The organism is Acinetobacter sp. SwsAc4 (genome assembly GCF_013391535.1).
In the GTDB taxonomy this organism is placed as follows: domain Bacteria; phylum Pseudomonadota; class Gammaproteobacteria; order Pseudomonadales; family Moraxellaceae; genus Acinetobacter.
Genome location: NZ_JACAXC010000015.1, coordinates 1 through 57,671, shown reverse-complemented (window position 1 = coordinate 57,671; position 57,671 = coordinate 1). Strand labels below are relative to the sequence as shown.

48 protein-coding genes, 1 tRNA gene and 3 pseudogenes (1 of these 52 running past the window's edge) are annotated in these 57,671 nt (G+C 39.5%); 19 read left to right on the top strand and 33 right to left on the bottom strand.

From position 1 onward, the window contains the following. From HYG88_RS09005 to HYG88_RS08995, 3 genes are all read right to left on the bottom strand, one after another. On the bottom strand, window positions 1-361 hold the beginning of the coding sequence (locus HYG88_RS09005) for a phosphoethanolamine transferase (protein ID WP_034602740.1). The gene continues 1,277 nt to the left of window position 1, outside the view; 361 of the gene's 1,638 nt are visible here — the first part of the coding sequence; its start codon is at window positions 359-361; its stop codon lies off the left edge, out of view. A 270-nt stretch (window positions 362-631) separates the two neighbouring features. Further along, window positions 632-1,762 carry a porin gene (locus HYG88_RS09000; protein ID WP_178882959.1) on the bottom strand — a complete coding sequence of 377 codons (1,131 nt, stop codon included), beginning with the start codon at window positions 1,760-1,762 and terminating at the stop codon, window positions 632-634. A 313-nt stretch (window positions 1,763-2,075) separates the two neighbouring features. Continuing rightward, entirely contained in the window at window positions 2,076-3,335 is a 1,260-nt protein-coding gene (locus HYG88_RS08995; protein ID WP_178882958.1) for an MFS transporter, read from the bottom strand. A 144-nt stretch (window positions 3,336-3,479) separates the two neighbouring features. On the opposite strand from HYG88_RS08995, the gene HYG88_RS08990 reads away from it, so the two are divergent. The 4 genes from HYG88_RS08990 (at window position 3,480) to HYG88_RS08975 (ending at window position 6,571) form a co-directional block, all read left to right on the top strand. After that, the gene (locus HYG88_RS08990; protein ID WP_178882957.1) at window positions 3,480-4,106 is read left to right on the top strand and encodes a 1-acyl-sn-glycerol-3-phosphate acyltransferase; all 627 of its coding nucleotides are present in this window, start codon (window positions 3,480-3,482) and stop codon (window positions 4,104-4,106) included. Between the two features lie 62 nt (window positions 4,107-4,168). Then, the gene (locus HYG88_RS08985) at window positions 4,169-5,086 is read left to right on the top strand and encodes a patatin-like phospholipase family protein (protein ID WP_178882968.1); all 918 of its coding nucleotides are present in this window, start codon (window positions 4,169-4,171) and stop codon (window positions 5,084-5,086) included. A 153-nt stretch (window positions 5,087-5,239) separates the two neighbouring features. Continuing rightward, window positions 5,240-5,701 carry an NfeD family protein gene (locus HYG88_RS08980; protein ID WP_178882956.1) on the top strand — a complete coding sequence of 154 codons (462 nt, stop codon included), beginning with the start codon at window positions 5,240-5,242 and terminating at the stop codon, window positions 5,699-5,701. 18 nt (window positions 5,702-5,719) lie between these two features. After that, on the top strand, window positions 5,720-6,571 hold the full coding sequence (locus tag HYG88_RS08975) for an SPFH domain-containing protein (protein WP_087535758.1): 852 nt from the start codon (window positions 5,720-5,722) through the stop codon (window positions 6,569-6,571). Window positions 6,572-6,618: 47 nt separating this feature from the next. Here HYG88_RS08975 and HYG88_RS08970 read toward each other — a convergent pair whose 3' ends face one another. From HYG88_RS08970 to prpF, 3 genes are all read right to left on the bottom strand, one after another. After that, window positions 6,619-6,927, bottom strand: a complete 309-nt coding sequence (locus tag HYG88_RS08970; RefSeq protein WP_372616488.1) for an MmcQ/YjbR family DNA-binding protein — start codon at window positions 6,925-6,927, stop codon at window positions 6,619-6,621. A 108-nt stretch (window positions 6,928-7,035) separates the two neighbouring features. Then, complete coding sequence (locus HYG88_RS08965; protein WP_178882955.1) at window positions 7,036-7,947, bottom strand: polyprenyl synthetase family protein; 912 nt, start codon at window positions 7,945-7,947, stop codon at window positions 7,036-7,038. 163 nt (window positions 7,948-8,110) lie between these two features. Continuing rightward, on the bottom strand, window positions 8,111-9,298 hold the full coding sequence (gene prpF, locus HYG88_RS08960; protein WP_178882954.1) for a 2-methylaconitate cis-trans isomerase PrpF: 1,188 nt from the start codon (window positions 9,296-9,298) through the stop codon (window positions 8,111-8,113). 368 nt (window positions 9,299-9,666) lie between these two features. Between prpF and HYG88_RS08955 the strand changes: the two genes are divergently transcribed. Together HYG88_RS08955 and HYG88_RS08950 are read left to right on the top strand one after the other, a co-directional pair. Then, window positions 9,667-11,025 (top strand): amino acid permease, encoded by a 1,359-nt coding sequence (locus HYG88_RS08955; protein ID WP_178882953.1) that lies wholly within the window; start codon window positions 9,667-9,669, stop codon window positions 11,023-11,025. Window positions 11,026-11,095: 70 nt separating this feature from the next. Then, window positions 11,096-11,171 (top strand) — tRNA-Arg (locus HYG88_RS08950). 86 nt (window positions 11,172-11,257) lie between these two features. Here HYG88_RS08950 and HYG88_RS08945 read toward each other — a convergent pair. The 4 genes and pseudogenes from HYG88_RS08945 to HYG88_RS08930 form a co-directional block, all read right to left on the bottom strand. After that, window positions 11,258-11,500 (bottom strand): annotated as a pseudogene (locus HYG88_RS08945) (metal-dependent hydrolase); the annotation flags it as partial. A 407-nt stretch (window positions 11,501-11,907) separates the two neighbouring features. Further along, window positions 11,908-13,320 (bottom strand): annotated as a pseudogene (locus tag HYG88_RS08940) (glutamine synthetase family protein). A 132-nt stretch (window positions 13,321-13,452) separates the two neighbouring features. Then, window positions 13,453-14,016, bottom strand: a complete 564-nt coding sequence (locus tag HYG88_RS08935) for a phosphatase PAP2 family protein (protein WP_034602744.1) — start codon at window positions 14,014-14,016, stop codon at window positions 13,453-13,455. A gap of 111 nt (window positions 14,017-14,127) precedes the next feature. Beyond that, on the bottom strand, window positions 14,128-15,192 hold the full coding sequence (locus HYG88_RS08930) for an AraC family transcriptional regulator (protein ID WP_178882952.1): 1,065 nt from the start codon (window positions 15,190-15,192) through the stop codon (window positions 14,128-14,130). Between the two features lie 128 nt (window positions 15,193-15,320). On the opposite strand from HYG88_RS08930, the gene HYG88_RS08925 reads away from it, so the two are divergent. Beyond that, the gene (locus tag HYG88_RS08925; protein WP_178882951.1) at window positions 15,321-16,781 is read left to right on the top strand and encodes a coniferyl aldehyde dehydrogenase; all 1,461 of its coding nucleotides are present in this window, start codon (window positions 15,321-15,323) and stop codon (window positions 16,779-16,781) included. A gap of 53 nt (window positions 16,782-16,834) precedes the next feature. On the opposite strand, the gene HYG88_RS08920 is transcribed toward HYG88_RS08925, so the two are convergent. From HYG88_RS08920 to kdpA, 5 genes are read right to left on the bottom strand one after another with little or no spacing between them, the layout of a single operon-like run. Beyond that, window positions 16,835-17,539 carry a response regulator gene (locus tag HYG88_RS08920; protein ID WP_178882950.1) on the bottom strand — a complete coding sequence of 235 codons (705 nt, stop codon included), beginning with the start codon at window positions 17,537-17,539 and terminating at the stop codon, window positions 16,835-16,837. 11 nt (window positions 17,540-17,550) lie between these two features. Then, complete coding sequence (locus HYG88_RS08915) at window positions 17,551-20,199, bottom strand: sensor histidine kinase KdpD (RefSeq protein ID WP_178882949.1); 2,649 nt, start codon at window positions 20,197-20,199, stop codon at window positions 17,551-17,553. Between the two features lie 12 nt (window positions 20,200-20,211). Continuing rightward, window positions 20,212-20,847, bottom strand: a complete 636-nt coding sequence (kdpC, locus tag HYG88_RS08910; RefSeq protein WP_087543241.1) for a potassium-transporting ATPase subunit KdpC — start codon at window positions 20,845-20,847, stop codon at window positions 20,212-20,214. Between the two features lie 9 nt (window positions 20,848-20,856). Further along, window positions 20,857-22,869 (bottom strand): potassium-transporting ATPase subunit KdpB, encoded by a 2,013-nt coding sequence (gene kdpB / locus HYG88_RS08905; protein WP_178882948.1) that lies wholly within the window; start codon window positions 22,867-22,869, stop codon window positions 20,857-20,859. Window positions 22,870-22,885: 16 nt separating this feature from the next. Beyond that, window positions 22,886-24,583: a potassium-transporting ATPase subunit KdpA gene (gene kdpA / locus HYG88_RS08900; protein ID WP_218647862.1), complete on the bottom strand. Its 1,698-nt coding sequence runs from the start codon at window positions 24,581-24,583 to the stop codon at window positions 22,886-22,888. Between the two features lie 487 nt (window positions 24,584-25,070). Between kdpA and HYG88_RS08895 the strand changes: the two genes are divergently transcribed. Beyond that, on the top strand, window positions 25,071-26,369 hold the full coding sequence (locus tag HYG88_RS08895; protein WP_151738724.1) for an OmpP1/FadL family transporter: 1,299 nt from the start codon (window positions 25,071-25,073) through the stop codon (window positions 26,367-26,369). 90 nt (window positions 26,370-26,459) lie between these two features. Here HYG88_RS08895 and thrH read toward each other — a convergent pair whose 3' ends face one another. Beyond that, a complete protein-coding gene (gene thrH, locus HYG88_RS08890; protein WP_087539762.1) occupies window positions 26,460-27,077 on the bottom strand; it encodes a bifunctional phosphoserine phosphatase/homoserine phosphotransferase ThrH in 618 nt (205 codons plus the stop codon). 171 nt (window positions 27,078-27,248) lie between these two features. On the opposite strand from thrH, the gene HYG88_RS08885 reads away from it, so the two are divergent. Both HYG88_RS08885 and HYG88_RS08880 read left to right on the top strand, forming a co-directional pair. Beyond that, window positions 27,249-27,980, top strand: a complete 732-nt coding sequence (locus HYG88_RS08885; RefSeq protein ID WP_178882946.1) for a phosphoadenylyl-sulfate reductase — start codon at window positions 27,249-27,251, stop codon at window positions 27,978-27,980. A 182-nt stretch (window positions 27,981-28,162) separates the two neighbouring features. Continuing rightward, a complete protein-coding gene (locus tag HYG88_RS08880) occupies window positions 28,163-29,548 on the top strand; it encodes a wax ester/triacylglycerol synthase family O-acyltransferase (RefSeq protein WP_178882945.1) in 1,386 nt (461 codons plus the stop codon). Between the two features lie 40 nt (window positions 29,549-29,588). On the opposite strand, the gene HYG88_RS08875 is transcribed toward HYG88_RS08880, so the two are convergent. The 6 genes from HYG88_RS08875 to HYG88_RS08850 all read right to left on the bottom strand — a co-directional run bounded on the left by HYG88_RS08875 (window position 29,589) and on the right by HYG88_RS08850 (window position 34,341). After that, a complete protein-coding gene (locus HYG88_RS08875; protein WP_178882944.1) occupies window positions 29,589-29,762 on the bottom strand; it encodes a PA1571 family protein in 174 nt (57 codons plus the stop codon). 134 nt (window positions 29,763-29,896) lie between these two features. Next, window positions 29,897-31,351 carry a ribonuclease G gene (gene rng / locus HYG88_RS08870; protein ID WP_178882943.1) on the bottom strand — a complete coding sequence of 485 codons (1,455 nt, stop codon included), beginning with the start codon at window positions 31,349-31,351 and terminating at the stop codon, window positions 29,897-29,899. A gap of 48 nt (window positions 31,352-31,399) precedes the next feature. Then, on the bottom strand, window positions 31,400-31,960 hold the full coding sequence (locus tag HYG88_RS08865) for a Maf-like protein (protein ID WP_087535740.1): 561 nt from the start codon (window positions 31,958-31,960) through the stop codon (window positions 31,400-31,402). Next, entirely contained in the window at window positions 31,948-32,439 is a 492-nt protein-coding gene (gene mreD / locus HYG88_RS08860; protein ID WP_178882942.1) for a rod shape-determining protein MreD, read from the bottom strand. The genes HYG88_RS08865 and mreD overlap by 13 nt, the downstream gene beginning before the upstream one ends. Continuing rightward, window positions 32,426-33,283 (bottom strand): rod shape-determining protein MreC, encoded by an 858-nt coding sequence (gene mreC, locus HYG88_RS08855; RefSeq protein ID WP_178882941.1) that lies wholly within the window; start codon window positions 33,281-33,283, stop codon window positions 32,426-32,428. Before mreC ends, mreD begins: the two co-directional genes overlap by 14 nt. Before the next feature lie 17 nt (window positions 33,284-33,300). Next, complete coding sequence (locus tag HYG88_RS08850) at window positions 33,301-34,341, bottom strand: rod shape-determining protein (RefSeq protein ID WP_004664594.1); 1,041 nt, start codon at window positions 34,339-34,341, stop codon at window positions 33,301-33,303. A gap of 133 nt (window positions 34,342-34,474) precedes the next feature. Between HYG88_RS08850 and gatC the strand changes: the two genes are divergently transcribed. The 4 genes from gatC (at window position 34,475) to HYG88_RS08830 (ending at window position 38,817) form a co-directional block, all read left to right on the top strand. Continuing rightward, on the top strand, window positions 34,475-34,792 hold the full coding sequence (gene gatC, locus HYG88_RS08845; RefSeq protein ID WP_004664595.1) for an Asp-tRNA(Asn)/Glu-tRNA(Gln) amidotransferase subunit GatC: 318 nt from the start codon (window positions 34,475-34,477) through the stop codon (window positions 34,790-34,792). A 53-nt stretch (window positions 34,793-34,845) separates the two neighbouring features. After that, entirely contained in the window at window positions 34,846-36,324 is a 1,479-nt protein-coding gene (gene gatA / locus HYG88_RS08840) for an Asp-tRNA(Asn)/Glu-tRNA(Gln) amidotransferase subunit GatA (protein ID WP_178882940.1), read from the top strand. After that, window positions 36,324-37,793 carry an Asp-tRNA(Asn)/Glu-tRNA(Gln) amidotransferase subunit GatB gene (gene gatB / locus HYG88_RS08835; protein ID WP_178882939.1) on the top strand — a complete coding sequence of 490 codons (1,470 nt, stop codon included), beginning with the start codon at window positions 36,324-36,326 and terminating at the stop codon, window positions 37,791-37,793. The genes gatA and gatB overlap by 1 nt, the downstream gene beginning before the upstream one ends. Window positions 37,794-37,875: 82 nt before the next feature. Next, complete coding sequence (locus tag HYG88_RS08830) at window positions 37,876-38,817, top strand: DUF5655 domain-containing protein (RefSeq protein ID WP_004678218.1); 942 nt, start codon at window positions 37,876-37,878, stop codon at window positions 38,815-38,817. Between the two features lie 6 nt (window positions 38,818-38,823). On the opposite strand, the gene HYG88_RS08825 is transcribed toward HYG88_RS08830, so the two are convergent. From HYG88_RS08825 to HYG88_RS08805, 5 genes are all read right to left on the bottom strand, one after another. Next, window positions 38,824-39,231, bottom strand: a complete 408-nt coding sequence (locus HYG88_RS08825) for a PIN domain-containing protein (RefSeq protein WP_004908659.1) — start codon at window positions 39,229-39,231, stop codon at window positions 38,824-38,826. Then, window positions 39,228-39,479, bottom strand: coding sequence for a DUF6364 family protein (locus HYG88_RS08820; protein ID WP_178882938.1), 252 nt, complete (start codon window positions 39,477-39,479; stop codon window positions 39,228-39,230). The genes HYG88_RS08825 and HYG88_RS08820 overlap by 4 nt, the downstream gene beginning before the upstream one ends. An 89-nt stretch (window positions 39,480-39,568) precedes the next feature. Then, window positions 39,569-40,093, bottom strand: a complete 525-nt coding sequence (locus HYG88_RS08815; protein WP_178882937.1) for a hypothetical protein — start codon at window positions 40,091-40,093, stop codon at window positions 39,569-39,571. Window positions 40,094-40,215: 122 nt separating this feature from the next. Continuing rightward, window positions 40,216-40,986 (bottom strand): hypothetical protein, encoded by a 771-nt coding sequence (locus tag HYG88_RS08810; RefSeq protein WP_178882936.1) that lies wholly within the window; start codon window positions 40,984-40,986, stop codon window positions 40,216-40,218. 35 nt (window positions 40,987-41,021) lie between these two features. Beyond that, on the bottom strand, window positions 41,022-42,098 hold the full coding sequence (locus tag HYG88_RS08805; RefSeq protein ID WP_178882935.1) for a DUF1176 domain-containing protein: 1,077 nt from the start codon (window positions 42,096-42,098) through the stop codon (window positions 41,022-41,024). Between the two features lie 125 nt (window positions 42,099-42,223). On the opposite strand from HYG88_RS08805, the pseudogene HYG88_RS08800 reads away from it, so the two are divergent. After that, a pseudogene (locus HYG88_RS08800) lies at window positions 42,224-42,526 on the top strand (DUF4850 domain-containing protein); the annotation flags it as partial. 53 nt (window positions 42,527-42,579) lie between these two features. On the opposite strand, the gene sbmA reads toward HYG88_RS08800, so the two are convergent. From sbmA to HYG88_RS08775, 5 genes are all read right to left on the bottom strand, one after another. Beyond that, window positions 42,580-43,776 carry a peptide antibiotic transporter SbmA gene (sbmA, locus tag HYG88_RS08795; RefSeq protein ID WP_005161960.1) on the bottom strand — a complete coding sequence of 399 codons (1,197 nt, stop codon included), beginning with the start codon at window positions 43,774-43,776 and terminating at the stop codon, window positions 42,580-42,582. 229 nt (window positions 43,777-44,005) lie between these two features. Next, entirely contained in the window at window positions 44,006-44,983 is a 978-nt protein-coding gene (locus tag HYG88_RS08790; protein ID WP_034602859.1) for a patatin-like phospholipase family protein, read from the bottom strand. Between the two features lie 161 nt (window positions 44,984-45,144). After that, complete coding sequence (locus HYG88_RS08785) at window positions 45,145-46,620, bottom strand: sodium:alanine symporter family protein (RefSeq protein ID WP_178882934.1); 1,476 nt, start codon at window positions 46,618-46,620, stop codon at window positions 45,145-45,147. 94 nt (window positions 46,621-46,714) lie between these two features. Next, window positions 46,715-47,950 (bottom strand): sodium/glutamate symporter, encoded by a 1,236-nt coding sequence (gene gltS, locus HYG88_RS08780; protein WP_005161970.1) that lies wholly within the window; start codon window positions 47,948-47,950, stop codon window positions 46,715-46,717. A gap of 181 nt (window positions 47,951-48,131) precedes the next feature. Beyond that, on the bottom strand, window positions 48,132-49,478 hold the full coding sequence (locus HYG88_RS08775; RefSeq protein WP_005161973.1) for a DcaP family trimeric outer membrane transporter: 1,347 nt from the start codon (window positions 49,476-49,478) through the stop codon (window positions 48,132-48,134). A 422-nt stretch (window positions 49,479-49,900) separates the two neighbouring features. Between HYG88_RS08775 and HYG88_RS08770 the strand changes: the two genes are divergently transcribed. Beyond that, window positions 49,901-50,608 (top strand): nitroreductase, encoded by a 708-nt coding sequence (locus HYG88_RS08770; RefSeq protein WP_005161976.1) that lies wholly within the window; start codon window positions 49,901-49,903, stop codon window positions 50,606-50,608. A gap of 21 nt (window positions 50,609-50,629) precedes the next feature. Here the strand turns inward: HYG88_RS08770 and HYG88_RS08765 are convergent, their stop codons facing one another. After that, window positions 50,630-51,847, bottom strand: a complete 1,218-nt coding sequence (locus tag HYG88_RS08765; protein ID WP_178882933.1) for a multidrug effflux MFS transporter — start codon at window positions 51,845-51,847, stop codon at window positions 50,630-50,632. Between the two features lie 142 nt (window positions 51,848-51,989). On the opposite strand from HYG88_RS08765, the gene yccS reads away from it, so the two are divergent. The 3 genes from yccS to HYG88_RS08750 all read left to right on the top strand — a co-directional run bounded on the left by yccS (window position 51,990) and on the right by HYG88_RS08750 (window position 57,524). Further along, window positions 51,990-54,164, top strand: a complete 2,175-nt coding sequence (gene yccS / locus HYG88_RS08760; RefSeq protein WP_005161982.1) for a YccS family putative transporter — start codon at window positions 51,990-51,992, stop codon at window positions 54,162-54,164. A 79-nt stretch (window positions 54,165-54,243) separates the two neighbouring features. Further along, a complete protein-coding gene (locus HYG88_RS08755) occupies window positions 54,244-54,828 on the top strand; it encodes a YcxB family protein (RefSeq protein ID WP_005161985.1) in 585 nt (194 codons plus the stop codon). A 158-nt stretch (window positions 54,829-54,986) separates the two neighbouring features. Further along, window positions 54,987-57,524, top strand: coding sequence for a sulfite reductase flavoprotein subunit alpha (locus HYG88_RS08750; RefSeq protein ID WP_005161988.1), 2,538 nt, complete (start codon window positions 54,987-54,989; stop codon window positions 57,522-57,524). Window positions 57,525-57,671 lie beyond the last annotated feature (147 nt).

Sequence of the window (57,671 nt, the reverse complement as noted above, 5' to 3'; positions counted from 1 at the left end):
ACCACGTATCTCTTGCTTCAGCGATATCTGTTTGCATCAAATTCTGAATCTGATCTGAAGTGATTAACACCCCTAATGTGCTGACAGCATATGAAGCAAATCCACCAATAAATACCATGGCGATTGCAACAGGCTTCGCTGTCCATTTCCAGTTCAAAAATTGAAAAAGAAAGAAATATGCTGAGATAACGACTACAGCTGAAGCGGCTACGAATAACCCTGCTTTAATACCTGTATAAGGTGTAAGCGACTGAAGCTTTTCATAAAAGGCAAAATTTAAGAAAAGTCCTAACCAAATTGAAAGCAATAGGTTAAACGTGAGTAGCGAAATAGGCTTTGCCCTTAGTTTTTTCAGCAGCATAGTCATCGTCACAATAGATAGAAATGATAATTTTGGGTGACATTAAAATAGGAGCTGAAACTTAAAAATGACTTAAATGATTAATTTTTCAGCAACCAATTTTAATAAATTTTATCTATATTATTATTTTTTTCAAAAAATTTAAAACAATAATTGAGTTAACAATAATCATTTTCAATATTCATATATTATTTAAATCTTAATAATTCATTCAAATAATAAAAAAGCACTCAAAACAAATAACTTTTGAGTGCTTTGGGAAAGATAAGATTAGAATTTGAATTCTAATCCTAGGCCACCTACAGGTTGCTTGTCTTTTTTATCCGCTTGCTCAAGCGTTAAATAGCCAGCATAACCATAGGTTTTTACTTGCTTACTAAATGCATAATCCGCACCTGCGATGACTTGTTTAGCTTTGAAGTCTGCACTGTTGTCTTTGAAACTGGTATCGTTTTGGCTGTATTGAGCTTTCACTGTCCAGTTTTTAGACTGTGGAATGTTATATTCAGCACCAACTAACCAACCTTGTGCATCATCAATATTTTTAGCTTTTGCAGCCCATTTAGTAGCATCACCCGCATCAGCATAAGAAGTTTCTTCAACTTCTGAACTTTGATAAAGTGCTTTAAGCGCTAAACCTTCAATTGGATTTAATCGGCCAATCGCACGAACTGTATTTGCCGCAGCAAACACTGATCCGCCTGCAATTTCAGGATCAGATGCATTTAAAATACCTTTACCTAAGAACGTACTTGGGATCGCTTTGTCATAACCGAGACCCGCAACAAAAAGTGGGTTTTCATAAGTTACCGAAGCTGACCAAGCATCACCTAAGCCCTGACCTTCAACTTTGGCACCACCACTGCTTTGCTTAATTCCAGTCGCCTCACCTGTTGCCAGTAAAGCATTAAATTTAAATGCACCATCAAGAACTTTGACTGCAGGTGACTCATAGATCACTACATTATCAATACGGTTTTCGCCAGTAAAAATCCCTGTTACATCTGCTTTGTTAGCAACATAGTTGTTGAAGGTATCTACAACACTTGAGAGTTGCTTGACTGGTGTGTCATGTTTACCAATTTTAACTGTACCTAACTGAGCGTCTTTCAAACCAACAAAGCGGTTACGTTGGCTCCAATCAGTGGTATCGCCATCAGCACTTAAACCCCATTCTGCAGCATATACAGCGCTTAAACGATCAGTGAGTTTTTCATCGCCTTTAATCCCAATGAACGAAATATTTGAGCTAATTTCCCAAACATCCTTATTTCCAATCGTTGCATTTTTTTCTGGTAAATAATCAACACTCGCGTCGATTTCACCGTAGATTGTTGGTGCTGCAAAAGTAGAGGTTGCAAGTAAACCTAATACTGCTGCTGTTACAATTTTGATTTTCATTTTTGCCATCCTAGTTAAATTTGTAACAAATCCTACACATTAACTTTATATGACAAAACGATTAAAATCTTATTTATTTATTCCATTTTCGACTAAAGTTTAATTTCTAGCCGAGACTAACACCTTATCTTTTTTTATTATATCCACACCAAAAAATATTTATTAGTCAGTGATTTACAATATTACCAATCATATTTTAAACTCAAGAAATAGAGCTAAAAAACAATTGAATGCAGGAATACATTTATCGAAAAGCCTTAGATTGTCACCTTAAAATATTACAGTTTAATATCCAAGCTTTATAAATTTGTAATCAACCTTGATTAATATTTACATATTTATTCCAATTAAAAATTGGTAGCAAACAAATGAATGATATTAGAAAAATTACAGACAAATAATAGTAATATCCAAGCAAATCACCAAGTAATCCACTTAGTAAATATAATAAACCACTGACTGTCGCCATAATTGAAACCTGCAAAGTAAAGTCAGTTCCCGCAAAGTGTTTACGGCTGTAACTCATAATTAAGCTGAGCATCACTACCAACAACATCGCGGAACATGCGTCCTCAAAGGCATTGATTGCATATATTATAGAAGAATCAATTTTTTTATTATGTTCAAATACATAACCCAAATAAACATAGAAAAATAGACTTAGAATTTTTAACATAGAAAATATAATCAAGGCATATGCCTTAGACAGATATTTCAACAACACCCCTGCAATTGCTGCACTTAACAATGCAGCTACAGCACCTAAAATTGTAATATAAAGTCCAATTTGAGAAAAAGTTAAACCTAAATCAACAGCAAGTGGTTTTAATATAGGCCCTGTCAATCCATCAACAATCTTAAAAGTGATTAATACTAGCAACCATGCTTTTAACTGTGGAGACGAGCTAAAATAATGAAGATATTGTTTAATCGAATTAATTTTTGAATGATTTGAGCTGTTATTTGAATTTATCGATTTAATTCGTTCAGGTTCTTTATGAAATAAAATAGGAATGGTATTCAGGAATACTAAAACCGCCAACAATAAAAATGTTTTTTGCCAATATAACCAATCCAAGCACCAAAGTACGACACCTCCACCGACGATAAACCCTAACCGAGAACCAATCACTTGAAAGGTATTACCCCAGTGTAATTGATCATTTTTAAGTAAATTAACAGCTAAAGCATCCGTCGCAATATCTTGTGTCGCACCTGTAAGATTTATACATAACAGCAAAGTAAAGAAGATTAATAAATACAGAGGTTGATCAAGTGCATGAATTGGAAAAAAGGACAATATCACCAAAATAATGACACTAGCGAATTGAGTAGGAATAATCCAACTGCGATAGTGACCTAAACGAGAAAGCGCAAAACGGTCAACATACGTCGCCCAAAAGATTTTGATCGACCAAGGCAGCATCAGTAAACCAAAACCACCGATATGTGCTAAAGAGACACCTTGTGCCCTTAAAATTACGGGTAAGGCATGGGTCATGAAACCTACAGGTAATCCCTGTGCCCAATATAAAGAAAACAATAAAATGTAAATCTGTCGAAGATTAAGCATTTACAGTTTTCCAGAGTAACAAAAGAGAGAACTCAAGTATCCAATCCTTTCATTGATCTGGCAATAAAATCTTAGTTTTTGCCAATGCTAGACCATTCATGAGCGTTTAACATAAATTGTAGTTATCATCGTATTTACAGATTTATGCCACAATATTTTCCTGACTTACCTCCGTTAGTTCCGCAGCGTGGAACGGCTTTCAGTCGTACTTTGTGTAGAAAACTATTTTTAGGACAAGGTTGGACTGTGGTTGGAGAAATTCCAAACTTACCCAAAGCAGTTGCTATCATTTCTCCACACACTTCAAATATTGATGGTTGGTATGGTTTCTTGGCAATTGGTGGGCTCGGTTTAAAAATTACAGTTTTGGGAAAAGATACTTTATTTAAACCACCTTTTAAGTCAATTTTAGATTGGGCAGGACTCATTCCTGTTCACCGTGACAGCACCAATGGTCTCACTGAGCAAGTGGTTGCGACTATTCACAAATATGACAAAATTTGGGTTGGCATGGCGCCCGAGGGAACACGAAAAAAAGCTGAAAAAATAAAAAGTGGCTTTTATCATATAGCTCATGCAGCAGCAATACCCATAGTGATGTTTGCTTTCGACTACGATCGCAAAACCATTTACAGCTTAGGAGCATTTACACCAACAGGTCACTATCAAAATGACCTTGAACAGATTATGCAGCGTTATGTTGGTCATTTTTCTCCAAAGAATCCTGCTTGGCTGGCAGAACCATTACAAAAACTAGTGAAAAAGGACTAGAAAATTAGGGGTAAATCTGCTCTGATGTGCCCATCTTTTTGTCTATTTTATCTCCACTTCATATGAAAATTGCTCGACTGTCTTGCTTGGCTTTATTCAGCTTAGCTTTATTTGGTTGTGATCAAACTGTAAAAAATGCTCCCCCTACGACTTCGATTAAAGCTCGTGAACCTGTTATCGCTTTGGCTTTAGGTGGAGGTGGTGCAAAAGGCTTTGCGCATATTGGTGTCATTAAAGTTTTAGAATCTCATGGTATTAAAGCTAAGATTGTCACTGGAACAAGTGCGGGTAGCTTTGTTGGAAGTATTTATGCAAGTGGGCAAACCCCTTATCAAATGCAAAATCTGGCATTAAAACTCCAAGAATCTGATTTGCGTGATCTTACCATCAATAGCCAAGGCATTATCCTTGGGCAAAAACTGCAAAACTATGTCAATACTCAAGTTGGTAACAGACCAATTGAAAAATTTCCAATTCGCTTTGCGGCGGTTGCCACTCGTTTAGACAATGGTAAAAAAGCTGAGTTTATTAAAGGAAATGCAGGTCAAGCCGTACGGGCCTCTTGCAGTATTCCCAACGTCTTTGTTCCAGCTGTGATTGGTAATACCAAGTATGTAGATGGTGGTTTAGTCAGTCCTATTCCTGTGAAAACTGCGAAAGATATGGGTGCTGATATTGTGATTGCAGTCGATATATCTGCACGTCCAACAGGTGATAAACCATTAAGCATGTGGGGTTTATTGGATCAGACCATTAATATTATGGGGCAACAAAGTATTAATCAAGAATTGAGCCAAGCAAATGTTGTAATTCAACCGAAAGTCGGTCATTTGGGTGTACTTGATCTGAAATCGAGTAATCAAGCAATTTTAGAAGGCGAAAAATCGGCTCAAGCGAAAATTACATCAATCCAAAATGCAATTGCAACATTTAAGAAATCTCCTGCTGCATTTAAACCTGCAGCAAAAGCTAAATTCTAATCATTATCTTCAGGGGCTGCTGCTATTTTATAATAATCATCAGCCCCAATATCTAAAAAAACAATCTTTTTATATTCATAAACATAATGATCTGTTACAGTGCCAAAGTGAATGTTTTTTCACCTAACTCAGTTTAATGATGCGAGCAAATCTATGGAATTTGTAGTTGAACCTTGGCACTGGTTTGTATTAGGAATTTTGCTGATCCTTTCAGAGTTGATTTTGACCGCTTTTGCTGCGTTATGGTTTGGCGTAGCCGCAATGATGGTCTGCATTTTACTATGGCTTTTCCCAATGATGGGCTTTACCACCCAAGTGGTCACATGGGGAGTTTTATCCATTTTATGTACGATTCTTTGGTTCAAGTTTATCAAACCACTTTCAATTGATAAAACTAAAGCAGGTCTAGCGCGTGAATCAACAATAGGTCAAGTGGGTATGGTGATTAAAACTGGACTTGATCATGGACAAATCGTCGTACGCTTTCCCATGCCCCTTTTAGGTTCTGATGAATGGAATTGCCGTTCTACAGCTCCAGTACAAGTTGGTGATCGTGTCCGAGTAATTGATATTTTAGGTAATGATTTAGTCGTTCAACCACACAGCAACTCATAAACATAAAGAGGGTTTCCAATGTCTGTCGGTAATATTGTTGTCTTAGCACTTTTAGCTTTTATTGGCATAACTATTTTTAAAGGGGTGCGTATTGTTCCTCAAGGGTATAAATGGATTGTACAACGTCTAGGTAAATACCATACCACCCTAAACCCGGGTCTGAACTTTGTTATTCCCTATATCGATGAAGTGGCATATAAAATTACAACTAAAGATATTGTGTTAGATATTCCATCACAAGAAGTGATTACTCGAGACAATGCTGTTTTAGTGATGAATGCAGTCGCTTATATCAATCTAACAACTCCAGAAAAAGCCGTGTATGGAATTGAAAATTATACGTGGGCGATTCAAAACCTAGTGCAAACTTCATTACGTTCGATTGTCGGCGAAATGGATTTAGATGATGCTTTATCATCTCGTGACCACATTAAGGCGAAATTAAAAGCTGCCATTTCTGATGACATTTCAGATTGGGGCATTACCCTTAAAACAGTTGAAATTCAAGATATTCAACCATCTCACACCATGCAAGCTGCGATGGAAGCACAAGCAGCGGCTGAACGTCAACGTCGTGCAACGGTGACGAAAGCAGATGGTGAAAAACAAGCTGCGATTTTAGAGGCAGATGGTCGTTTAGAAGCTTCCCGTCGTGATGCAGAAGCTCAGGTAGTCCTTGCTGAATCTTCACAACGTGCGATTGAAATGATCACCACTGCTGTAGGTGATAAAGAAATTCCTGTTGCTTATTTATTGGGTGAGCAATATGTGAAAGCAATGCAGGATCTATCTAAATCAAGCAATGCAAAAACGGTGGTACTCCCATCGGATGTACTTAATGCTATCCGTGGAATTATGGGTAAACATTAAACTCACTTTCCAATCAAAATAAAGCAGCGTTATCGCTGCTTTATTTTTTATACATTCTGAATCAGTTTTCGTTCTTTAACTGGCAATTTTCCTGCCACCAAATCATAAGAATGTTTAATTAGGTCTTGCAGCAAATCTGCTGTAATTTCATCACCGCTAGCAATTGATATCCAATGTTTATTATTCAAATGGTAACCTGCCGAAATTAAAGGATATAGCTCTTGATATTCCAAGCTTTTCTCAGGCTTACATTTGATGGTTACAAGCAACTTTCCAGAATATGCACCAATCAACATAAACATTTTGTCAAAAATTTTAAACACCTCACAATCTGGTCCAAAGCGTTGGGACTGGATTCAAAAAGCAAGTTTTTGTCCATACTCGAGTGCAAGTTGTTTTAATTGATCATCCTTCATAAAACCGTATCCTATTTTATTTCTTATCGTTTATGGTCTTGGCTTAGATCAACTTTGGCGTGCTAACAAGAATTGAGAAATTTCAACAAGTTCTTTAGCAGCATCCCCGAAATATGCTAATGCTTCAAAAGCTTGATCATGTAAAGTTTGAGCATAAGCCTGAGCTTGAGCCAATCCCATCAATGCAGGATAAGTAGATTTTTGCACTTGCTCGTCTTTACCCGCAGTTTTACCTAAAATTTCAGTGCTTGCTGTAATATCTAAAATATCATCTTGAACCTGAAAAGCTAAACCAATGCTTTGCCCAAATTGACGCAATTTAGGAATTGCTTGATCTGTCCCAGTAAAGATCGTCACTGCACCCATCATGATCGCGGCTTGAATCAATGCACCCGTTTTATTACGGTGAATATTTTCTAATTCAGTTTGATCAACTTGTTTACCTTCAGCTTGTAAATCAAGCACCTGTCCGCAAACCATTTTGGAGCTTGCAGTCGCCAAAATCTGGATTTGCTTCAAGACAATAGCTGCATCTATACCTTGACCTTGTTCATCAAACAAACGGCTACCCAATATCTCAAATGCCATGGACTGTAAAATATCACCTGCCAATAGTGCAGTATCTTCGCCAAATGCCACATGACAAGTTGGTTGACCTCGACGTAACAAATCATTATCCATACACGGCAAATCATCATGTGCCAAGGAATAACAATGTATTAACTCAATCGCAACGGCAGCACGACGAACCGCTGCAAAATTATGATTTGGCAATAAAGCTGCTGTTGCATAACATAATGCAGGACGAACACGCTTGCCGCCCAACATTACTGCATGATGAACGGCTGACTTTAATGGTTCAGGAATAGAAAATGCAGCCAATGCTGTCAATAAATCTTGTTGAATACGTTGTTGAGATTGTTGTAGAACATCCGCATTAACTTGAGAAATAGATGACACGATTGCCTCGGGAAATTTTAATGAAAGGATCAACCGACAAAAACTTGCCAGAATGACAACATCATAACATTATTTATTCAGAGAAATTGTTTTTGTGTTTTTAATAACTTTAAAATAATAAAGCCTTCAAACGAAGGCTTTATTCATAAGATCAAATCAGTATTTAGAAAGTATCACCCGGCACACGTACCCAACCTTCCATCAATACACGTGCACTACGGCTCATAATCGCTTTTTTGACAGCCCACTTCCCATCAATTAACTCGGCTTGAGCACCGACACGTAAAGTGCCTGATGGATGACCAAAACGAACTGCTTCACGCTCGCCACCACCTGCTGCTAAATTCACTAAAGTACCCGGAATTGCGGCTGCCGTTCCAATCGCCACGGCTGCTGTCCCCATCATGGCATGATGTAGCTTACCCATAGACAATGCACGTACCAATAAATCAACATCTGTTACTTCAACAGTTTTGCCACTTGAAGAAGTATAGCTTTTAGGTTCTGAAACAAAAGCGATTTTAGGTGTATGCTGACGTGCTGCTGCTTCTGAAATATCTTTGATCAAGCCCATCTGAACTGCACCATATGCGCGAATTTTTTCAAAACGTGCTAAGGCTGCGGCATCCCCATTAATATGATCTTGTAATTCTGTTCCTTGATAGCCAATATCTTCAGCATTCAAGAAAATAGTTGGAATACCTGCGTTAATAAATGTCGCTTGGAATGTTCCAACATCAGGCACAACCAATTGATCAACAACATTTCCTGTAGGGAACATATCCCCACCCTCTTCACCATCATCAGCAGGGTCTAAAAATTCAATTTGAACCTCTGCTGCAGGGAAAGTCACTCCATCTAATTCAAAATCACCTGTTTCCTGAACCTGACCATTGGTTACTGGAACATGTGCAATAATGGTTTTTTGAATATTCTTTTGCCAAATGCGTACCGTACAAATCCCATTTTCAGGAATACGATCTGCATCGACCAAACCATTAGAAATCGCAAATGAACCGACTGCTGCTGTCAAGTTGCCACAGTTACCACTCCAATCTACAAAAGCTTGATCAATTGAAACTTGTCCAAATAAATAGTCGACATCGTGCTCTGGCTCGGCACTTTTTGCCAAGATCACAGTTTTACTGGTACTTGAAGTTGCACCGCCCATACCATCAATCTGTTTACCATAAGGATCTGGACTTCCTATAACTCGTAGCAAGAGCAAGTCACGTGCCTTTCCTGCAACTTGTGCGGCTTCAGGTAAATCATTGAGATTGAAAAAGACACCTTTACTCGTGCCACCACGCATGTAGGTTGCAGGGACTTTAATTTGTGGTACTGAACTCATGTCAATTTCATCCTTTTATCATGTTCTTGGTGCAAGTGAATGTGAGCTTAAATTATCGTAGAGTCATCTGAAATGCCATACGACTATACGATTAAAGCAAAACGGAATAGATAAAGCACATCGTATATATTGAGTAAAGTTGAATAACTCAACAATGGTACGAAAATAAACAACTGCTGCTTAAAAAACAAAATTTTGATTTAAATGTCTAAAATACCACCACAACTTAGTTTACCATTCGTTCAAATATATGATTTTAAATAACTTTTAAAAACTACTTTCCAGTCATAGCCAAACTGTACTTTTACTAGGCTAAAACTTTGCAATCTATTAGAATATTCCACTTATTCCTCGTCGAGCTCAGTCCTTTGAACAACGATTCTTCTCAACTTCAGCGTGGACTAAAAAACCGCCATATCCAGCTCATTGCTATGGGTGGAGCTATTGGTACGGGCTTATTTTTAGGTTCTGCGCAAGTCATCCAGTCTGCTGGACCATCAATTATTTTGGGTTACGCAATCGGTGGTTTGATTGCATTTCTCATTATGCGCCAATTAGGTGAAATGATTGTCGAAGAACCTGTCGCTGGTTCATTTAGTCATTTTGCTTATCAATATTGGGGGAAGTTTCCAGGATTCTTATCAGGTTGGAATTATTGGGTACTATATATCCTTGTTGCGATGAGTGAACTGACTGCGGTTGCAAAATACATTAACTACTGGTGGCCTCATATTGCGGCTTGGCAATCAGTGTTATTTTTCTTTGTCATTATTACGGCAATTAATTTAACTAACGTTAAATTATATGGTGAATCAGAGTTTTGGTTAGCTATCATTAAAGTCACAGCTGTTGTCGCTATGATTTTATTTGGTTTGTTTTTACTTTTCACAGCAGATGCGAATTCAACAGCCTCATTTAGTAACCTTTGGTCACATGGTGGATTCTTTCCAAATGGTTTTGATGGTTTGTTTTACATGCTTGCCTTTATTATGTTTGCTTTCGGTGGAATCGAACTGATTGGTATGGCTGCGGCAGAAGCGAATGATCCAAAGAAAACCATTCCAAAAGCAATTAATCAAGTTGTTGTGCGTATTTTGGTTTTCTATGTTGGCTCATTAGCGATTCTCCTTTCACTTGTGCCTTGGAACCAACTGGATTTAGGTGGTTTAGACAAAAGTCCATTTGTGATGATTTTTAGTCAAATGGGAATTGGTTGGGCGGCTCATTTACTTAACTTCATTATCTTAACAGCAGCTTTATCTGTATATAACAGCGGTATGTTTGCCAATAGCCGTATGCTTTTCGGTTTAGCACAACAAGGGAATGCGCCTAAAGTTTTCGCTAAAGTAAATAAACAAGGTGTACCGATTCCTGCTGTTTTATTATCTGCTTTATTGATTTTTGGTTGCGTACTGTTAAACTATTTTGTTCCAGAAGATGCCTTAGGTCATTTGATGTATGTGGTGGTTGGCGCTCTAGTGCTTAACTGGGCGATGATCAGCTTAACTCATTTAAAATTCAAAGCGATGGTCAAGGAAAAGAATTTAAAAACGAGTTTCCCTGCGTTATGGTCACCAATCAGTAACTACTTAGTCTTAGTTTTCATTGCAGTCGTACTGTACATCATGTGGCAACAAGGTTTCAAAGAATCTGTGCTGATGATCCCAATCTGGATTGTATTGATGTTTATGCTATATAAAGCTTTAAATCTTAAAGCGAAAGACTAAATATCTGATCAAATTCATCAAAAAGTGATTGCTTAGGCAATCACTTTTTTGTTTATAATCATAAAATTATGCGCTTATAGCTTAACTGGATAGAGCAGTTGCCTCCTAAGCGACCGACGTGGGTTCGAGTCCCGCTGAGCGCACCATTTAGATAATTGAGATATAAACACTCGCATCCTTGAATAAAGTAAAAATCGATAAATAATTAATTTTTAAAAATAAATTCAACTATTTAATTAGCTAATAATCCTTTCAATTCGGTGAGTAAATCTTGCTGGTCTATCTCAGACGGATGAAAACTAGCTTTATAGAATGCTAAATAATCAGGCAGTAAACGCCATGTCATTTGAGTCAGCTCTAAAAGCGTTTGAGCATTTTTTAAAAGTTGTGTTGGGGAGTACAAGGTATTTTTGCGGTCTTGCCAGGCAAGATGACTGGTCATCACAATCGTACTAGTTATAAATCCCACTGTGGAAAGCTTATCGATAGTGCTGTGAGAAAATGTGACATTAGCGTAGATTCAGTATAGTGCGCTTTAATTTTCTCAGGTTTAAACTGCGTTTGGCGCACCGTACTTGTATTATGTAACATTATGGCTTTCCTTCCCCTAAAACTAAAACGCAAACAGCTTGAACTACATTAACAAGACCACCAAGAAATCATATATTCAACAGCAAACCGACAAGAGCAACATCATCCCTTGAACAAGCTTAGATATAAATTCAATCATAGTTCCAAATTAGAACTATGATTGAATTATAGTCTACTATTCATGCTGTCAATTTGTTTTTCATGTATTTTCTCAATTTGTCCTATAAAGATATTTTGTGACCTTAAAGCAGTTATTTGCTAAATCAAGGCTAGATAAAACAATAGATGCGCCTAAATATCCCAAGACTTTTCAATTGATGTGATTTGACGATAAACGCTTTGATATTCTGCTTGTTTTACTGTGCACCATAATTCCATAAATTCTTTACCTAAATATTCTGTAAGTATCTTGTTATTTTTAAACAATTTTAAAGCTTCAATTTGCTCAATTGGCAATAAATAATGTTTAGATTTAAACGTAAGTTGATTGATTTGTTTCGGCACTTCTAACTGGTGTGTTAAACCATAAAGTGTGCCAATCAAAATCATGGCAATGCTAAGATAAGGATTACAATCTGCTCCTGCCACACGGTATTCCAATCTTTGATTTTCTTGATCAGAGCACGGTATTCGAATAGCGACATTACGGTTATTCAGCCCCCAACTCGCCTCTAAGGGAACATGATGACCTGTTTTAAAGCGTCTAAAAGAGTTTAAATTGGGTGCCAAAATTGCCATCGAACTTGGCATTAACCATAACAAACCACTGATGACTTTTAAGAGATCTTGAGATAACTCATCTTTCCGAGGACTAAAAATATTGTTTTGATCGTGATCACACAAACTCATATGAAAATGCATGCCACTGCCCGCTTTTAACAAATCTGGCTTTGCTAGAAAATTTGCACGAAATCCGTGTTTATGTGCAATTTGTTTAATGGTTCGTTTTAACAACATAATCTGATCACATAACTTTAAAAGATCACATGTGTGTTGCAGATTAAGCTCATATTGCCCCAAAGATGCTTCAGAAATAATTCCTGTAATTATAATATTCTGTAGTTTAGCGATAGCTTCAATCTCATCTAAAATTTGTTGATGTGTATCAGAGAGATGAATATCAAAACATTGAGTTATTAATTCTTGAACTTCCTGTTCCCCATTCAAGGGCTGCAAATAAAATTCTATTTCTGCAGCAATACAAGGGTGATAATTTTTTTCATGTAATTGTTGGAGTATTCTTTTTAAAATATTACGAGGTTCAATTAAACATTCTTGATGGCGATCATCTTTCATCGTCAATAACAATTGAGCATTAGTTTCAGGCTCAATGGCGCAAGGTTGCAATGAACCTAGGATAGGCTGACACAAATGATCTGGTTCACCAATAAATTTACCCAATCCTGTTTCTTCTATCACATTTCCATTTAGACTCATCGCATAAATAGAAATAGGTAAATAACATGCTTTCACCAATTGTGTTAAGCATTTGACATCAATTCTTTTACCTCGTAGATGTCCATTCAAATCATACAAATAAATATCAATATGTTGTGTATTCGGATACTTTTCTAAATAATGATCTACTTCCTGTAAAAATAATCCCTTATCGAGCAGAATACTTTCAGATTTTTGCTCATTTGATTAATTAATCACATTATTAGAATTTAATAGCTGATTCAATTCTACAAAGACAGCATTCATAAATTAAACCAAGTTCATATTGTTACGAATAGAATAATTTATGCTTATAAATATGTAACGTTAAGATAATATAAACTTATCTCAGCTCAGTATAAATTTATCGTAAAATTCAAATAACCATTTAGCATTTTGTTAGACATCATAAGCACTGACCGATGTAATTTTACGAATTCTAACAGTCAATTCCTTCACGATATAATTGACAGATACAACCAACATCAAACCAATCATAAAAGATCCAATGATATCAAATGGAAAATGAACCCCAACATAAATCCTTGATAAACCAACGACCATACCAGCAAAAATACCGAATATACCAATCTTCTTAAAGCCTGCTAACCAATATGAAAAAGCAATAATTGCAATGGTTAAGGTATGCTGACTGGGAAATGATGAACTTGGACCATGCCCAATAAGTTGATGACCTAGTCCTATTTCAAACGGACGTGGATGATGGTAGAAAACTTCAGCCAAATCACTCAGGATCAAAGAAAGCAATACAATTAAAAGTGTTTTAGCGAATAAATAGTTATAGATTTTCCATTTGTAAATCAATAAAAATAAGAGAAAACATATAAAAACTGTATTTAAATCATGTGCCGTGAATATGGCAATTCTATCTAAAACAGGACTTTGAGTTGCAATCGAGTTGATACAATCAAACAAATACATGTTTAAGCTTTCGAAGATCATTGCATCTTTATTAAATTAACTCGTCGCAATATATAAGCTGATCATGAAAGAATTATTAATGTAGTAGTCAAAATTCTTTTTTTGAAATCATATGCCGCACTTTACACCAAACTAAGCAAACTTTTTACGATATTGATTAGGCGAAATTCCTGTCCAATGGCGATAAGCTTTCCTAAAGTTTGAAGTATCTGAAAAACCAAGTCTTTCGGCAATTTCGTCCATACTCAGTGTTGTCGCGGCTAGATACTCATCGGCAAGACGTGTTCGCGTACTATCCAATATTTCCTGGTAACTCACGTTCAGATCGGCTAAACGGCGATATAAAGTTCTTTTAGATACATTTAATTGATCTGCCATCTGTTGAGCAGTTGGAAAATTCCCAACACTGTCCAAAAAAATAAGACGAATCGTTTTGATCAGTTCAGATTCCTCATCATTTTCATCTCCCAACATCCGTTCACAAAAAGATTGGCACATATCCGCAGTAATCGGGTTTGCATTTGGACAAGGCGCATCTAACCATGCTAAATCGAAATGCCATTGCATCACCTCTGCATCGAATTCCACAACACAACCAAACACCTTTTGGTATTCATATGCATATTCAGGGGCAGGATAAGGCAGCAATAACCTTTTAGCTTGAAATGGCACTTCGAGTACACACTGAATTAAGGTCTGCATTGAACTAAACCAAAACTCGCAAATTAATGGTAATAAATGTCCTAAAGCAATAATTTCTTTAGCTTCAAAAATTGCAGTATCATTTTGTATATAAAATGATTTTTGCAGTACAGGACTGGCTAGTTTGATATGTCGAATACCAAGTTCGACGGCTTGTTGAAAGTTACGAGAGGAGTACAGTGCATAACCGTACACCCCAAAATCTGATTTTTTTTGTTTTTGCCCTGCCCTAAGCCCGATCAATGGATCTTTAGACAAAGATTGGATATTTTGAAATAGCTTCAACTTTTGATATTGAGATATTGTTGTGGTCGCACTTGTCAGCGCATCATGCGCAATACCCGTACCGTCCAACATCTGAGCGATGGAATATCCTTGTTTTTGCATTTCATCAAACAAACTGCTTAAACCAAGTATAGGCGTGCCTTGACCGAATAGCGTATGATCATAACCAGCTTCAATATAAATATTTTGCTCAATATTCTGTTTAGGCATTTTTACTTTATCCATTCGATCAGTAGATAATGGCACTAAATTACTTTTTGTTGTCTCAATTTAACATCGACTAAAAATTCAATCAATCATAAAGTCTATTTCTACCAATAAGCATGGAAGGAGCAACAATGACACTTTCTCATTCGCAGGAATTTAGCGACTCGGCAACTAAACATATGCGCTTGGTATTCGCCCAACAACGTGCTGCTTTTGATGCGCATCCATATCCTGATCTCGATGCTCGACGTACAAAATTATTCAAACTTAAAAAACAAATTATTCGTTACCAAGATGTTATCGCTGCTGCCATCAATAGCGACTTTAGTTCTCGATCGGTAGATGAATCAAAATTATTGGATTTATTAGGCTCAGTTTTGGAAGCAGAACATGCCATTCGACATTTACGTAAATGGATGCGTCCAAGTAAACGCCGTACTGAATTACTGTTTTTATCAAACCGTCTGGCTGTCCAATATCAACCGAAAGGTGTGGTCGGCGTGATTGTGCCGTGGAACTTCCCTGTTTATTTAGCACTTGGCCCATTGGTTGCGGCAATCGCTGCGGGCAATCGAGTCATGATTAAACTGCCCGAGATTACGCCTGCAACCAATGCAGTACTGAGACGCATGCTGGCTGAAGTTTTTACTGAAGATGAAGTTTGTATTTTCGGTGAAGAAATTCTTGATCCTGCACAATTCACATCACTCCCTTTTAACCATATTGTGTTTACAGGTTCACCTGCAATTGGTCGAGTGGTAATGCGTGCAGCAGCAGAAAACCTAACGCCTGTCACATTAGAATTAGGCGGTAAATCCCCTGCGCTTGTCAGCCGTCATTATCCCTTAGCCGATGCAGCTAAACGCGTATTGCATGGTAAGGCAACCAACTGTGGGCAAATCTGTGTTGCACCTGACTATGCGCTTGTGCCGAAAGAACAAGTGAATCAGTTTGCAGAAGAATGTAAAAAGAATTTTACGGCAATGTATGGCAGTAACATCAGCAATAATTCTAACTACACCTCTATCGTCAATGATCGCCATTTCAAACGTTTATTAGAAATCCTAGACGATGCCAAAGCCAAAGGTGCTCAAATTATTGCCTGTGCCGAATATGATCGTGATAAAGATGCACGTCGTATGCCTGTACATATTGTGCTGAATTGCACACCCGACATGCGTATTCTCAAAGAAGAGCTGTTTGGCCCAGTATTGCCCGTAGTTGCTTACGATAAGGTTGATGACGCGATCGCCTATATCAAAGCAGGTGAACGACCTCTAGCACTCTATTGTTTCACACATGATTCAACTGAACGTGACCACATCTTAAAAAAAACTCATTCAGGTGGTGTCACAATGAATGATTGGGGTTGGCATGTGGTCAACCATGATGCACCATTTGGTGGTATTGGTAACTCTGGTATGGGGACTTATCACGGTGAAGAAGGCTTCCGTGAGCTATCACATGCGAAAACAGTTTTTGCTCGTCATCGCTTCTTCCCAACGCAATTATTCTATCCACCTTATGGCACTTGGGTGCAAAAACTTGCTTTGAGTTTCTTCTTGAAAAAAGGCGATCCAAACTTAAAATAAATCGTTTATTCGTCAAAAAGAGAGTTTTGCAAACTCTCTTTTTATTTTTCAATTTAGGATTGTCCTTGAAAACGCAATCCCACGCCTGCAATAGTAAAAATATATTTTGGAGTGACCGCAGAATCTCCAATTTTGCTGCGGAGTTTTTTCACCAAGATTCGAAGATAATGGGTATCTTCTTCATGGCTAATACCCCATAACTCGGTCATAATTTGCTTTTGCGTAACAATCTTCCCCTGATGGCGAATCAGTAGTGCTAACAGTTGAAATTCTTTTTTGGTAAGAACAATTTCTTCCTGAGCAAATGTCACCACATGTTCAGCCACATCCACAGATAATTGACCATCATCAAATACAATGTTCTGTTCAGACTGTTGTGGTTTGTTACGAAACATCACTCGAATACGGGCACACAATTCCTGAATGCTAAACGGTTTGGTCACATAATCATTCGCACCTGCATCGAGCAATTTAATTTTTTGATTTTCATCAGGACGGGCAGATAGCACAATCACAGGAATATCTGACCATTGCCTCATCTCAGTCAACACCTGCTGTCCTTCCATATCTGGCAAACCCAAATCTAAAATCAGTAAATCCGCACCACGGGTTGCCAAAATTTCTAAGCCTTGCATGCCATTTTCAGCAACATGCACCTGATAACCTTGTGCACGTAAAGCAATGTCTAAAAATTTTCGAATTTGAGGTTCATCATCAATAATCAGAATTGATGCATTTGGATGGGTTGTTTGCGGCATAAATAATAATTTTAATCCTGATGTAACGGTAATCGTATGCGAATTAAGGTGCCTTGACCATCTGTTCCAGCAAAAGCTTCAATACTACCCATATGAGCGCCAATAATGGCTTTGACAATCGCCAGTCCTAAACCTGTCCCCGTTTTTCCTCGATCACCGCGTTGCATGGTGTAGAACATATCAAAGATTTGCTGGCGTTCCTCTTCGGGAATGCCAATTCCTTGGTCGATAATGTCAATTTGCAGAAATTGTTGCTCTTGCTGAATCTTTATTTCAATCGGAACATTCTCTGGTGAGAACTTGGCTGCATTTTCCAAAACATTAAAAATGGCTTGTTCAATCAAAGCAGGATGCACATACAATTGCGGAAGTTCTTCGGCCAAAGCAACTTCGATTTTCACCTCAGGCTGATAACGTTTCAGTCGTTGCGTTGCCGAGCCAATCAGCTCATTTACACCAATGCAAGCACGACTTAAAGTCAAACCTTGATGACCTAATCGCGTCATATCCAACAGGTTTTGAATATAACGATCGAGTCGTTCCCCCTCAATGTGAATGGTATCTAATAATTCATGCCGATCTGTCTCAGGCATTTGCTCGCCATAATATTTAAGCGTGTCTGCTGAGCCAATCATTGCCGCCAACGGCGAACGTAAATCATGCGATACCGAAGAAAGCAAAGCTGAACGCAGCTTTTCCGTTTCAGCCACTACTCTAGAATTTTCTAACTGTAAAGAGAGCTGAACCCGGGCAACAGTTTGCGCAATATCTTCAATCATCAACTCAGTTAAACGTTGCAATTCAAAACTAATGCTTTGAGCGTTTAGATGAAACCGAATTGCAATCACGCCATATTCTTTAACTAAATTCAGCGGAATGAACCACCATTCAGAATTGGTCAGGGTATTGGTAAAACGTCCACAGGGTTTCGCATTCTTTTGCGTCCAATCTGCGGCAATTTGATCTTTTTCATTTAAGACGGATGGATCACCTAAGGACTGATTTTCAACTTTTAACCAGACCGTGGCATTTAATGAAGTTTCTAAATGTTGTTTGGCGACATTTAACACCTGTTCAATATCTACACAGGTCGATAGCTTGCGCTCTAATTCTTGTAATTGTAACGAGACTGAATTTGCTGCGCGTAAACTCAACACCTGAGCACGTAATTGGTTGGCTAAACGCCCGACCAGTAAGGCTGAAATAATGAACGTGATAATGGTAATCACGCCGCGTTCAGCACTGATCATAAAGGTAAAGCGAGGTTCGATAAAAAAGTAGTTGTAGAGTAGAAAACAAATGAATACGCTGATAATTGTAATCAACATGCGTGCGCGTATCGCAACCAGTAATACGGTCACAATAAAAATTAAGGCTAAATCATTATACCCAATAAAATGATCACTGATTGCAGCCACAATCAATCCTAGCAATACAATGATAATACTTTCAAAAACTTCACGTTGATTAAACGCCAAGCCTTGTTCCAGCCAAGATGAATGCGCCACATCTTTCTGCAAATGCTTTTCATTATTTTTGGCTTTTAAAGGCTGAACAAAGGTGATTTCAAAAGGATGCTGTTTCTCTAACAGTTGATCGGCAATATGATCTGAAAATAAGCGTTGCCATAGCGATTTTTGAGGACTTTTGCCAAGCAAAATATTAGATGCACCATAATCATAAGCAGCTTGTAAAATGGTCGATGCAATATGATTGCTATACAGCAAATAGGTATCTGCACCGAGCTTACGCGCTAGATTGAAAGCCTTCGTCACTGCAAAGGCTTGGGTCGTTTCAACCTTACTTTTTTGAATCGAAATGACACTCCACGTTGCATTGCGCCTTTCCGCAATCCGATGCGCACGGCGTACCAAATCTTCAGAGAATTCAGAACCATCTATCGCCAACATCACATGATTTTGAATCGGAATAATCTGCCCTTGCGCAACAAATTTTTCTCGATAATCAATATCGACCTGCCCTGCAACAGTTTGAATTGCCAGATCACGTAACGCCGTCAAATTCGCAGCTTTAAAAAAACCTTGTAATGCATGGGGTGCAACATCGGCGAAATAAATCTTGCCATGATTCATCCGTTCTAATAGTTCGGGAACAGGTAAATCAACCAGTCGAATATCTTTCAAACGTTTCAGTAATGCATCGGGGACAGTTTCAGTTACCCGAATCCCCGTAATTTGAAAAACTACATCATTCAGACTTTCCAAATGCTGAATATTTAAGGTGCTATAGACATCAATGCCTGCATCCAACAACTCATTGACATCTTGCCAACGATATTCATGCCGACTATTGGGTACATTACGATGGGCCAATTCATCAACAAGCACAATTTGAGGCTTTAATTTAAGAATTTGGTCGAGATCCATCTCTTCCAACATTCGCCCCTGATATTCCACAGACTTTCTTGGAATAACATTCAGCCCTTGAATCAAAGCTTCGGTGTCAGATCGACCGTGGGTTTCCACCACGCCAACCACCACATGCTGCCCTTGTTGCATCAATTCATGCGCTCGGGTCAGCATGGCATAGGTTTTCCCCACCCCAGGTGCTGCACCCAAGAAAATGGTCAAACGTCCAGATTGTTCACGTTGACTATGTGCCAACCATGCATCTGCTTTGTTATTACGGTCGATCTGCATAATTACGCTCTATCAACGTGTGGTCGATGACAATTGATCTAAGGCCAAATTTAGCTGTAACACATTCACTCGGGCTTGCCCATATATGCCGAATTGTGCAGGCTGAGTTTGTTGTTGTACCAAATCACGAACTTGCTGCTCAGGCAAATGACGTTGTTGCGCCACTCGCTTCACCTGTAACAATGCACTCTCAGGTGAAATATCAGGATCAATCCCACTACCTGATGCAGTTACCATCTCGTTCGGCACGTGTTGCTTAGTAATCTGATTATTTTGGGCAAATTGTACTGTTCGCTCTTTAATTTGTTTTTGCAAATCAGGATTAGAGATTGCCAAATTACTGCCTGCCATACCATCGACATTGTAACTTACCGCACTTGGTCGTCCATGGAAATATTGTTCACTAACAAAGTTTTGCCCTACCAAACTTGACCCCACTACTTTACCATTCAGTTCAATGACACTGCCATTGGCTTGTTTGGGAAAGATCAACTGCGCAATCGAGACACTTGCTGTAGCGTACAACATGCCTGCAATGAAAAAACCAACCACAATCAAACCGAGGCTTGGGCGTAAAACTGAATGGACAGGATTCGATAATTGGAGATTCTGTTGATTCAATTGTTCATGCTTCAATAAAGTATTCATTTCCAACTCCTAAATCCACAAGGACACAACAAGGTCAATCAGCTTGATCACAATAAACGGAAAGATCACACCACCTACACCGTAAATCAGCATATTACGGCGTAGCAATTGCAATGCACTGGCAGGTTTGAATTGAACACCTTTGAGTGCCAATGGAATCAGCATTGGAATAATCAAGGCATTAAAGATCAAAGCGGAAATCACCGCACTGCTTGGACTACTCAATTGCAAAATATTCAAAACACCAAGTTGTGGAATCGCTACCGCAAACAATGCAGGTAAAATGACAAAGTACTTAGATACATCATTTGCCAAAGAAAAAGTGGTTAATGCTCCACGAGTAATCAATTGCTGCTTACCAATTTCGACCACATCTAGCAATTTGGTCGGATCAGAATCTAAATCCACCATATTGCCCGCTTCTTTGGCTGCTTGAGTACCTGAGTTCATAGCTAAACCAATATCTGCCTGTGCCAAGGCTGGTGCATCATTGGTACCATCACCCACCATTGCGACTAATTTTCCTGCTGCTTGTTCGTTACGAATACAAGCCAATTTATCCTCAGGTCTCGCTTCTGCAATATAGTCATCCACCCCTGCTTCGGCAGCAATCGCAGCCGCAGTTAATGGATTATCTCCCGTGACCATAATGGTTTTGATGCCCATTTCACGTAACAGTGCAAAGCGTTCTTTAATGCCTTGTTTGATCACATCCGAAAGTTCAATCACACCTAAAATATTGTGATTCGAAGCCACTACCAATGGTGTCGCACCTTTAGAAGCGACTTGTTCCACACGGGTTTTAAGCTCAATGTTGTCTTTGATTTCTTGGTTGGTAAAGTTAAGAATAGCATCTACTGCACCTTTACGAATGGTTTGCCCAGTGGCGAGATTCACTCCAGAGAGACGTGTTGATGCACTAAATTGAATGAACTCAACATCTTTCGGCTCTTGGATACTTTCACCTAATTCTTTGCCAAGGCTGATGACCGACTTCCCTTCAGGCGTTGGGTCAGCAAAAGAGGTCAACATTGCTGCTTGACGTAATTCACTTGCACTTACGCCAGCCAATGGATAAAAAGCAGTGGCTTGACGGTCGCCATAGGTGATCGTGCCTGTTTTATCCAACAGCAACACATCAATATCACCTGCAACTTCAACCGCTTTCCCTGATTTTGCTAAGACATTGGCTTTTAAAGCACGATTCATTCCCGCAATCCCGATCGCAGGCAGTAAGCCGCCAATCGTAGTTGGAATCAAACAGACCAATAGTGCAATCAGTAAGACCATACTGATTTTGATTCCCACCATTGATCCCATAACAGGTAAAGTCAGCACCACCACAATAAAGGTGATGGTCATAATATTGAGTAAGATACTCAATGCGATCTCATTTGGTGTCTTTTGACGGTTGGCACCTTCCACCAAGGCAATCATACGGTCCAAGAAGCTATGCCCTGCTTCATTACTGACTCGAATAATAATTTCATCTGACAAAACCTTAGTGCCGCCAATCACACCTGAACGGTCAGTATTGGCTTCACGCAGTACGGGCGCAGATTCACCTGTAACCGCTGATTCATTGATCGTGGCAAAACCCTGAATAATTTCACCATCCGCAGGAACAATTTCACCTGCTTTGACAACGACAAGATCATCTTTTTTGAGTAGGTTTGCAGAAATCACTGTCGGTACGGCATTCAGGTCGGCAATTCGATTTGCGGTTAAGTTTTCACGTGCCTGACGTAAAGATGCAGCTTGTCCACGTCCCTTAGCTTCAGCAACCGCCTCGGCATAATTGGCAAATAAGACCGTGACCAATAAAATCAAACTGAGGGCTAAACCAAAACCCAAACTGGCATTTCCCATCAAAGTGGCAAGAAGGGTTAAAACCGTTCCCACCCACACACATGCCATCACTGGATTTTTAAACGCATGTTGAGGCAGCAATTTATGGAAAGTTTGCTGAATAATTTCTTTATTCAAAATATCCATCTGTTGTGTCGCAGTTGAATGTTTCATTGTGCTTGCTCCACGCTTAAACTTTTATCGACAAATAGTCAGCAATTGGCCCAATCACCAACACAGGCATAAATTGCAACAAGGTGAGGATCAGCACGATCCCGATTAAAGTCAGGGCAAAGGTTGGAGATTCGATCTGTAAAGAACCTTTGCTTTCGGCTGCTTGCGGTTTGGTTGCTAAACTGACTGCAATTAAAACTGGAATGATCAACACGCTATAACGCCCTGCCAATAAAGCAACACTGGCACTTAGGTTCCACCAAAGCGTGCTATCACCTAAACCTTCAAAACCCGAACCATTGTTGGCATAGGCGGAGACATACTCATAAAACACTTGGCTAATGCCGTGAAATGCGAGATTGGAATTCCCTGTCATGGATGGGAATGCAATAGCAATCGCAGTCAAACCAAGAATCACCACAGGTTGTAAAAGAATCACCAGTGCTAATAACTTAATTTCAGTGACTTCAATTTTTCGACCAAACAATTCAGGGGTACGCCCAGTCATCAAGCCTGCGATAAATACCGCTAAAAACAGATAAATGAAGAACTGTAATAGCCCACACCCTATGCCGCCCCAAATGGCATTGATCAACATATTGCACAGTTCAACCAATCCCGTGAGGGGTGAGGCAGAGTCATGCATCATATTGACTGAGCCGTTATTGACTTGTGTGGTCAAGCTTCCCCACAATGCCGATGCTTCAGCACCGAAACGCATTTCCTTCCCTTCCATCAAAGCAGTATTTGGAGTGAGCGAAGATTTTTCAGCCCACAGGGTCAATAGCGTTGAAGAAAGAGACATCAGCAACATGCTGCCAAAAATCATCCACATCAGTTTTTTACGTTGAATAAAACGTCCAACCATAAACACCGCAGAAAGTGGAATCAGTAAAATCGCAATCATCTCCAGCACATTCGATAATGGCGTTGGATTTTCTAAAGGCACACTACTGTTTGGACCATACCAACCACCACCATTACTGCCTAATTGCTTGATCGCCACCATCGGTGCAACAGGTCCAAGAGGAATATGCTGGGTCTGAACTTCAGTGCTTCGATCTAAAACTTGCGCAGTTGGACCAGCAGAAAGTGTAGATGGCACACCTTGAAAAGTGAGTAGTAAAGAAAAAATAAATCCCAAAGGAATGAAAAATCGAAATAGTGGTCGGATGATATCCATCCAGTAGTTACCCAAATTAATACGATTCCATTTGTTTTGATCTAGGTCTTGTTGTTGAGCTGATTGTAAAAATAATGCTCTTAACATTGCGACTAATAAGGCAAGTCCCATAAGTGGCGACAAATATTGCAATCCCACAATCACGGTCATTTGCGATAGATAAGAGAGTTGAGACTGCCCCGAGTAATGCTGCTGGTTGGTATTGGTCAGAAATGAAATGGTGGTATGTAAAGCCAAATCCCAATTCATATTCGGGATATGATCAGGATTCAATGGTAGCCATGTCTGTGTCATTAAAATAGTGACACTTGCAGTAAGCAGTAAAATATTACTGAGCACAAATGCGGTTAAATATTGCCGCCAGTTCATCCCACTGCGCTTGACGCCCAGTAGCGCATAAATCGGTTGCTCAATCCATTTAAAAAAATGGTCACTTTTCATTGGCTTGACTTGCATCACATCCGCAAGATAGTGTCCGAGCGGATAAGCCAGCAACAATGAAAAGACAAATACAGTAATAAATTCCCACATAGCAAATGCCATTTAAAATAGGTCAGCTTTAGTATGGAAATGAAGGGCGTAAATTCTCTATATTGAAAAAACCAGTAGACGTAAATTTTGCGTAAAATTATTCCTAAACTATTCTCTGTAATGCCAAAAAATGCTTTAAAAAAAATTATGGAGAAAAATTTCTTAATTTTTACAAAAAATCTTTGACCCTATAAAAATTTTTTTTTGAAAAAATGTAAAAAAATAATATGCTAGCTTTCAGTTAATAATCTATATTTTTCATTATATTACCAGTAAATATAGAAATATACACCAACATAAATAGCATTATTTTCATCCTACTTCATGGTATCAATCGTACTGAGTAGTTCATTTAGAACATTTACTCTTATTTTAATTATGGTATTTTTGTTACATGAAGTTATAGCCAATCAAATATGAATGACTTTTTGATGTCATTTCATAGCTTCTAAACTTAAGAATCTTGAAGTTCAAGGAAAGATTTAAAATGAAATTAAAATATCTTAGCACTGCCATGGTCTTAGCGACGCTACCTGCAACTGGAGTATTTGCAGCTGCATTAGATCGCTCAGGTCAATCAATCTCTGCATTCTTGCAACCTGGTAACTATTTTGAAGCAGGTATTTCTGTATTAGATCCAAACGTTTCTGGTAAGGTACGTAATGGGTATACTCCAAATGCTGCCCTTCCTGCTAGTTCAGCTGGATTACAAAATACTAGCGTAGGAGAAATGACAGGGGACTACTACTTCCCTAGCGCCGCACTAAAACTACAAGTTACAGATAACTTCTCTTTTGGTTTAATTTACGACCAACCATTTGGTGCCGAGGTTGAGTATAGTACTGGTACTCAAAAAACTACTGCCTTACCAGGCCCATTAGCTCCGTTAGGTAATCAAGGTGCTTTTCACAATGGCACAGAAGGTACTTCTGCAGAGGTTAAATCACAAAGTATTTCAATGCTTTTTGGCTACCAACCAACTGAAAATTTTAATTTTTATGCTGGCCCTGTCTATCAAACAGTTGAAGGTGATGTTCAACTTCGTGGTCTTGCATACGGTGGCAGTACAGCATTTGGTGGCTATAATGCCAGCATTAAAGAAACTGGTGATATTGGTTGGTTAGCTGGTGCAGCTTTTCAAATTCCTGATATTGCATTAAAAGCTTCTGTTACATATCGCTCTGAAATTAAACATAAAGTTAATATTGATGAGTCATCTGCTGGTGCTGGACCAATCGCAGCGATTTTAAATAATGCTACAGGTTCTACAGATATCACAACACCACAATCTGTAAATCTAGACCTTCAAACAGGTATTATGGCGAACACTGTTGCATTCGCAAATGTTCGTTGGGTAAATTGGAAAGATTTTGCAATCCGCCCTTATGCATTTGGTATCGCATCTAATATTGCGGGTGCTAGCCCTACCATTAATAAACCTAATGGTTTTGATTTAGTTGCCTATACTGATGATCAATGGTCTATAAATACAGGTATCGGCCGTAAACTAAATGATCAATGGGCGGGTAATGTCTCTGTAGGCTGGGACTCTGGTGCAGGTAATCCTGTGACCACATTTGGTCCAACGGAAGGTTACTGGAACCTTGGCCTGGGTGTTCAATACAGCCCTACCCCAGCAACGTTCATCGCGGGTGGAGTGAAATATTTCTGGTTAGGTGATGCAAAAGGCCAGTCAGGCTCTCAGTTCAACACACCAGGTTATGTGGCTGACTTTAAAAACAATGATGCAATCGCGTACGGCTTAAAAATGGGTTATAAATTCTAATTTTGACCGATCAAAACAAAGGGCACATCATGTGCCCTTTGTTTTATCCAGTTTTCTGTTATTACCGTTAAAAACAGAAAAATCTCAGCTTTATTCTGGAATATTACGCTGAGATACTGAACGAATCGCTTGTTTCAACGCTTCATAGCCATGTAACGGTGGAAACTGTGGAAATTCAGCAATAACATTTGCAGGCGCATCAAACAAGAAACCATGGTCGGCTTCACCAAGCATCGTAGTATCGTTATACGAATCCCCTGCGGCAATTACCCGAAAGTTTAAACCATGTAATGCTTTAACCGCTTGACGCTTTTGATCTGGTTGACGCAGTTTATAGGCAGTAATCATGCCATTTTCATCGGTCTCAAGTTTATGACAGAAAATTGTCGGCCAACCTAACTGCTTCATCAATGGATGGGCAAACTCATAGAATGTATCAGATAAAATAATCAGTTGAAAATGAGTACGCACCCATTCTACAAACTCTTTGGCACCTTCAAATGGCCCCATGTCGGCAATGACCGCTTGAATATCATTTAAACCCAAACCATGTTGTTTAAGGATGTTTAAACGCTGGGTCATTAATACATCATAATCTGGAATATCACGAGTTGTTGCCTCGAGTTCTTTAATGCCAGTTTTCTTTGCAAAATTAATCCAGATTTCTGGAACCAAAACCCCTTCAAGATCTAGGCAGACGATTTCCATGAATGCTTCCAATGTTGGTTAAAAATTGCTGTATCATACCATTAACATTTTCAATTTTGCGCTGTTGTTGAATAAAACGGTTTTATTCTGCAAGATTAAAACCACAAGCAGGCCAACCGCTTTGCTTAGAATCATTTACAATTGTGCCCAAGCCTATCGCCAGGAACATTCATGACTGTTATTCCTACTATTGACCTTGTAGATGCGCTCGCTGCTGAATACGCAGACAAATCGCCACGAGAAATTTTAGAACTCGCACTTAGCCAGCAAGGTGAGATTGCAATTTCATTTTCGGGTGCGGAAGATGTTGTGCTGATTGATATTGCCTCACGCCTTGGCAAACCCTTTCGTGTATTTAGTCTGGATACAGGTCGTTTGCATGCGGAAACCTATCAATTCATCGAAACAGTCCGTAAACACTATAATATCAATATTGAAATTTGTTTTCCCGAATCTGCTGCAGTGCAACAATTGGTCAATGAAAAAGGGCTATTTGGTTTTTTTGAAGATGGTCATCAAGAATGCTGCGGTGTACGCAAGGTACAACCTCTACGCAAAAAATTAGCGACTTTAGATGGTTGGATTACAGGGCAGCGTAAAGATCAAAGCCCTACACGTAGTGATGTACCTATAGTTCAAGTTGACGTTGGATTCTCAGGTGAAGGTAAACAACTTATTAAATATAACCCACTTGCAAACTGGTCAAGTGCCGATGTGTGGAGTTATATCCGCATGATGGAAATTCCATACAACCCACTACATGAACGTGGTTTTATTTCCATCGGTTGTGAGCCATGCACACGCGCAGTTCTCCCGAACCAACACGAACGTGAAGGTCGTTGGTGGTGGGAAGAAGCGACCCACAAAGAATGCGGGCTTCATGCGGGCAATCTCAAAAAATAAAAAATCACGAGATTAATAACTAAAACCACTGATTCATCAGTGGTTTTATTTTTATTGCCTACTGTGTACAAAGTCATATTTTAACCAGAACAAACCGTATATACTTAGTTTAACGGTTCAATAATTCTAATAAGAGCTCAAAGAGTATCTTATAAAAAATGCAATGAGAGGCTATATCTGCTATGCGCCCATTACACCCTATTGATTTTATTTTTCTTTCACTAGAGAAAAGACAGCAACCTATGCATGTAGGGGGATTATTTTTATTTGAAATCCCAGAAAATGCATCTCCGACATTCGTGCATGATCTTGTTCAAGATATCCGTCAATCGAAGAGTATTCCGGTTCCTCCATTTAACAATCAACTGACAGGATTATTCTGGGGTGAAGATCCTGAATTCGATATCGATCATCATTTCCGTCATATCGCGTTACCAAATCCAGGGCGTATTCGTGAACTATTGGTCTATATTTCACAGCAACACAGTTCCTTGATTGACCGTGCTAAACCACTATGGACATGCGACATTATTGAAGGCATTGAAGGCAATCGTTTTGCAATGTATTTCAAAATTCACCATGCGATGGTGGATGGTGTTGCAGGAATGCGATTGATCGAAAAATCACTCTCCAAAGACCCAAATGAAAAGCATGTCGTACCATTATGGTGTGTCGAAGGAAAGCGTACTAAACGCTTAAAGGCACCTAAAGCCCCTACTGCAAGTAAAATCAGAGGAGTTTTGGATACAATTAAATCACAGTGTGAAGTTGCACCTAAAGTGATGCAGGAACTTTCACAAACCTTATTTAAGGAAATCGGGAAAAACCCTGATTATGTCTCAACATTTCAAGCACCACCATCGATCTTAAACCAACGTGTGAGTTCTTCTCGCCGTTTTGCTGCACAATCTTTTGAGTTGGAACGTTTCCGCCTTATCGCTAAAACACTTGGTGTAACACTCAATGACGTAGTACTAGCAGTTTGCTCTGGTGCATTACGTGAATATCTTATCAATCAAAATAGTTTGCCAAAAAAACCTTTGATTGCGATGGTTCCTGCTTCATTGCGTACCGATGATTCTGATTTCAGCAATCGTATTACCATGATTTTGGCAAACCTAGCCACTCATATTGCAGACCCAATTGAACGTTTAGAAATTATTCGCCGTAGCGTACAGAATTCAAAGCAGCGTTTTAACCGCATGACTGCAAATGAAATCCTGAACTATAGTGCATTGGTATATGGACCAGCAGGTTTAAACATCGCTTCAGGAATGTTACCGAAACGTCAGGCATTTAATCTAGTGATTTCGAATGTACCAGGTCCACGTGAACCATTATATTGGAATGGCGCAAAATTGGATGCGCTCTACCCTGCTTCAATCGTCATGGATGGCCAAGCACTAAATATTACAATGACAAGTTATTTAGATAAGTTAGAAGTAGGTTTGATTGCATGTCGTAATACAGTGCCAAAAATGCAAACTCTTCTCGTTCATCTAGAAGATGAAATTCAACGCTTTGAGCAAGTGATTCAAGATCAGCCACAACAGAAAGTTACAAATTAAGCATCGTACTGAAAAGAATTAAGGGGCTTTAAATCGCCCCTTATTTTTTACTTGTACGACAACGCTGTAATAGTTGATGGCAGGCTAAACGGATCATTGCCGTAGTAATTTGGATCTCTTTACCTTGGCTATCAACCATATAACATATATTGACTGGATTACTGTCTAAAACATGCTTAAAACCATGATTCACTAATCTTTCGCTCACATTCATAATTATATACCTCATATTATTTGCTAAGGTACTCAAGATACCTATGGCTCATTCTATGGTTCTAGTATTTAAAATTCATGATAGAAAGTAAAATTTCAGTTGTAACAAGGATTAAGCGAAATTTTGTTACAACTTTAGCTCAGAATGATATCGTATTGCTCTTGCGTATATAAATTTTCAACTTGGAATTTAATCACTCTGCTAATGAAATGCTCTAAATCTGCAACTGCTGGGGCTTCTGCCGTTAATAAACGATCAATCACTGCTGGATGTGCAACGACAGTAAAGCCACTCTTGGAATCAAATGCACGGGCATAGCGCAAAATTTCTCGAAATATCTCGTAACATACTGTCTCTGCTGTCTTTACATATCCACGTCCCTGACAAGTTGGGCATGACTCACATAATAAATGTTCTAAAGACTCACGTGTACGTTTACGTGTCATTTCAACCAAGCCTAACTCTGAAACTTGGGTGATTTTTGTTTTGGCATGATCACGTTCAAGCATACGTTCAAACTGACGCATGACCTCTTGTCGATGCTCAAGCTCTTGCATGTCAATAAAATCAATAATGATAATGCCACCCAAATTACGTAGACGAAGTTGTCTCGCAATGACTTGCGTCGCTTCCATATTGGTTTTAAATACCGTGTCTTCTAAACTACGGCCACCCACATAAGAGCCTGTATTCACATCAATGGTGGTCATGGCTTCAGTCTGATCTATCATCAGATAGCCGCCTGACTTAAGTGCGACACGGGTCTGCAACGCTTTTTGAATATCTTCTTCGACATTATACAAATCGAAAAGTGGCTTTTCGCCGGGATAGTGAATCAGACGATTTTCAATCGTTGGCACAAACTCCTGCACAAACTCACTTAACTTGGCATGAATCTCACGAGAATCGACATAAATTTTTGCCGTTTCATCACTGGCTAAATCACGGACAATTCGTTGCGGTAAAGGTAATTCTTCAAAAATAAGTTCAGGTGTCGCAACTTCTTTTTGCTTACGTTGAATATATTCCCAAAGCTTACTCAAATAACACATATCTTGTGCAATCGCAGCTTCATCTACACCTTCCGCTGCGGTGCGAACGATCACACTACCCGGTAAGCTGTGTTCGGTCTGAATGCGTTCAATCATGCTACGAAGTCGATCACGCTCTTCTTCTGATTCAATGCGTTGTGATACACCGATATGATTACCATAAGGCATTAATACTAGATAACGCGATGGGATAGAAAGATCTGTGCTTAGACGTGCACCTTTAGTTCCCAACATGTCTTTCATCACTTGAACCGTCAACATCTGTCCCGGATGCAGAAGCTCAAAAACATTTGGGGTAGGTTGCGAACGTGACCAGACCATATCATTGATATGTAAAAAAGCAGTCCGAGACAATCCAATATCAACAAAAGCAGCTTGCATACCCGGCAGTACACGTACCACTTTACCTTTATAAATATTACCCACTAAACCACGTTTTACAGTACGCTCAACAAATAATTCATTGACCGTACCATTTTCAATTAAAGCCACACGACACTCCATCGGTGTGACGTTAATTAGCAATTCTTCTGCCATAATCCACTCAAAATTTTATAAAAATTCTTATATCCGAAAGTGTCTACTTTAAATTTTAACGCTTTCTAATAACAGTGCTGTTTCGTACAACGGTAAACCGACCACATTACTATAACTACCCCGAATTTGGGGAATATATTGAGCTGCGATCCCTTGGATTGCATACGCCCCTGCTTTTCCAACAGGTTCACCCGTTGCCCAATATTTTTCCATTTCGGTATGACTTAACTGTTGCAACTCGACTTGAGTTCTAACCACTTTACTTAAGCATTGGACAGAGCTTGCCACACAAATTCCAGAGTACACATCATGCCATTGCCCAGAAATTGTTGACCAGATTTCAAATGCGTGCTGCTTTGATTGTGGTTTTCCAATGATCTTACCTGCAAAACTTAAACTGGTATCCGCAGCAATCACAATTGCATCAGGAAATAAACCTAGAACAGCATGTGCCTTTGCTCTCGCCAATCGTTCAACATAGTGTTCAACAATTTCACTTTCTCGGACACTTTCATCGATATCTGGACTATATATTTCAAAGTCCAGACCTAACTGTTGTAGCAGTTCTTTACGACGAGGTGAACTCGAAGCTAAAATTATGCGCGCCATTTTTGTAAGCAGTAATAAACCATCGGCCATCCTATCACGCTACTAACAAGCGGTTGCCAATGTCGCGCTATTGAAAAATGTGTACTCGATATTGTTTGACTCATCCACAAAAAGGTTAAATGTGCAATAATTGCAAGTACAGCGATTACCCATGAGTTCGCGAAAGTTAAAATTCGGCGTTCACGAATAAAATAACGCGTACCAAACGTAATCAAAACAAAACTTAGTGCATTTAAACCCAAAGGCGCATCTAACAATAAATCAGTGAAAATCCCCACTCCAAAGGCGAACCAAACCCCGCACCAACTAGGTTGATAAAGAATCCAGAACAGCATGGTCATCAGCATAATGGATGGTCGCCATCCTGAAGCTTCATAAGCAATGGGATAAACTAAAAGAATAGACCCGATAATAATTGAGATGATAATCATCCAAAGTGGATCTTTGCGTTTTTCAAAACTCAATCTAGCGATCGGCATAAGGTTGCTCCTGCGCTAAAGATTCTGAAAATAACACCACCACATGATGACCACTGGCAAGCTGTGCCGCAGGAATAACATCAATTTCTGCAAACTCACCTGAAGTATGACGGCTAACCTTAGAAACAGTACCCACCAAATAGCCCGCAGGAAAATGTTCGCCCAAACCCGAACTAAATACTTTATCGCCCACTTGGATGTTGGCGCTCGTCGGAACATATTCCATTTTTAGGCGACCTAAATCACCTGTTCCAGATACAATCGCACGCATTCCTGTCCGTTCTAAACGCACAGACAGCGAATGTTCTTTATCTGATAACAACATGATACGAGAACTATGCGGGTACACATTAATCAGTTGTCCCATAATCCCTTTATCATCGAGAACAGTTTGTCCAACTTTTAAGTGATCCATAGAGCCACGGTTAATGATAATAATATGGCGTAATGGGTCGGCATCGGTTCCAATCACTTCTGCAATTTGCATACGACCATCAATAATCAATGGCGTATCCAAAAGCCCCCTTAAACGGTTATTTTCCGCGGAGAGTTCTGAAAGTTTTTGGAGTCGAACTTGAGCTTGAAGGAGTTCAGCCTGCATTGCGGTATTTTCACGGCGCAATTGAGTTTCAGATTTGGTTTGTTGGTTCAGCCATTCTCGCGACAATACAGGATAACTTGCCAGCGCATAAATTGGATTATACGCTGCATACAAGACATCTCTTGCAGGTTGAATCACATAAGGCATGCGCCAATCAAAGAAAAGCACCACCAAACATGAAATAACCGCAATAATAAATGAGCGAAAAGATGGCGGTTGTCTTGAAAAAAGATTCGGTTGCACCGCCTAGTCCTTATGATTTAGCCAACAAAAAGCATGTCATGGTTCGGATTATCAAAGAACTCTAAGACTTTACCGCCACCACGCGTGACGCAAGTTAAAGGGTCATCCGCAACAATCACAGGTAGACCTGTTTCTTGCGCCAGCAGTTTATCAAGGTTACGCAATAATGCGCCGCCACCAGTCAACACAATACCGCGCTCTGCAATATCCGAAGAAAGTTCAGGTGGAGTTTGTTCTAAAGCAGATTTTACTGCGCTCACGATGCTTTGTAATGGGTCAGCAATCGCTTGTGAGATTTCATCAGAAGTGACGGTAATCGCACGGGGTACACCTTCTGCCAAATTACGACCACGAACTTCGATTTGAAGGGTTTTACCATCAGTCACAGCCATACCCACTTCTTTCTTAATGGTTTCTGCTGTGGTTTCCCCAATCACGCAACCATGCGCTTTACGCACATAATTGATAATTTGCTCATCAAATACATCGCCACCGATACGTAATGAATCGGCATAAACACAGCCTTGTAATGAAATGATCGCAATCTCGGTCGTACCGCCACCCACATCCACCACCATCGAACCACATGCTTGTTCGACTGGCATACCTGCACCAATCGCTGCCGCCATTGGCTCTTCAATCAAACGCACATCACGTGCGCCTGCATTAAATACAGCCTCACGAATCGCACGACGTTCAACTAAAGTCGATTTACATGGGACACACACCACAACACGCGGTGCTGGTGGAAATAAACGCTTTTCATGTACTTTACCGATAAACTGATTCAACATGGTCTCAGTGACTTCAAAATCGGCAATCACACCGTCTTTCATCGGACGAATCGCTGAAATATTCGCTGGTGTACGACCTAACATTTGTTTAGCATCAAGACCAACAGCAGCAACAATTTTTTGTGAACCGCTATGACGAATCGCCACAACAGTCGGTTCATTTAATATAATGCCACGGCCTGGTGCATAAATCAGTGTATTTGCCGTACCTAAATCAATGGCTAAATCCGGCGAAAACAAGCCAATTAGTCGTTTTAGAATCACGGGGGCGTTCTCAATTAAACTTTGTATGGATGCAAGGTGGCAACTTTAACGAAATGTGATGCTTTGAACAAGTCAATCGCTTATTATAACGCACGATATTTTGCAATTTTTTGATACTGAATTAGGTAAAGTTATGTCTACATCATCAGATGCTCAGCAGACAACGGACTTAAATGCACAGACCGTTTCAGCGATTGCACATCTTGCTCGCTTGTCTCTAAATGACACGCAATCTACTGAATATGCTCAAAGTTTAAATAAAATTCTTGGCATGATGGAAAGCCTAAAAGGCATTAATACCGATAACGTTGAGCCTTTGAAAAGTCCTTTTGATAATCCGCAACCTTTACGTGCTGATATTGTAAGTGAAAGCAACCATCGTGATGAATATCAAGCGGTCGCTCCTGCAACAGAAGCAGGCTTGTACCTTGTACCTCGCGTAATTGAATAATTTCTATTCGATTAATCAATATTTTATATTTAGAATGTAAAGAAATTTTTCATATGACAGATTTACATCGCTTATCAATCCGTGAACTCTCTGAAGGGCTAAAACAAGCTCAATTTTCATCACGCGAATTGACCGAACATTATTTAAAACGTATTGCCAAAATTGACCCGAAAGTAAAAAGTTATGTAACGGTGACAGCAGAACAAGCACTTATTGAAGCTGATGCTGCTGATGTTGCACTTAAGTCAGGTCATGCACATGCGTTGGCAGGTATTCCTCTTGCACACAAAGACATTTTTTGTACCCAAGGCATTAAAACAACTGCCGGTTCAAAAATGTTGGATAACTTCATTTCACCTTACGATGCGACCGTCGTTGCCAAAGCCAAAGCTGCAGGTCTTGTGACTTTAGGTAAGGTGAATATGGATGAATTCGCAATGGGTTCAACCTCTGAAAGTTCATATTTTGGCGCGACAGGTAACCCGTGGGCATTAGATCATGTCCCAGGTGGTTCATCAGGTGGTTCCGCTGCGGCTGTTGCTGCGGACTTAGCTCCGATTGCAACAGGTACGGATACTGGTGGTTCAATTCGCCAACCAGCTTCATTCTGCGGCTTAACAGGCTTAAAACCGACCTATGGTCGTGTATCACGCTTCGGTATGATTGCGTATGCATCCTCACTGGATCAAGGCGGTCCAATGGCACGTTCTGCGGAAGACTGTGCTTACTTGATGAATGTGATTGCAGGTCATGATGCCAAAGACTCAACTTCGGTGAATAAAGAGGTTGACGATTACGTTGCTAACTTGAATGGCACAGCAGTCAAAGGCTTACGCATTGGTATTCCAAAGCAATACTTTAATGTGGCAGGTTTAGACGCCGATGTAAAAGCACGTGTTGAAGAATCATTGAAAAAACTTGAAGAGATGGGTGCAATCTTGGTTGAGATTGATCTCAACATGACTGAAGCCTATGTACCGACTTACTACCTGATCGCCCCTGCGGAAGCTTCTTCGAACCTGTCACGTTTTGATGGTGTACGCTATGGCTACCGTTGTGAAAATCCAGTGGATTTAATGGACTTGTACAAACGCTCACGTTCAGAAGGGTTTGGTGCTGAAGTACAACGTCGTATCCTGATCGGGACGTATGCCCTGTCTGCGGGTTACTACGATGCCTACTATGTCAAAGCACAAAAAGTACGTCGTTTGATTCAGCAAGATTTCCTGAAAGCATTTGAAAATGTTGACGTGATTGCTGCACCATCTGCACCAACCACAGCATATAAAATCGGTGCAAACCTCAGTCCGACTGAAATGTATTTAGGTGATATCTATACCCTTGCAGTGAACTTGGCAGGTCTGCCTGCGATCAACGCACCTATTGGTTTCGATAAAGACAGCTTGCCTGTGGGCTTACAGTTGATCGGTAACTACTGGTCAGAATCACAATTGCTTTCGATTGTGCATCAATATCAACAAAATACAGACTGGCATACCAAACGTGCGGCAATTGCTGAGGAGAATGCATAATGACTGAAGCTCAAAAGTTAAAGTTAATTGACGGTTGGGAAGTCGTTATCGGGATCGAAATCCATACTCAGCTTGCCACAAAGTCTAAAATCTTCTCTGGTTCATCGACTGAATTTGGTCAAGACCCAAATACACAAGCCAGCCTTGTTGATTTAGCCATGCCGGGCGTATTGCCTGTATTGAATGCCGAAGTGGTTGATCTTGCAATTCGCTTTGGTTTGGGTATTGATGCCTATATCGATCAAGCATCTGTGTTTGCGCGTAAAAACTACTTCTATCCAGATTCGCCAAAAGGCTATCAGATCAGCCAGATGGAAAATCCGATTGTGGGCTTGGGTCATATCGACATTCAACTGGAAGATGGTACGACCAAACGCATTGGCGTGACCCGTGCCCATCTTGAAGAAGATGCAGGTAAATCGATTCATGACCAATTCGAAGGTATGTCGGGTATCGACTTAAACCGTGCTGGTACGCCATTGCTTGAAATCGTATCTGAGCCAGATATGCGTTCGGTTGAAGAAGCGGTTGCTTATATCAAGTCTATTCACACGCTTGTGCGCTGGTTAGGTATTTCTGACGGCAACATGGCAGAAGGCTCATTCCGTGCTGATTGTAACGTGTCATTACGTCGTCCGGGTCAACCTTTTGGTACACGCTGCGAGTTAAAAAACCTCAATTCATTCCGTTTCATCGAGCAAGCAATCAATGTTGAAATTGAACGCCAAATGGAAATTTTGGAAGATGGCGGCACGATCGACCAAGAAACCCGTTTGTTCGATCCGAACAAGATGGAAACTCGCTCAATGCGTTCGAAAGAAGAAGCGAACGACTATCGCTACTTCCCTGATCCAGACTTATTGCCAGTGATCATTGCCGATGAGCAGATTGAAGCGGCACGTGCTGCGCTTCCAGAGTTGCCTGCTGCTCGCCGTGTCCGTTTTATGGCTGACTTCAGTGTAACTGAATACGATGCACATGTATTGACGCTGTCACGCGAAATGGCTGACTTCTACGAAGCTGTTGTCGCTGCTGCTGGCGGTGCTGCGCAAGGTAAGGTCTCTGCAAACTGGGTGATGGGCGAATTCTCAGGTGCTTTAAACAAAGCAGGCCTAGAATTGGCGGACTCTCCTGTTTCTGCTGAGCAGTTGGGTGGCATGATCGCGCGTATTGTCGATAACACCATTAACGGCAAAATCGCGAAGCAAGTGTTTGGCTTTATGTGGGAAGCAGAAGGAAAATCTGCGGATGACATTATTGCTGAGAAAGGCTTAAAGCAAGAAACCGATACAGGCGCGATTGAAGCGATTATCAAAGAAGTGCTTGCAGCCAATGAAAAAATGGTTGAAGAATACAAGTCTGGTAAGGAAAAAGCCTTTAACGGTCTAGTTGGTCAAGTCATGAAAGCTGCAAAAGGTAAAGCCAACCCAGCTCAAGTGAATGAGTTGATGAAGAAATTGATTGGTTAACTTATTAGCCAATTTATTGATTTCATGTTATAAAACCTCGTATTGATACGGGGTTTTATTTTTTAAATAAGGTTTTATCGTCATGCCAATTTTCGATATAAATAATAATTTACAATTACACACTGTGCAAAAAACCAACTTCCCTTTAGAAAAAGATTTGCAAACTTTAATTGAAAACAACCTAATCACTGTTTTTAACTGCCGTTTTATCGCAAGTGAATTTTCAACGGGTGCAATTCATGCTGGTCGAATTGATACTCTAGCTCTATCTGAAGATAATAATCCTGTCATTATTGAATATAAAAAAGTAGAGTCCTCAGAGCTCATAACACAAAGCCTATTTTATCTTCATTGGATTCAAGATCATAAAGGTGATTTTGAAATAGCAGCTCAAAAAGTACTAGGAAACAATATAGAAATTGACTGGTCAGATATTCGGGTCATTTGTATTGCACCAAATTATAAAAAATACGATCTACATGCAGTACAAGTTATGGGAGCAAATATTGAATTATGGCGTTATCAACTTTTTTCAAACCAAAGTTTGTATCTTGAGGAAGTTTTTCATAACACAACATCAAATACGCCAGTAACTCTCAATCAAACAGCGAAAAACCCTGTCATGGTTGCAGCGGGAAAAAAGGCTGCTATTACACGAAATATCGGACAATACACCATAGAGAGCCATCTACACAATAAATCTAAAGAAGTTATTGAGCTCATGGAAGCATTACAAGATATGATTATGGGTTTTGATGACTCGATTGAGGAAATTCCTAAAAAATACTATATAGCCTATAAAAGCACACAAAATATTTTAACTGTGGAAGTTCGCTTACGAAATTTAAAAATTTATTTAAAATTAAAACCTGAGGATATTCCTGTAAATACTCCAAATTATCGTGATGTTTCCAATATAGGGCATCATGGTATTGGCGATGTCGAGTTTACGATAACCAACCTCAATGAACTGATAGATACCAAACCATTTATAGAGTTAGCCTATAATAAAATTGGCGGTTAATTGTACTCAATCAATGAAAATTCTCGGTAAAACCACTTTCAACTCAGCAAATTTGTAATCCTGAATATTTCGAGTGACAATCATCGTACAGCCAAAACTTAAAGCAGCGAAATGTTGGATAGCATCTTCAAAATCAGTAAATTTAGAATCTAAAGCTTTTGTAATTCCAACATGATCAACAGGAATAATGAGTAAAAATTTTAAAAGTTGTCGGATAAAAAAACGCGCTTTCTCATCCCCACCCAGTTTACGCAAAATATAATAAATATTGGCAACACTATTTGATGAAATACAGCCTGTAAAAATCCCACTTTCACATAGAGCTAAAACCTGTTGACTTGCTTCAACAAAAGGCTGGCGCGCTAAAGCAACATCTAAAATCACATCAGAATCAACAAAAATACGCTCACTCATAGATGCTTTTCCAAACGTGCATCTGCGAGTAATTCTTTATAATCCTGCCTATTGTCCTGTGCAGCGAACATTCCTGTCAAATTTTCAGTAATCGGGCTTCTGAATTCATTATCTTTATTTGCTTGAGCTGAAATACGATCTAAATAAGCCTCAACCAAACTCGAAACACTTTGCTGATGTTGCTGTGCATAGTGCTTTGCTCGTTCAATCACATTTTTATCAATAGACAACGTCAGTTTTGCTTGCATAGCCTCCCCCTATACGTATTATTCAATCAATTATACGTATAGATTGTTTTTTAGCAAATCATTTTCGTGGATGAAGAAAAGTGAATTGATTACTTCCCTCTTAACACACCCAACTTATTCCATATATCAGGTGTTAAAAAAGTCGTAACCAATTTATTTAAATCAATATAACGCAACGTACCTTGTAACTGCTGTCTGACCGCTGGGTCTTTGACAATATCCTGCCCTGCACTCTGACCTAACTGTTGAAAAGCTTCGCCAACCGCTTGAATCCCCTCAGCCTGAATCACAGCCTTAGTCTGTGTCGAACACTGCTCCACGATCACACGCTGCAACACCTGCGCCACGCTTTGATCTAACGCATTTTTCTGTGCTTCGGTCACATGACTAAACTGCTTTAACTCAGGATGATTCGACAACGCTACAAACGTCCACTGCAATACGGTGGTTTTATCGCTCGCCGTGGTGGACTTCACCAAACATTCACTGAGTCGGTCAACGGTTGGCCCTGCGATTGCCACTTGGGTTGTTCCCAACACAGCCGCAACCATTAATATAGAACGACTCAAATGAGAAAATTTACGGCGTGATGAGGTATAAATAGTAGGAGACATAAGCAAAGTTCCAAAAAGCAATCAGTCTCTTTGTACCACGCACTATACAAATCATCTGTTATGACGCTGTAAATTGCGTAAGCTCAAAGCCTAAAAAATTAGGCAAAATGTAAAACCCGAACTTAACCTTGTCCTTGATAATCCCAATGTGCAGGAATATTTGGCTGCTGTGGTGCTTTGTTTAGATCAATATTGAGATTGCGACTACCCTTAAATGATTTTTCACCTGAATCTGATGCTGGTGATACATCTAAACTATAACGATAACGGAATTGCCACAACATCGGCTTAAGCGGACGAATATCTAGACTCAAACTATCTTCATCGTGACATTTACCTTTTGAAGTTTCATAATCCCGCTCAGAGAAACACGCCCGAATCATGCGATTAAAACTAAAAGGATAATTTTCAATAAAGCGATGTGTCTGCCCTGAATCCTTTAACTCATAAAAATTAGCACGCTCAATCCCTGCACCACCACCTGAATACATTTCTGAAAAGGTATCAATCTGTGCAATCGCATAACGATTTTCAGTCATTGGAAATAGTTTAGGAAAAATATATTGGGTAGTCCGTGCTGTTTCCTCAGAGGGCGCTAATTGCATATGCCACTGATGAGATAATTTCAGTCCAGTTGTTGATAGACGAAATTGAGCAATATCACTTCCTGACAATAACCATAGATATTGATCCGCAGTTTTTAAACTACGCCATTGCGCTTGCTGTTGGCAGAGATCTTTAAGTTGCTCACATATTTGCGTCTGCTCAATCTCACTGAGTTGTCCTTTTTTAAACTCAAATATCTGCAATGGCGCAGCAAAAATTGAAGAACTTAAACAACTAAATGAAACCGTTAAAATCAGCCCACTTAAATGAATTTTATTATTCAGCATGATATTTCCTTAGGCTATTTTATTGATGTAACGCTTTATTTTACAACGGCTTCGATTTTATCAAGCTCCCATACACCGCCCGCAGCAAGCCCTTTACACATGCCTGTCCACATATCTTTGGTATGTACAAATTTCTGCCCATCCCAAACCCATTCATCACTTGACCAGCAGTCTCCAATTCCCCGTCCTTTTTGTGAGCTACTGATTATCCCATCCCCAACATCGGAGGCATGTTCAGTCACAAAAATTGCTTTTCCTGTTAAAGACTCATCCAGCACCCAAGCTCCATACCCCTCATTATATGCTCCACGCCAGCACAGAGTCGTTGCCAATACTTTTTTATTGCTTAATTTGTAGAGTTCAATCGACTGAGGTTTTACGCCATCACTCGTATAAATTCCCTCACAAAAACCATCTTGTTTGGGTGTAGGTTGTGCTGCCATCAATGATTTATACACTGACTGATACTGCTTATTATTAGGCTGTAGAGTTAAATAAGGTTTGGTGGCTGTTTTAACATGTTTCACCAGCAATTTCGGTTGAGCCGCTAAAACTTTTGCTTCGTTTATTTTTCCTTTCCTGACCAATGCCCCTATTGTTCCAACACGTTTCTGAAAATCATCCATTTTTAATAAGCTTGCGGTCATGCCTGCATCCGAAATATTCCATTGCAGTCGGTTATTTTTAAATACTATGTTTGCTTTTCCACTGGCCTGTTGCAACAATCCATTCACCTGTGCTGCGGTCAATCTACCCACAAGAGGGAATTCAGTGCCATCCACCAAGACAGGCCCTAAATCCTTGCCATTGATATAAAAATGAATATTTTTAAGCTGAGTTTTAGGAATTTGAGGTTCGGTAAACCCATCACCCAAAGCAAACTCACCTGTGACTTGCTGAGCTTTGCCCGCCTGACGTGTTAATAGGATAGATGCTGGATAATCATCACTGGATTCATTGTGATAGCCTGCTACTCGACATGTTCCTGTATTACTACAGTAAATTTCCCAATCTTGATGTGAAAATGAAATCCCTTTGATTTCTTGTGCGAAGCTAGTAGAACTGAGTGCCATAAAGCAGCAAACTGAAAGTATATTCTTCACTGGTATCATTCTGTATTACTCATATTTATTATCAAACTTGAAAACAGTTTAAAGGGCTGATCTACACTTGTCATATGTCATTTTATTGCAGAAGATATGAGCTTAAAGCAAACTGAGTTTGGTGAAATTTAAAATCATTTTGTGTAGGTTGCGGCATGCCAAATGCGACGCTTTATTTTCCGCATCTTTTAAAACAAAGTGTGGAATATGAATACGGCGGTTATCAAGATCCACTTAAATTACTAAAGATCGTACACCCTTCAAAACAAATCGCTTTCTTTAGTTATCAGATTCCTAAGCTGAAGAACAGAACACATGGCGTAGCCAAATATCAAGATGAAGACACGTTTAACTTTAGAGAAATCAAAGTCACCGTTGATCAATCACAACAGCATTTGGTTGGAACTATTCTAAATTTTTACAACGCAACTCACTAATCAAATCATAGGCACAAAAAAACCTGCTAAGTTGCAGGTTTTTTTAATCACACTTATTTTTTTAAAATTGACTCGAAAGCTTTTAAACGTTTATAAATTGAGAGTAATTCAATAATGGTTTTCCATGAACTGATGAGATATTGAAATGATTCACGCACTTTATCAAAGATGTTACTGATTTGATTGATCAAGCCTAAAGTCATTTTACCTGATGCAATCGCTGGAAATAGGACAACTAAGCTGTATAAAACATCGAGTTGCTTATACCAAATCGCGACTAGATTAAAATAAGCATAGTGAAAATAAAGTCTAAAATAATTTAAACGAACTTTACTGAATAACTCTTTCAATGTAAGCGGATCAGCACGATTTTCATGGTCTTCCCCATAAACCAGTTCCTTACGATAAGCTGCTTCAACTTTTTGATTGTTAAATTGCAAGCCTGGTAGTTTTTGCCCGACAAACATTAAAATAATCGTACCCACGATAGCCCAAACCACAGCAGCCCACACCAATGAGTGTTTGATTTCACCAACGACAGGTAAGACAGGTACTTTTTCTGAAATTTTGAACAATAGCGGTAAAAAGGCAATGAGAACCATCACAGATTTAATCAACTCAACACCTAAATCCTCGACGATAGTTGCGAAGCGCATCGTATCTTCCTGAATACGCTGCGAAGCACCTTCAACGTGGCGTAATTGCTCCCAATTTTCTGTGTAGTATTCATTCATTGCTGTCCGCCAACGGAATACATAATGACTGGTGAAAAAGGCATTAATCACGGCAAATGTAACAGCAACCATCGCAATATAAAGGAATGTTAGCGTACCTTTATATAGATCATTAATATTACCGCCACCTTCACTTAGCATCTTTTGGATCATATCCCAAAATGGACCATACCAAGCATTGATCGCAACACTTACCTGCACGCCAAACCAGATATTAAACAAAATAAATGCAGAACCCCAAACTGACCATTTCTGCCATTTATTATCAGAAAAAAATCGCCAGAACCCTGCAAAAAGTGCTGTTGAAGCCAAAAACCAAATATAAAACCAAATGAATGATGCTGATAAAAATCGACTCACACCAACAGGTAGCTCTGCTTCAGCATACCCTTTGGTAAAACCGAGATATTCACCCCACCCATGACCACCTGTATACCAAAGCAGCATATTCAGGGCTAACCACACAACGACTGAAATAAAGAACAAGCGTGGATTAGGAAAAAAAGATTTAAACATCGCGTTTAACAATCCTTGTAGTGTTGCTATTGACGTTGGAACGTCATCCTATAATTTCAAACTTAAATTTGTCTGATAAAAACGTTTAATGAATGGTAGTTATTTACAGGTTTTCTCAATTTTTTGATAGCTTTTTGTAGCGTATTTACAATTTGTTTAATAAACATCAACTGGATAGACAAACTTAAACATTATAGCTGTCTACCCTTAATTCAATATTTTGCAGAAACTATGGCTCAAGGCTACTCATTTTTAAAGCTAAATCCTGTTGATTTAAATCAACTTGCTTTGTTTTGCTTTTAATTACCCATTGAATATTGGCCAATTTTTCTTTTGCAGCATCAATACCCGCTTGCATAGTCATTTCACGGCCTTTGATATCAAAGATATGCGCTTTTTCACGTAGATCGGGCTGAATGACAATATCTGCATTTTTCAATTCTTCTTCAGCCAAACGTCCTTGCATAATGTTGATATTTTGGTTGAATAGCCCCCAAACATTACTGGTTTCAGTATGAATAGGTTGTGCCAAAATATCCACTGCAATCACCACATCTGCGCCTAAATCCCGTGCAACCTGTACAGGCACAGGACTGACTAGGCCACCATCAACATATTCCACATTACGGATCTTGGTTGGTATAAACATACTCGGAATCGAAGCAGATGCACGTACTGCTTGGCCTGTATTACCATAATTGAATACAGTTTTGGTGCCGTCTTTTAATTCCGTTGCAACCACATACATCGGGATTTTTAACTTCTGTAAAGGAATGTTTTGGACTTGCTCATTCACATAGTCCTCAACTTTTTTACCATCAAAAAAACCTTTTAAACTGATATTCACTTCTCTTACATCGGTAGCCTTAAGCTTAAGCGCAATATCTCTCAACTCTGCAGCGGATTTACCACTTGCATAAATTGAACCTACAATACTGCCTGCACTTGTACCTACAATAAAATCAGGGCGAATACCTTGCTGTTCCAACACTTCAAGTACGCCGATATGAGCATATCCACGTGCCCCACCACTGCCGAGTACTAAGGCAACAACGGGTCTTTTTTCTTGTTGATTAATATGTGCAAAGGGCTGAACAACTGCTTGTACTTGGGCATCTTCAACTAAAGGTTTTAAATGCGAAGTCGTTTGACAACCCGCCAAAATCACCATTGAAAGTCCAAGCGTCAATAATTTAAGCTGTTTCATATGCTGTCTTGCCATATCTACGTGGTTCTATCTTTTAATTTTAACGCCATTATTGGTGAAATGCTGTATCAATTTTTATGTATATATACAATATATATTGATAAAAAGCCCCTCGAAAGGGGCTTTAATTTAGTGAAGTAAGCCTTTATAAATCCAATAACTTACCAGATATCAGAATCTACTTTTTTCTTCAGCTCAGGATATTGATCAATCTTGAACTCTGGTTCCTTGATCCCTTTTTTAAGCTGAGAGGTATAATCTTTCAACAATATGCGTGCCATTGGTGTTAACAGCAGGATTGCCACAAGGTTAATGGTGGCCATCAAGCCCATTGAAAGGTCGGCCATTGACCAGATTAAAGGTACACTTGTGATCGCCCCGAAATAGACCATTGCCAATACCAGCAGGCGGAAAATGAACATGACCTTTGGGTTGTCATTAATGAACTGTACATTGCTTTCAGCATAGGCATAGTTACCAATAATTGAGGTAAAGGCAAACAGGAACAGAATAATGGCAAGGAAGCCTCCACCCCAGCCACCAATTTGGCTCTCCAATGCTTTTTGGGTCAATGTCACGCCCTCAAAGCCAGCTTCATGATACAGGCCAGACACCATGATGATGATCGCAGTACATGAACACACCACGAAAGTATCAACAAATACACCCAGCATTTGTACCAGCCCCTGATTCACAGGATGCTTCACATCAGAGGCAGCAGCAGCGTTTGGCGCTGAACCCATGCCTGCCTCGTTGGAGAACAAGCCACGCTTGATGCCCATCATCATTGCCATAGAAATCATCGCACCAAAGAAACCACCTGCTGCCGCATTAAACTGGAATGCTTCGGTGAAGATCAGTTTAAAAATCTCAGGCAACATCGGCAAGTTGGTTATCGCGATGTACAAGGCGACCATGATATAAAGCAATGCCATGAAAGGAACAATACCTTCGGCAACCTTGGCGATACGCTTGATCCCACCAAAAATGATCAATGCCGTCATAACCACCAATGCAATACCAACCCATGACACTTCAAAATTAAGACTACCGAGACCCAATACAAAATTGGCTTTATCCCACCCCCATGCATGTGAGGTTGCCCCAATAATCGCATTTGCCTGCACGGCATTAAATACAAAGCCATAAGCCAGAATGAGTGACAGTGCAAAAACAATCCCCAGCCATTTTTGTTTTAAACCCTGAGTAATATAGTACGCAGGTCCACCTCGGAATTGCTTGTTTTGATGGTCTCTCACCTTAAACAACTGGGCAAGCGATGATTCAACAAATGCAGAACTCATGCCAAGAAAGGCAGTGAACCACATCCAGAACACGGCCCCAGGACCACCAATGGCGATTGCTATGGCAACACCAGCAACGTTACCAACACCGACACGGCTTGCAAGACCCGTGACGAAAGCCTGAAATGGTGTAATGCCATGTTCATCTTGCGTCTCTTTACGGCTTCCTTTCATCACAAGAATGCTGTGCAGGAACAAGCGAAGCTGTACCGCACCCGTAACGAATGTGTAAAACACCCCAACCGCAACCAATAAGACGACCAGAAAATTCCAGAGTGGATCATTCAGGAATTGTACCCACGACATCAGCGTGGCATTTAATTGTTCATTCATCACTTATTCGCTTTAAAATATTTTATGTACGGCCGTACATATACGATAACAATCGATGAACCAAAAAAGCCCCACATGGGGCTTTTGATCCGACTTAGGCAAAGAATTTCAAAATTAATTGAATTACTGTTGCATTAATTAAATCAACAAAGAACGCACCACAAAGCGGAACAATTAAAAATGCTTTATGTGATGGTCCATACATGTTGGTAATTGCTTGCATGTTTGCAACCGCAGTAGGTGTTGCGCCCATACCGAAACCACAGTGACCAGCAGCAAGAACTGCTGCATCATAATTTTTGCCCATGACACGGAAAGTAATAAATGCTGCATACAACGCCATGGTAATGGTTTGTGCACCCAAAATTACAACCAGCGGGCCAGCCAAATCGGCTAATTGCCACAACTTTAATGACAACAATGCCATTGCCAAATAAAGTGATAACGACGCATTACCAAATACATCAATTGCACGATCAAAAATATCAACTTTTAATACGCTTTCTAAAATATTACGCAGGATGACACCACCACCTAATGCCCATACAAAGGTTGGTAACTCAAACCATGTGCCTTTACTATAACCTGTCATAAACTCAGCAAATGCTAAACATGCAGCAAACATGCCGAGCGTTGTAATCGCATTATCAGCAGTAATTAAACGAACTTGATGAGGATTTTCAAATGGTGCGAGTTCATCAGGGTGTTGATCTAAATGGGTATCACGATCCTTAATCGCAGTGGATGATTGCTCTTGAGCAAGGCTATAACGATTGATTAATAGTTTTGCAAGTGGCCCACCAATGATGCCACCGATAATCAAACCAAAAGTTGCACTTGCCATGCCTAGCGCTAATGCACCCTGAATTCCATGTTGGCTTTCAAGAATTTCACCCCATGCCCCTGCTGTACCGTGTCCACCTGTTAAAGTAATTGAACCTGCAATCAACCCGACCAAAGGATCAATACCTAAAAGCGTTGCGAGGCTCATGCCGACAGCATTTTGAACCACGATAAACGAAGCGACACAGACCAGAAAAATAACCAGCCCAAGCCCACCTTCTTTTAACTTCATAAAATTGGCACTCAAACCAATTGAAGCAAAGAAAATCAGCATAAAACTCGTTTGTAATTGGCTACTAAAAACAATGCTATAACCCCACATTGAATGTACCAATAACGAAACAATAGCTGCAACCAAGCCACCAGCTACAGGTTCAGGAATATTGTAACGACGCAAGAAATCAATTTGATTGACAAGAAAACGCCCTAACAGCAGCACAATGACGGCTGAAATCAGGGTGTAAAAACCATTAAAAGTAAATTCCATATCTTCTTCCGTTTATTTTATTAGTCTTTTAGACGGTTTTTCCATCGTGTAGCTAATAAAATAGTAACTCTCAAATTGAGTGAAAACTCAATCAACTTAATAAAAAGCATACAGTTCTTTGTAAGAACTCAACCAAATAAAGTGATTGGTTTCCACGGATGATTAGGTTTATAGGATTAGGCTAGAAGTTGTAGCGAGCCATTGCGCCTACACGGTTATCCTTACCTTTTAGACCATTAAAGGTTTTACGTTCGCCATAGATATATTCCAAACCAAACGTAATCGGAGTAACTGGTGAATACATGATGTTCCACCAACCTTGTTGTAAGGTTTTGTTCTGCGTTGTATCCGGAAAGGCTTGTTGTGCAAACTGATTATTATCTTTTGCAAACATTGCACCATACGCTAAAGTGCTACGCAATTTAGGGCTAACTTGATAAGTTGTACCAATGGTGAGTGCATCAAACTCATTCAGATTCAACTCAAAATTATTGGGATTTACATTAAAAGCACTATTGGTATAGAGCAAAAACTTACTATCACCTTTTACATGCGAATAATCGATCATCGCTTGTAAAGAATCAGTAAATTTATACTTAGTTCCTACCGCAATACCCCACCCGAGATCAGCATCATCAGCTGTTAATTGATTATTATTCTTGTCGTAACTCGCTCTGCTGCGCGCTTCTGTTACTAAAACACGGGCTGAAGCCGTACCTTTGCCATCATCAAAATCATATTTTAACTTAGAGGTTAAAGCTGGCGCTCGGTTGTCGTCATTGCCTTTTTCTAAAGCAAGCATATAACGGGTGTCTGGATTAAATTTTCCGCTATAGCGAACCATCGGAGTACGATAAGTACCGATCCCTAAAGGAGAATTGAAATCAATCATTTCTGGCTGTAAATCTGTCGCCAAGAACGTAGATGTGGTTTGACCAAATAACCAATTGTTTAAAGTCATATACGCATGACGGATACGAATCGTATCGTTATTACTACCACCACGAAAATCAATTTCTAATTTCCCACCAACATCTGCTTCTTGAATGGGTGCTTTAAAATCAAGACCTAATCGCGTAACTGTTGCCGTACTATAAAAACGATCACTATTTTTTTCATTGCCTTCGAGATCAACTTTATTGATTCGGTTAAATATAGCATCGCCGCCTTTTGCCTGATACGAGGCATCGCCACGTAAAAAACCGTATAGCTGTACTTGCGCACCCGAAGCAGAATTAAAACCCAAAGGCGATTTTTGAGCAGCGATCTGAGTATTAGATGAAATATTTTGAGTAGATACTGAAGCAACAGTAGTAGATCGCTGGGTATCGTACTGCGGTACATTATTTTTTTGTTTTGACTGAGGAACATATTGTTCCAATAAAGCTCTTAATTCTTTTACTTCCTCTCGAAGTTGTTGAATTTGTTCTTGTTCGCTAGCAGCCTGCGCATCGTTCATCATGAAGACAGCAATGGTAAACGCCAATCCCTGAACTATGAACGGCTTACGGATGAGAGGTAAACTCATGAGAAGCTCCTGTATTCGTGTATATTTCAACATTTTTCATAAGCATAAAATTGGGTAAATAAATATGCTTATCATAGAAAACTTCCCTCACCTTCTTGGTTAGAAAAGCCTAATCGATTTTTGAAAAGGGCGTATTATGCATAAATTTAGATTATTGTGTGTATTTTTTTATTCCAATCATCATAACGATTTCAGCGTGTATCAATAAATACTATTTCTATTTCATTGCGTTACAAATACATTTCTTTTTCACATAAAGATAACAAATTAAAAAATTTTATGGATAATCTCATCTCGTTAATCTTTACTCGACTATTTTTTATTCAAATCTCAATCTACGACTAAAAATCCATCCTCAAATCTATCTTATTACTTTATAGTCTCATTAAATGAGAAAGAGCCATAAGCTTAGGAACCTTAAGATGAACATGGAACAAATCCGTTACGTGGATGATGCGATTACAGCCCGTCATTCTGTACGTGCATTTTTAGATACACCTGTTGCAACAGAGACAATCAAGGATATTTTAAATGTTGCCGCTCGTGCGCCATCAGGTACAAACACTCAACCATGGAAAGTTTATGTGGTGACAGGCCAAAAACGCGCCGAGATGATTGAGCGAGTTTGTGCTGCTCAACAAGCACTTTTTCAACAACCAGAACTCGCTGAACAATATCAAGAAACTTTCGCCTACTACCCTGAAACATGGATTTCACCATTTATTGATCGTCGTCGTGAAAATGGTTGGGGACTGTATGGTTTGCTAGGTATTCAAAAAGGCGAAAAAGAAAAAATGGCGGCGCAACAATTGCGTAACTATCAATTGTTTGATGCGCCTGTCGCACTTTATTTTACAGTCAATAAAGCAATGGGAATTGGTTCAAAAATGGATATTTCCATGATGATCCAAAATGTAATGATTGCGGCCAAAGCACGTGGCTTAGATACCTGCCCACAAGCCGCATGGAATCATTTTCATCCCATCGTTTTAGAGGTATTAGATGCCCCAGAAGATGAAGAATTAGTATGTACCGTTGCCTTAGGTTATGCTGATCCTGATCATATCGTAAACACCTTCATTACTCCCCGCGAACCCGTTGAAAACTTTACAGTATTTTTAGACCAGTAAATTATTTAAATAACAGTATCTCTATGCAGAGGTACTGTTTTGTAGCTGTTTTCCAACTTTTAAAATTGCAAACAAACCTGCGCTAGTAAACATCAACATCATAATGCCCATATTGAGGCTCGCTTTCCATAACAAGAAATTTAAAATCACACCACCTAACAAACCACATGCAAACTGCATACTTCCCATAATCGCACTCGCAGTCCCAGCACGCGCACCCTGCTTAGACATCGCCAAAGCCATTGCATTAGGACCAGTTAATCCAATACCAGACACAACTAAAAAAAGACCAGACATTAATAACCACAATGGTGCATTCGCCATCAGCCCCGCACTGATGACAACAACTGCTCCAAAGCATTGAATCGACCCACCCAATCGTAACCGCTGAAAAATACCCATTCGAGTATTTAAGTGCTTATTGATTGAGGACATCAACGTAATTCCAGCTGCATTAAATGCAAATGCATAAGAAAACTGTTGCTGAGACAGTCCGTACTGCCCCATAAAAACGGCTGAAGCAGAGCTGATATAACAAAATAATGCTGCGCCAGTTAAACAACCTGCAAACATTGGCAATCTGAAGCTGTCATCTTTTAGAATTGCAGCATAAAGTGTAGTGACTTGATAAGTTGATAATTTTAAACGGCGTTCAATAGCTAATGATTCTTTAAAGAAGAAATGTATACACAACCAGCAGATCACACCAATCATTGCTAGCGTCAGAAAAATAGCCTGCCATGGGAAAAAAGTCAGAATCCATGCACCAAACATTGGGGCTAGAATAGGCGCAAGCCCCATTACGATCATCATGCTTGAAAAGGCTTGAGCTGAACCTTGCATGTCTAAGCGATCACGTATAGCTGCTCTCGCAATCACAACACCAACACAACCACCTAAAGCCTGAAAAATTCGTGCAGCAATCAAAGCCCATTCATTTGTCGTAAACGCACAAGCCAAACTTGCAATCACATAAAGGCTAAGCCCAAAATATAAGGGAAGCTTGCGCCCAATACGATCACTCACAGGTCCATAAATTAATTGACCTATGGCTAAACCCAAAAAGTAAGCAGGTAATGTATTTGCAATCATTTGGGTACTTACCCCAAACTCATTTGCCATTTGGGGCAATGCGGGTAAATACATATCAATAGACAATGGACCGAGTGCTGTCAACAAAGCAAGTAACAAAATCCATGCTGTTGAATACTGACGCTGATTCGATTGTTCTACCTGCATAATCCTCTACTTTTCAAGTTTATTTATTTTTCTAAGCTTAGCATCCTCACCATATTTGTGCATAATATTAGAGTCTGCTGATACCTGAAAAATGTTAACAGGCATGATCATAAATTGATTGCCGAATATAAAAGGACAACCATTGAATCCTTGGCTCGCACGTTTAAAACAAACCACCTATAACACCACGTTAATGTATAACGTACGTATGCTGATTGCTTTCGCAGGAACAGCATTCGTTCCTTATCTTTTAAATTTTCAACTTGCGACGATTCCACTGACTTTAGGCGTTGTTGCGGCAGCAATTAGTGATATTGATGATCGCTTTTCTGTCCGTATTCAGAATCAGATTTATACCTATATTGGATTTTTTATCACAGCTGCATCGGTTCAATTGTTATTCCCCTACCCAATTATTTTTGCAGTTGGATTAATTGTTTCCTGTATTGGATGGATTTTATTAGGTTCTTTGGGGCGGCGTTATGCGACTATCGCTTACGGATGTTTAGTGATTTCTGTCTATACCATGCTCGGTGTACACTTATTTGAACAATGGTATTTACAACCAGCATTCTTAGTTTTGGGAGCCGCTTGGTATGGATTACTTTCAACAATCAGTTTCTTGCTTTTCCCTGTACGAAAAGTACAAGACCAACTTTATGCATCCTATAATGCTTTAGGTAGTTTTTTATTTGCTAAATCAAACTTATTTGATGTGGACATGACTCCATCCAGTTATCAACAAAGTATGATTGATATTGCATTAGAAAATGGCAAATTGGTGGCGATTTTTAATGATATGCGAATGTCACTGTTAACTCGCTTAAAAGGTGACCGCGGCCAGAAAGATACACGTCGCAGTCTACAATACTATTTCGTCGCACAAGATATTCATGAACGTGCAGACTCCGCACATATTGATTATCAAAAGCTAGCGAAAGTATTTCAACACAGTGATATCTTATTCCGTTTTCAACGCATTCTCACGATTCAGGGTAAAGCCTGTCAGGATTTAGCCCAATCAATTTTAAGCCGTACCCCTTACGTGCATAATAAACGCTTTAAACACAGCTTTGAAAATTTAAGAGTTTCCTTAGACAAATTAAGAGAAGATGGACTTTACGATCAAGTTCGCATCAATGCATTATTTGCACTCTATCAAAATCTTAAATCGATTGATGCACAATTACAGAATTTAGAAACGGAAAGAAATCTGAAATTAATCAATGCACAACAAGCAGAAAATCAACTAAAAGATGATGATTTAAAAGGTTGGAATGATATTCTAGTCCGTGTTAAACAACATTTAACCCCTGAGTCTGTGTTATTTCGCCATGCGGTTAGACTTTCAATCGTGTTGTTTATTGGTTATGTCTTTATTCAAGTAACCCATATTGCTTACGGTTACTGGATTTTGCTCACAGCATTGTTTGTTTGCCAACCTAACTTTAATGCTACTAAACGCCGCTTATATTTGCGAATTGTGGGAACCCTAATCGGTATTATCGTGGGGCTAACCATCATCTATTTTATTCCTTCGGTTGAAGGGCAACTGGTGATGTTAGTTCTTAGTGGCGTATTATTTTTAGAACTTCGAAGTAAACAGTATGCTCAAGCAACAGCTTTTATTACGATCCTCGCTTTAATTAACTTTAATCTAGATGGTTCTGCATTTGCAGCAGGATTCCCACGCTTTATTGATACCTTGATTGGCTGTGCCTTGGCATGGTTTGGGGTCAGTTTCATTTGGCCAGATTGGAAATTCCGCAGGCTACCACGCTCGATCCAACGTTCTTTACAAGCCCAATGTACCTACTTAGCAGAAGTAATTGAGCAATATCACCAAGGTCGTAATAATGCATTAAATTATCGTGTAGTTCGGCGTGCTGCGCACAATACTGATGCAGAAGTTGCTTCTCTTATTTCCACGCTTGCCACAGAACCCAATATTGAATCTACTCAGAAAACTTTGGCTTTTGAGTTTCTATGCTTAAGTCATACTTTTTTAAGTTATATCGCTGCACTTGGAGCTCATCGCGAACAAATTCAAGATCAAGAGGTTCTAGCCCTGCTCGATCAAGCATTAGATGATATTCAAGGTGCTCTGCTTAGAGATGAAGTCCCTGATTTATCTGCACAAAATATGATGCAAACCATACGTGAGCATTTAAATCGCAATGATGAAAACAATCAAAAATCTCTGATTATTTTACAGCAGCTTTCACTTATGCTTAGCATATTAACCCGTTTAAGTATGCTCAAACAAAGTCTCAGTCACGAACCGAACGAAGATGGCACTGAGTTTGCTTCTCTTTAATTTATCCGCCATTGGCATAATATCTTTGAGTGCCAATTGGTGTTAAACTTAACTTAGTTCTAAACTCATTTTTTAAACTATGACCGCCAAAACGCTATACGCTTATACGCTACAACCTGTTCCTTACGAAGTCTCTGAAGCTGAACAACGTCAAGCTCAACTGATGATTTGGCGTAGTACCAATAAATTCAGTAAAAAAGCATGGATGATTATGATTGCACTTGTGGTGCTTTCATTAGTTTCAGCAGGACTGATTAAGTATTATTCAACCTACTCAACTGTATTGTGTTGGGTTGTGATCATTGCTGTGATCCTTTTTTATCTTGTGAAAAAATTTGGTCTTGAGTGGTACGTTAAACGCAAAATGACAGAGTTTCCAGTTCAAGAGATTAAAGGTCTTCGTTTAGGCGTACAACCCCATGGTATCGTGATGCGCCAGAAAGTTGGATTACAAGAAGGTACTGCGACCATTGGCTGGAAAGACATTTACGAATGGTACAACTCTCCAGAGTTTATTTTAGTCAATTTTAAAGTAAAAACACCAAAAGGCGAACAACAACAAGGTGCTTACATCCTACCTAAGCGTATGGATTCTAAGAATTTCCCTTTTAACACGGTACGTAAACATTTAAATGAAGTTGTAGGCGCACCAAAATCAATTTAACGCCTATGATTCTAAAAACCTCTCGAAATGAGAGGTTTTTTCAACCCCAAAAAAACAAATGAGAATCAAAATCAATATTGCCTACAAAATCCATATTATGTTCGTATTCTTGAGTTATAATTTTTGATATAAATTTCATTATCTTTTCATTTTTGACCATGTCTAAAAAAGTCTTCTTCCAAATCCATTGGTTTTTAGGGATTACTGCAGGGCTTATACTTTCTTTAATGGGAGTAACCGGTGCAATTTATTCTTATGAACAGCAAATTTTAAAATGGCTCAACCAAGATAGCTATGTCGTTGAGGCTGCTCAAACACCAAAACTTAGCCCTGCCCAGTTATACCAACATTTCAATCAGCAACAACCCGAAATTGAAATTAACAGCATTACTATTGCTGCCGACCCAACAGCATCTTCTACCGTCAATATTAAAAAAGAAGGTGCACGTCGTGGTTATAACATGATGGTCAATCCATATACAGCCGAAGTCTTACCTGACATTAAAGGTCGTGATACCTTACAATTTATTCAGCGTTTACATCGCAATTTAACCGTTGGAGAATTTGGAGCGCAAATCACAGGTGCTTCTACGCTGATGCTGATTTTCTTTGTATTGAGTGGCATCTATCTACGCTTTCCAAAGAAACATAGTATTAAACAATGGTTGTTTATTAAGCCAAAACTAAAAGGTCGTAATTTTATTTGGGACCTACATGCAGTGGTGGGAACTTGGGTCATTGTGTTTTATCTACTGTTTGCTTGCACTGGCTTATATTGGTCTTATGACTGGTGGCGTGCAGGTATGTTCAAGGTCATGGGCGTTGAACAGCCACAACGTAATCAACAAAATAATGAACATGGCAAAGATAAACAACCTAAGCTGACAAACGCACAGCTTAATACTATCTTGACGCAAACATGGACTGGGGTAAATGCCCAGATTGGTCGTGAATACTCAAGTTTAACCCTGAATATTCCCAAAAATGCGGATGCCAAAGTTGAACTCTCTTTTGTCGATGCCATTCCTCAACATGAACGTGCACGTAACCAAGCGATTTATAACTATCAAGACAATAAATTTGAAAAATTTGAACTGTATGAAGACAAGAAGCTCAATGAAAAAATCATGAGCAGCATGCTGCCTGTGCATCGCGGCAGCTTCTTTGGTTCGACTTATCAATTTATTGCCATGCTGGCATCATTGGCTATGCCTCTGTTCTTTGTAACGGGTTGGATGTTGTATCTAAAACGTCGCAAGCAGAAAAAGCTGACCCAAGCGGCACGTCAATCACTCAACGCACAGCAGGTTGATCCAAATGCCAAGCCTTGGCTGATCACTTATGCGACGCAAACAGGTGTAGCTGAACAACTAGCATGGCGTACTGCGACCAGCTTGCAGGAAGCGCAACAACCAACGATGGTTAAACCGGTTCAGCAACTGACTGAACAAGACCTACAACAAGCATCACAGGTTTTATTTGTAATCAGCACATATGGCACAGGTGAAGCACCTGATCTTGCAACAAGTTTTAGCAAAAAACTGATGCAACAAAAGCTAGAGTTAGCTCATATGCAATACGCAGTGCTTGCACTAGGATCAAGAGAATATCCTGACAGCTATTGCAGCTTTGGTTATGCCGTTGATGCATGGTTAAAACAATGCAAGGCACAACCATTATTTGACTTGATCGAAGTAGATAATGCCAATAGCAATGATATTCAACGCTGGAATCAAGCGCTTTCGGTGGTGACTAAGCATGAACTACATGCCATGAATATAGAGAAAGTGTTTGACCAGTGGACTCTCGCTGAACGCACATTGCTCAACCCTAATAGCTTAGGACAGGCAGCCTATAATATTGAACTTCGTTCCGTTTCTGATATAACTTGGCATGCTGGCGATATTGCAGAAATTCAGCCTGCCAATTGCTTAACCGACATTCAGGATTTCTTAATCAAGTATCAGATTCCAACACACAGTGTCGTTGAATCATTGAACCAAGAGATTGAACAGCTCTTGTGGAATAGAAACCTACGGGTTGAAATCAAGCCTTTCAGTACACTTGAAGATTTACTCGAACAACTACCCACCCTACCTACACGTGAATATTCGATTGCCAGTATTCCTTCGCAACAATTCCTGAGACTGGTGGTTCGTCAAAAATATGATGAACAGAATCAACTTGGTCTTGGTTCAGGTTGGCTCACTGAATTTTCACCATTGCAACATAGCATTGCCCTGCGTATTCGGACCAATGAGTCCTTCCATCTGATTGACGATAACCGTCCAATTATCTGTATCGGTAACGGCACAGGCATTGCAGGCTTGATGAGTTTATTACAGCAACGTAATCGACAAAACTATACTGCCAACTGGCTAATCTTTGGTGAACGTCAACGCGAACATGATTTCTTTTATCAAGAAACCATTCAAGCATGGTTGAATATGGGAAGCTTGCAACGTTTGGACCTCGCCTTCTCTCGTGATCAGGAACAACGCATCTATGTACAAGATATTTTGCGAAGCAATTCTGATGAACTGATCACATGGATTGATCAAGGTGCGGTGATTTATGTCTGCGGCAGCATCGAAGGCATGGCTTCAGGAGTCGATCAAGCTTTAACAGATATTCTCAGCGAAGAAAAACTAGATGAATTAAGACAAGCTGGACGTTATCGTCGAGACGTTTATTAAACCCTTTTGATATTTAAAAAGTAAGCCTCCAGTGAATCACCACTATTTTTAGTGGATCAATCCCCCGATAGTGTCCACTAACCAATAAGTGGACACCTATTTATGGATTTAAAGACAGTTATAGACAGTGCACCAACGCAAAAAAAG

Coding starts and splice junctions, on each gene's coding strand:
- HYG88_RS08885 (WP_178882946.1), top strand. CDS start 27,249: ATGACTGTTATTCCTACTATTGACCTTGTAGATGCGCTCGCTGCTGAA.
- rng (WP_178882943.1), bottom strand. CDS start 31,351: ATGGCAGAAGAATTGCTAATTAACGTCACACCGATGGAGTGTCGTGTG.
- HYG88_RS08930 (WP_178882952.1), bottom strand. CDS start 15,192: ATGCCTAAACAGAATATTGAGCAAAATATTTATATTGAAGCTGGTTAT.
- HYG88_RS08805 (WP_178882935.1), bottom strand. CDS start 42,098: ATGATACCAGTGAAGAATATACTTTCAGTTTGCTGCTTTATGGCACTC.
- HYG88_RS08790 (WP_034602859.1), bottom strand. CDS start 44,983: ATGAAACAGCTTAAATTATTGACGCTTGGACTTTCAATGGTGATTTTG.
- HYG88_RS08830 (WP_004678218.1), top strand. CDS start 37,876: ATGCCAATTTTCGATATAAATAATAATTTACAATTACACACTGTGCAA.
- HYG88_RS08865 (WP_087535740.1), bottom strand. CDS start 31,960: ATGGCGCGCATAATTTTAGCTTCGAGTTCACCTCGTCGTAAAGAACTG.
- HYG88_RS08880 (WP_178882945.1), top strand. CDS start 28,163: ATGCGCCCATTACACCCTATTGATTTTATTTTTCTTTCACTAGAGAAA.
- HYG88_RS08820 (WP_178882938.1), bottom strand. CDS start 39,479: ATGCAAGCAAAACTGACGTTGTCTATTGATAAAAATGTGATTGAACGA.
- HYG88_RS08750 (WP_005161988.1), top strand. CDS start 54,987: ATGTCTAAAAAAGTCTTCTTCCAAATCCATTGGTTTTTAGGGATTACT.
- HYG88_RS08815 (WP_178882937.1), bottom strand. CDS start 40,093: ATGTCTCCTACTATTTATACCTCATCACGCCGTAAATTTTCTCATTTG.
- mreD (WP_178882942.1), bottom strand. CDS start 32,439: ATGCCGATCGCTAGATTGAGTTTTGAAAAACGCAAAGATCCACTTTGG.
- kdpC (WP_087543241.1), bottom strand. CDS start 20,847: ATGAATACTTTATTGAAGCATGAACAATTGAATCAACAGAATCTCCAA.
- HYG88_RS08935 (WP_034602744.1), bottom strand. CDS start 14,016: ATGATCTTCGAAAGCTTAAACATGTATTTGTTTGATTGTATCAACTCG.
- HYG88_RS08920 (WP_178882950.1), bottom strand. CDS start 17,539: ATGCCGCAAACAACCCATCCAAATGCATCAATTCTGATTATTGATGAT.
- gatB (WP_178882939.1), top strand. CDS start 36,324: ATGACTGAAGCTCAAAAGTTAAAGTTAATTGACGGTTGGGAAGTCGTT.
- HYG88_RS08875 (WP_178882944.1), bottom strand. CDS start 29,762: ATGAATGTGAGCGAAAGATTAGTGAATCATGGTTTTAAGCATGTTTTA.
- HYG88_RS08810 (WP_178882936.1), bottom strand. CDS start 40,986: ATGCTGAATAATAAAATTCATTTAAGTGGGCTGATTTTAACGGTTTCA.
- HYG88_RS08990 (WP_178882957.1), top strand. CDS start 3,480: ATGCCACAATATTTTCCTGACTTACCTCCGTTAGTTCCGCAGCGTGGA.
- gatA (WP_178882940.1), top strand. CDS start 34,846: ATGACAGATTTACATCGCTTATCAATCCGTGAACTCTCTGAAGGGCTA.
- HYG88_RS08925 (WP_178882951.1), top strand. CDS start 15,321: ATGACACTTTCTCATTCGCAGGAATTTAGCGACTCGGCAACTAAACAT.
- gltS (WP_005161970.1), bottom strand. CDS start 47,950: ATGGAATTTACTTTTAATGGTTTTTACACCCTGATTTCAGCCGTCATT.
- HYG88_RS08765 (WP_178882933.1), bottom strand. CDS start 51,847: ATGCAGGTAGAACAATCGAATCAGCGTCAGTATTCAACAGCATGGATT.
- HYG88_RS08915 (WP_178882949.1), bottom strand. CDS start 20,199: ATGCAGATCGACCGTAATAACAAAGCAGATGCATGGTTGGCACATAGT.
- HYG88_RS08785 (WP_178882934.1), bottom strand. CDS start 46,620: ATGAATGAACAATTAAATGCCACGCTGATGTCGTGGGTACAATTCCTG.
- thrH (WP_087539762.1), bottom strand. CDS start 27,077: ATGGAAATCGTCTGCCTAGATCTTGAAGGGGTTTTGGTTCCAGAAATC.
- HYG88_RS08825 (WP_004908659.1), bottom strand. CDS start 39,231: ATGAGTGAGCGTATTTTTGTTGATTCTGATGTGATTTTAGATGTTGCT.
- HYG88_RS08985 (WP_178882968.1), top strand. CDS start 4,169: ATGAAAATTGCTCGACTGTCTTGCTTGGCTTTATTCAGCTTAGCTTTA.
- HYG88_RS08770 (WP_005161976.1), top strand. CDS start 49,901: ATGAACATGGAACAAATCCGTTACGTGGATGATGCGATTACAGCCCGT.
- HYG88_RS08895 (WP_151738724.1), top strand. CDS start 25,071: ATGAAATTAAAATATCTTAGCACTGCCATGGTCTTAGCGACGCTACCT.
- kdpA (WP_218647862.1), bottom strand. CDS start 24,583: ATGTGGGAATTTATTACTGTATTTGTCTTTTCATTGTTGCTGGCTTAT.
- HYG88_RS09000 (WP_178882959.1), bottom strand. CDS start 1,762: ATGAAAATCAAAATTGTAACAGCAGCAGTATTAGGTTTACTTGCAACC.
- kdpB (WP_178882948.1), bottom strand. CDS start 22,869: ATGAAACATTCAACTGCGACACAACAGATGGATATTTTGAATAAAGAA.
- HYG88_RS08975 (WP_087535758.1), top strand. CDS start 5,720: ATGTCTGTCGGTAATATTGTTGTCTTAGCACTTTTAGCTTTTATTGGC.
- sbmA (WP_005161960.1), bottom strand. CDS start 43,776: ATGTTTAAATCTTTTTTTCCTAATCCACGCTTGTTCTTTATTTCAGTC.
- HYG88_RS08980 (WP_178882956.1), top strand. CDS start 5,240: ATGGAATTTGTAGTTGAACCTTGGCACTGGTTTGTATTAGGAATTTTG.
- gatC (WP_004664595.1), top strand. CDS start 34,475: ATGTCTACATCATCAGATGCTCAGCAGACAACGGACTTAAATGCACAG.
- HYG88_RS08775 (WP_005161973.1), bottom strand. CDS start 49,478: ATGAGTTTACCTCTCATCCGTAAGCCGTTCATAGTTCAGGGATTGGCG.
- HYG88_RS08995 (WP_178882958.1), bottom strand. CDS start 3,335: ATGCTTAATCTTCGACAGATTTACATTTTATTGTTTTCTTTATATTGG.
- prpF (WP_178882954.1), bottom strand. CDS start 9,298: ATGAGTTCAGTACCACAAATTAAAGTCCCTGCAACCTACATGCGTGGT.
- HYG88_RS08755 (WP_005161985.1), top strand. CDS start 54,244: ATGACCGCCAAAACGCTATACGCTTATACGCTACAACCTGTTCCTTAC.